A 57,671-nucleotide genomic window follows, 5' to 3' on the forward strand; every position below is an offset into this window, starting at 1 on the left:
ATCTTAACCAAAGCCTGCAGGGGAGGAAAGGGGCGGGCGGCTTAGCGGGGCTGGCGCAGCATCACATCGAGCAGGTCGATCGCCTCGCACCAGTCGGAATCGTGCCACAGGGCATCGCGCAGAAAGCTGGCCTGAGCGGCGCTCCAGAAGGTCGCCTCCGGCAGCAGGGTTTGATTGTCGAGGTGATGGTCATGCACAAAGCGGTGCAGGCTCAGCTCGTCGTTGGCCATCCCGAGCTGGGCAAACAGGGCTGGCAGATCGTGGACAAGGGGTTCCATCTCGTCTCTCCCTTAACTCATTGCTGAGATTATAGTCAGGCGCGCCCCCTTGGCGCAGAGACGAGACGGGGGATCAGACAGAGGGCATGCGATGGGGTGGTAGATCGACTCCCACGACGTGCAGACCCTGCATCTTGAGGGTGCCCTGATAGTGGCTCTCGCCATCGCTGGAAAATTCAAACTGGTAGTGGGTCAGCAGCCGCAGGGGATTGCGGGCCAACTCACGACGGCTGCGGGCCAGTGACAGCAGTTGCAAATCATGGTGCTGGCAGTAGCGGCGCATATATTGCCAGGCCAGTTCGGCCTGACGGCGTTGCAGCCAGAACAGACCGGCAACGGCAATCAGCAACAAAATGGCGAGCATATCTCCCATAGGCGGGCTTCCTTATCGTGATGTCGATAACCGGGAGGCCTGCTTGGCACACCCGGTTTCCTTGTTTTTTATTCCGCCGCTATTCCCCGTGGTGTCAGGGGATCAGGCCGAAGCAAACAGGCGGCCAATGGCTTTGCCCAGCGCATCGCTGCGGTCGGGGTCGCGCAGTCTGGCCAGCATATCATTGCGCAGGGCCGGTAAAGTGACCAACTCGGCAAAAACCTGATTGAAGAACTGGGTCGGTTGCAGTGCCAGCTGTTCCAGATAGTCGCTGAGCAGATTGGCATCTTTCATATCGGTCCAGAGTCGACCGGCAATGGCGAGCAGCAGTGCCGGGCTCGGCTGGGTTTGCAGCAGGGTCAGCAGTTTGTTGCTGCGCAAGGTGCTGCCGGGGCAGGAGGCCATGGCGCGGCACAGATAGGCCAGGGTCTCCGGGTTGGGGGCGGCGCACTCCTGCTCCTTGCCGATCCGCTCAAGCAAGGCCCCTTGTACTGCGGGTGGCAGCGGGGCGTTTTCGAGGCTCTGGCACAAGGCATAGAGCGGCTCTTGCGGCAGTTTTGGTAGCGCTTTGCAGATCAGCGCCAGATTGCGTTCGTCATGCAGTCGTTCGGCCAGATCGGCAAAGCCCTGCAGCCCCAGCGCTTGCCAACCACTGTCGTTGGGGGCGGCCAGATAGTGGCAGAGGGCATCGAAATAGGCAGAAGGCGCCTGCTCCAGCTGGCGGGCCAGCTTGGCGTGCAGACTGGCCATCTTGGCCTCTGCCGGGCGGAAGGTGTAGGGATTGTCAGCCAGGCGCTGGGCCTTCTCTTCATCCAGCTCGCCGGTGAGCTTGTAGCCCAGGGTCTCCACCACCTGATCCATGAACAGCTTGGGGCCATTTGACATCAGCAGGCCGCGCTCATCGAGGGCAAACTTGAGAAACCAGAGGTAGTGGCGAGACTCGCTCGGCTGGAAGAAGTGCACACCCAACCAGGCGTGCTGTTGCAGCGGCCAGGGATAGGGCTCCTGCTGCTGTTCGATACGCACAAAGGTATCGCTTGCCAGTGGCCGCACCTGGCGGCCCATGTCAAACAGCTGGAACTGGGTGCCAGCCTGAGTCAGAAATTCGGTCAAGGTATTGATGGCAGTAGGCGTCACAGACATGGTGAGATCCGGCTAATGGTGATGCGGGCCGATTATAAGGCCCTTGCCGAGGATAGCCAGTGGCAGCAGACGCGCGTTGCGGCAGATATCAACATGGCAGCCATGCGGGGGGAGGTGTATAGTATCGCCCTTTTTTAACGGCGGCAGGCCGCGCTGGCTGCCGTGTATGTCGACGAGCTGGCTGAATCGCCGGTGCTGCGCGACCGAATGTACTGGCATCCTGGCTGGCCCTGTCGGATCAGCGGATCAATCTGTGGTTATGAGGAAGAGAGCGAGATGAATCAATATTTGCTGGTAGCTGGCCTGTTGGGGGAACTCACCGCCGAGTTGCAGCGCCTTGAGCGCTGGCAAGCTGACCATCCCGGTGACGAAGCCCTGGCAAGCACCCTGCCTTTTTGTGTCGATACCCTGAGCTTTGATCAGTGGCTGCAGTTCGTGCTGATCCCGCGCATGGAGCAGTTGGTGATGTTGCAGGCGCCGTTGCCCACCAGCGTCTCCCTTTATCCCATGGCCAGCGAAGTCTACAAAGAGGATCTGGCCGAGGCAGAAGCGCTGCTGCGCCTGATCGCCCGCTTCGATCTGCTGCTTTCCGGCAAAGTGGCTGAGCAATGAGTGTTGCAGCCGTCACCGCTGAGCCCGTGGTGGAAGAGCCATCACTCAAATTAACCCTGCTCTATCAGGATGAGTGGCTGGTGGCGGTCAACAAGCCCTCTGGTCTGCTGGTGCACCGCAGCTGGCTCGACAAGGCGGAGACCCGTTTTGCCATGCAGATGACCCGGGATCTGATCGGCGGTCGCCATGTCTATCCGGTGCATCGGCTCGATCGCCCCACCTCCGGGGTACTGCTGTTTGCCCTCAGTCCCGCGGTGGCGCGAACCCTGACCGAGGCGTTTACCCATCGTCAGGTACACAAAGAGTATCTGGCGCTGGTGCGGGGCTGGGCGCCCGAGCAGGGGGTGATCGACTATCCCCTCAAGGAGCAGCTCGATAAAATTGCCGATGCCATGAGCGCCCCCGATCGTCCGGCGCAAGATGCCGTCACCACCTTCCGTCGCCTGCATCAGGTCGAGCTGCCTCACGCGGTCTCCAAAAAGCACCCCACCAGTCGCTACAGCTTGGTCAAATTGTTCCCGAAAACCGGCCGCAAGCATCAGCTGCGTCGCCACATGGCTCACCTGTTCCATCCCATTGTTGGCGACACCAGCCACGGTGATGGCCGGCATAACCGTTTCTATCGCGAGCAGTATGGCTGTGAGCGGCTGCTGCTGGTGGCCCGCACCTTAAGCTTTACCCATCCGGTGCTCAAGGTGCCGATGCGTATTCAGGCCCCCCTTGGCCCGCAGCTGTTGCAGCTTTTTGCGGAACTGGGCTGGCCCGCCAGCGAGAGCGATTACTAAGCCCCTGTTACTCGGGCCCTTATCGGGTGGCATCTGACGCCAGCTTGCTGATAGAGTTGCTCAAGAGAGTTGCTCAAGATAGCGACTAAAGCAGGGGGCAGAAAATGGCACAGATCGATATCGTGGTAGGGAGTGTCTATGGCGCAGCCATGCTGGTGGCCGAGACGCTGGCAGATGAGCTGGAACGCAAGGGCCATCACTGCACTCTGTATGAAGAAGCACGGCTGGCGGACATCGACCCCAGCCGTTTTTTATTGCTGATCAGTGCAACGACCGGGCAGGGGGATATTCCCCCCAATCTGCAACCCTTTGCCACTGAGCTCGCTGACAAGACGCCCTGGCTCAAGGGGTTGCGGTATGCCCTGATTGCCATGGGGGACAGCAGCTACACCCATTTTTGCGGCGCTGGCCGCCACCTCGACGGGTTGCTGCAGGAGCTGGGGGGCGTACGGGTTATTCCCCCACTGGAACTGGATGCCACCTTGCACGATGAACCCGAACGGGTGGCTCTCGGCTGGTTGCAAAACTGGGATATTCAGCCCTGAATATTCTTTGAAATAGAGCCATATCAATCCCCTGATCTTTACCCGGCAGGGGATTGTTATTTGTACTATCTCTGCGTCTTGTATCCCGTATATTTCCCCCCTGATAGAGGAATATTCCCCTCACTCGGCATCCTGTCACAGGAATGTTTGCCAGCGTGTAGCGGACTAGTCATCTAAATAAAAGTTCAATCTTGAAAGCGATCTCAGTCATGTTTTTGTCATTGAATCGTAAAATAACAACTTATGTTCTATCGCGAATTAATGACTGACAACGGTTTCAGCGTGCCTTTTTGTGCGTTGAAGGCTTTTTTTTGGGGTTTTTATTGCGCCTAGGTGTGTTTTTTTGTTTGTTGTTGTTGCCTTGTCTGTATGGTGAGCTATTTGTCGCCATTTTGTGAGTCTGCTCATATTTGTGGTGTACCCCACTCCCTATAATCGACCTCGGTTATCACCAACAGGATTACGTGGTGATAAGAAGTTAAATATTAAGGATCACACTCCTCACTGCGGGAAATAAGGAATATGACAATGAAAATGAAGTGGCTCCCGATTGCAGCAGCTGTTACTGCCGCCCTGGCTTCCCAAGCCGCCTTTGCCGTAGATTTCCACGGTTACATGCGTTCCGGTGTCGGTGTTTCCGATAACGGCGATATGCAGACCATGAGCCAGAATCGTGTGGGTCGTCTGGGTAACGAGAGCGATACCTATGGTGAAGTTCAGTTGGGCCAAGAGGTCTACAACAAGAACAACCAGACCTTCTATGTAGATTCCATGATTGCCATGAAGGCAGGTAAACAAGGTCGTGACTGGGAAAATGCGAACGATAAGACTGCTGACTTTGCCTTGTCCCAATTTAATGTGCAGGCCAAGAATTTGTTTGGTGGCAACGAAACCTTGTGGGCAGGTAAGCGTTACTATCAGCGTCACGATATCCATATCACCGACTTCTACTATTGGAACGTCTCGGGTGCCGGAGCTGGTGTAGAAAATATCGAAGTAGGCCCAGGCAAGCTGTCTGTCGCCGTGGTTCGTAATGATCCGTGGGATGCTATCTATTCAGAGAATGATCCTCAATATAGAAAGGACTCTAACGGAAAGCAGGTGTTGGATGAAAATGGTGATCCGATCAGAATTGATGATCGTGTAAATACCAATACCTTTGATATCCGTTATGCCGGTATTCCGCTTTGGACCGATGCCTCTCTGGAAGTAGGTTATGACTATGCCATGGCAAACTTGACCGATGAGCAAGAGCGTCAGAATCCTGATTACAAAGATGGTCATATGTTCACCGCTGAGCTGACTCAGTCTATGTTGGGCGGTTTCAACAAAACAGTGGCGCAGTATTTTATTGACGGTTTGGCTGCCCAAGGGGTTGATTATGGTGCTGGTTCAGGTAGTAACCTAAGCCAAGCCGCATCCAGTGGTAATGGCTTCCGTTTGATTAACTGGGGTGTACTGCCCATTGGTGACAAGGTTGAGTTTGGCCACCAGATCCTCTACGCACAGGCTAATGGTCTGGATAAAGATACAACAGATAAAGATACTTTCTCCATTGTCGCTCGTCCGATGTACAAGTGGAACGATGTGATGAAGACCATCGCAGAAGTTGGCTACTTCAATGACAATAAAGATGTTAATGGTGTGAAAACCAGCACGGATGGCACTAAATACACCTTGGCGCAGGCTTGGTCTGCGGGTTCTGGCTTCTTTGCTCGCCCAGAGATCCGTGTATTTGCCTCCTATGTTCAGCAAGACGGCAACTTCCGCGAAAACAGCAACGGTGTTAAGCAAGATGATGCTTTGAACTTCGGTGTACAAGCGGAAGCTTGGTGGTAATCTCACCATCACCTGATACCAAGTCGCCCCCGCTTGTCGGGGGCTCTTTTTTTCAAGATGGCGCGTAGGGCTTGCAGATGAAATATACCAAGATAGCGTTGACGGTTTTGTGTTCCACCCTGATGACGGCATGTGCGTCTCTTGAGGCAACGGTGGCTCCCACTCAGGAGTACAAGAGCATCCTCGATAGTCGTGCCAGTGCACTGCAGCAACTCGGTACCGCGACTGTATGTTGCATCAGTATCAGTGAGTTGCGCTATCAGTCGTTGGCTGCTGAGCAGAAAAAAGTGATCGCCATTGATGGCAGCTCAGCAGTGTTCAACTTCCCGGAAGGAAAGAGCTATTACGCAGCCTTCAAGCTGCCGACCAACTCCGGCGATCTCAAGATTACGGTCGCAGGTCTGATCGACAAGACGCTGTTTAACCCCACCGTGTTGCTGCTGGATTCCCAGTTCAAGCCGACCCGTACCATTGGTGCCGACATCATCGCTTACAAGCCAGCACGCATGCTGGATGGGGATCGGGTAGAGGGTGTCTTTACCATCGATCGCTCCTACGTGGGTAACCCGAACAACGAAACCTACATGGTGATTTACACCGCCGAGGCCACCCTGAGCCAGACAACTCAAGCCATGAGCCCTTCCAAGATGATGGCCAAGTCTTTGAGCGTACAGGATTATGGTGCCAAGGATCCGCTGATCCCGCACTCCGCATGGGGTGTCGTCAAAATTGATGTGGAAGATATGAGTGCCAGTGTGCTGGGCGATAACTTCTACAAACCGGTTTACCAGGAAGCGATCGATGCTAACGCGCCTATCGTTGACCTTACCCCAAATAAACTGACGGTGCCTGTTGCCACGGCAGCAACTGCCGGTGTGGTGGTAGCCAGTAAGCCTGCTCCGGTCATGCTGAATGAAACCGAAGCCTTCTATCAGAGCCAGATCGAAAAAGCGGTCAAGGCGGGGGATATCGACAAGGCGATGAAGCTGGTTAACGAGGCCGAGCGGGCCGGTTCAACCAAAGCGAAAACGGTGTTTGTCGATGCGGTAAAACGCTCGCAAAAATAGTGTTGCAGTGCTCGCTGTTGGCACAATATATTTATGAAGGCCTCCCTTGTTGGAGGCCTTTTTAATCGGTAAACTGTAATAAATAAAACCAGTCAGTTACCTTTTGTTACGTTTGGAATTATTAAGATTCAATTGGTTTAAGTAAAATACAATCAGAAACTGTAGTTTATGTTTATTTGTAATAGAGTGACGATGAGAGCTTTTAACTTATAAAATCATGGTTATTTAGCCTTTAAACAAGTTGTGATCTCCCCTCCAAATTCAATATTCCCCCTTCTTCGAAAGCAGCAATTTACGACTCGCTGAGTTATATTCTGATGGTCAAAATAAACAAACCCGACTCGAAGATGTTTGGATGTAAATATTGCTATCTCATCCAGATAAATCGTTCAGGGAAGACGATCCATTCAGGAGCATACACACATGATGAAAAATGCGTTTTCTAATCTGCAAAAGGTTGGTAAATCGCTGATGTTGCCGGTATCCGTATTGCCAGTAGCAGGTATTCTGCTCGGCGTCGGTGCTGCAAACTTCAGCTGGTTGCCAGAAATTGTTTCCCATTTGATGGAACAGGCCGGTGGCTCTGTATTCGGTCAGATGGCCCTGCTGTTCGCCGTCGGTGTGGCCCTTGGCTTTACCAATAACGACGGTGTTTCCGGTCTGTCAGCCATCGTTGGCTACGGTATCATGACCGCCACTCTGTCAGTGATGGCGCCAGTGATGGGTGTTGACAAGATCGACACCGGTGTCTTGGGCGGTATCCTCGCCGGTGGTGTTGCCGCCTGGGCGTTCAACCGTTTCTACAAGATCCAGCTACCAGAGTATCTGGGCTTCTTCGCGGGCAAGCGTGCCGTACCTATCATCACAGGTTTCGTCTCTATCGGCCTGGGTGTGATCCTGTCGGTGATTTGGCCGCCAGTTGGCGCTGCTATCGGTGCCTTCTCTGACTGGGCTGCCAACCAGAACCCGGTACTGGCTTTCGGTATCTACGGCGTAGTTGAGCGCTCACTGATCCCGTTCGGTCTGCACCACATCTGGAACGTGCCTTTCTTCTATCAGGCCGGTACCTGTGTTAACGCTGCCGGTGAAACTGTTCACGGTATCATGACCTGCTTCCTGACTGCTGATGACGCTTCCCGCGCTGCCGGTAACGGTTTTGGTCAGCTGGCTGGTGGCTACCTGTTCAAGATGTTCGGTCTGCCTGCTGCTGCGTTTGCTATCGCTCACGCTGCCAAGCCGGAAAACCGCGCCAAGATCGTTGGTATCATGGCCTCTGCCGCCCTGACCTCTTTCCTGACCGGTATCACCGAGCCGATTGAATTCTCCTTCCTGTTCATCGCTCCGGTACTGTACGCAATCCACGCTGTACTGGCTGGTCTGGCTTATGTGCTGACCAACTCCCTGGGCGTGGTACATGGTCATACCTTCTCCAACGGCTTCATCGACTTCGTGGTGCAATCTCCACGTGCCGACAACATGCTGCTGCTGGTAGGTCTGGGTCTGGTTTACGCGGCCATCTACTACGTGGTATTCAGCTTCGTTATCCGTGCCATGAACCTGAAAACCCCGGGTCGTGAAGACGAGACTGCTGAAGAGACCGTTAGCCAAAGCAAAGACGAGTTGTCTGCTGCACTGGTTGCTGCCTTCGGTGGTAAAGAGAACATCGCTTCTCTGGATGCTTGCATCACCCGTCTGCGTGTTGGCGTGAACGATGTTGCCAAGGTTGACCAGGCTGGTCTGAAGAAACTGGGTGCTGCCGGTGTGGTCGTGTCTGGTTCCGGCGTACAAGCCATCTTCGGTACCAAGTCCGATAACCTGAAAACCGATATGGACATCTGGATTAAGAGCAACTAATCCTGTTGCCTAAATATCTGCGTGTTTGAAGAGGGAGGCGAAAGCCTCCCTCTTGCTATTTCTGCCGCCCACCGACTTGGCGCTGTTCGAGCTGCACAGAGGCAAGGATTGGCTTGGCAACAACTGATCTTATGATTCTGGGGAACCGGCGCAGGCGTGTTGTAGCTGGCTTATCCTGTTGGTCACGAGCTTGCAAAGGCCGTCTCTGCCAATAGGTGCCCGCCAATAAAAAGAGCGCCAGAGTGGCGCTCGGATAATCGTGGGGCAGGGGTTAGAGTTTATCCAGATCCCGCTCAATATCTTTGATCTTGTTCTGTACCACTTTTTCCAGATGGCGCAGATCGCGCAGGATTTTCTGTTTGATGTCTGGATCGGCCTGCTGATGGACACCTTGAGTCAGGTTGTCCAGCTCATCCACCACGTACTTGAGGTTGGCGTTGATCTCGGTGACATCTTTGTACTCATGGGTACCGGAGTCGACCAGCATGGTTTTGCGCTGGCGGGGGTACTTGAATTTGACACTCTTGGCGAAGAACTCCCCTTTCTGCTTCTTGAAGTAGATCTTGAGGATGTCGTGGTTGGCCTCCTGGCGCAGGGTGTAGCTGTCGACGGAGGTGGGCTCCTGGATCCCCAGGCTCTTCAGATTCTCGTACATCAGGCTTCCTCGGTTGAAACGATCCTGTCCCGTCAATCTTAACCGAAGCCTGATGGCTTGCCTGTGACAGGGGCGCCAAAATCAAAAGGGCGCCATCAGGCGCCCTTTTATCACCGCAATGCTGATTACTCGTCGATGGAGCGCAGCAGGGCGTTGATGCCGACTTTGGCGCGAGTCTTGGCATCGACCTTCTTGACGATCACCGCTGCGTAGAGGCTGTACTTGCCGCACTTGGAGGGCAGGGAGCCGGAGACGACTACGGAGCCAGCCGGTACGCGGCCGTAGTGGATCTCGCCGGTTTCGCGGTCATAGATGCGGGTGGACTGGCCGATGAAGACGCCCATGGAGATGACGGAACCTTCCTCGACGATCACCCCTTCAACCACTTCGGAGCGGGCACCGATAAAGCAGTTGTCTTCGATGATGGTGGGGTTGGCCTGCAGCGGCTCCAGTACGCCACCGATGCCGACGCCGCCGGAGAGGTGGACGTTCTTACCGATCTGGGCGCAGGAACCGACGGTGGCCCAGGTATCGACCATGGTGCCTTCATCAACGAAGGCGCCGATGTTGACATAGGAGGGCATCAGCACGGTATTGGGGGCGATAAAGGAGCCTTTGCGGGCCGTTGCTGGCGGCACCACGCGCACACCCGCTTCCTTGAACTGCTCGGCGGTGTAGTTGGAGAACTTGAGGGGAACCTTGTCGTAGTACTGGGCATCGTCGCCCTTGATGATGCCGTTGTCGTTGATGCGGAAGTAGAGCAGTACCGCTTTCTTCAACCACTGATGGACAACCCACTCACCGGCGATCTTCTCGGCAACCCGCGCCTTGCCGGAGTCCAGCAGGTCGATGGCTTGCAGGATGGCGGACTTGGTGGCGCTATCCACGGAGCCCGGAGTAATGGTGTCGCGGCGCTCGAAGGCCGCTTCAATGATCTGTTGCAACTCGGTCATGACAGGTTTCCTTTAAAAAATTCTGTTTGTTGTATCACACTTTTCCGACTGTTTTTAAGGGGTTGACCGGAATTCTTCTGGCCAGCGACCATTTCTTCATCCGGTGTGCGCCAACCATTTGTTTGGCATGGTAAAAAACGCCCGATAAACAGCCTCTTTCGAATCACAGCCCGCTTAATCCAGCACCGACTGCTGGGGGTTGAGCTGGTGCACCAGCCGCTCTTCCAGCTGCTGTTGCTGCTCGGTGGTCAATGGCTCGCCATCGAGGCTGGTCAGGCTGAAAAAGTCCTCGACCCGCTCGCCAAAGGTGGCGATTTTGGCGGCGTGCAGCGACAGCCCGCACTGCTGGAATACCGCGCCGATCCGGGCCAGCAGGCCGGGGGTATCGAGGGCGGTCAGCTCCATCAGGGTGTGGCGGCTCTCCCCTTTATGAGGGAGGAACACCACCCGGGTCGGCACGCTGAACTGGCGGTGGCGCCGTGACAGTGGCTTGTTGCGCAGCACCAGCTTGCCCGGCTCCTGCAGCGCCTTCTCCAGCGCCTTCTTGATGGTGGCGGTGCGGTTGGGGCTGATGGGTTCGCCGCTCGGCTCCAGCACCACGAAGGTATCGAGCACGAAGTTGCTGCGCGAGTTCATGATCTGGGCGTCGTGGATATTGAGGTTCTTCTGATCCAGCGCCGAGGCGACGGTCGCAAACAGATTCGGGGTATCGCGGCAGTAGATAAACACCTCGCTGCCACCACGGGTCGGGTGTTTGCCGATGATCACCAGCGGCGCCGGATTATCGCCATGCTCGATGATGTGGCGGCAGTGCCAGGCGATCTGCTCCGGGCTGTGGCGCAGGAAGTAATCTGCCTTGAAGTCGGCCCAGAGCAGGTTGATCGCTGCTTCCGATACATCCCGCTGTGCCATGAACTGCTTGGCCAGACGCTGGTTTTCGCGAATGCGCAGCCGCATATCAGGCGGATTTTCCAGCCCCTGGCGCAGCGCCTTCTGGGTGGCGAAGTAGAGCTCCCGCAGCAGGGTGCCCTTCCAGTCGTTCCACAGGGTGTCGTTGGTGGCGCAGATATCGGCCACGGTGAGGCAGTAGAGCAGGTCCAGATGCTGCTCGTCGCGCACCTTCTGGGCAAAATCGGTGACCACGTCGGGGTCGTAGATATCGCGGCGCTGGGCGGTGACCGACATCAACAGGTGGTGGCGCACCAGCCAGGCGACCAGCCGACTCTCGTAGCGATCCAGCCCATGCAACTGGCAGAACTCCAGCGCATCGACGGCGCCGAGTTCCGAGTGATCGCCGCGCCGCCCCTTGGCAATGTCATGAAACAATGCAGCGATGCTGAGCAGCTCAGGTTTGCGCAGCCGGGTGAACACTTCGTGGCAGAGCGGGTGGCTCTGGCGACTGGCCGGATTGGGGAACTGATGAATGTTCTTGAGCAGTCGATGGGTGTGCTCATCCACAGTGTAGGCGTGGAACATGTCGAACTGCATCTGGCCGACAATCAGATTCCACTGGGGCAGATAGGCGGCAAGGATGCCGTATTTGTGCATCAGGGTGAGCGGCAGGCCGATGCCGTTGGGGTGGCGCAGCAGCGCCATAAACAGGCGGCGGCAATCGGGCAAATCCTGTAGCCAGTTGTTGAGTTTGCGGCGCGCCTCGCGCAGCTGGCGCAAGGTGGCCGAGTGAATGCCCGCTATCTCGGGATGCTGGGCCATCTGGTAGAAGAGGCGCAGGATGGCGGCTGGTTCACGGCTAAACAGCTCCGCATCCACCGCATCGATGAGGCGGCCACGGATCTGGAATTCGTCGGAGAGGCGGCGCACATCCATGGCGGTGTTGCCGAGGATCGCCTCGTCAAACAGCTGCAGCAGCATCTCGTTCAGCTCGGAGACTCGCCGCACCGTCTGGTAGAAGCGCTTCATCATCTGCTCGACCGGGCTGTTGCCTTCCCCCTCGAACCCCAGCATCTGGGCCACGGTGCGCTGGCGATCGAACAGCAGGCGGTTATCCCCTTTGTTGATGGCCATGTGCAGGGCAAAGCGCACCTTCCACAGGAAATTCTGGCAGTCGAGCAGCTCGCGGTACTCGGCGCGGTTGAGAAAACCGTGGCTGGTCATCTCGAACAAGGTGGTGGCGCCGAAATGGCGGCGGGCGACCCAGGCTAGGGTCTGAATGTCGCGCAGGCCGCCCGGATTGCTCTTGAGGTCGGGCTCCAGCTTGTAGGCGGTGCCGAGAAATTGCCGATGACGCTCCGCCTGTTCCTGGCGTTTGGCGCGAAAAAAAGCTTCGCTCGGCCAGAAGTGCTGGGGTTTGGTCGCCTGCTTGAGCTGCAAAAAGCCCTCTTTGCGGCCGGTAATGTAACGGGCCTCAATCAGGTTGGTGGCCACAGTGATGTCGGCGCGGCCCTGTTCAAGGCACTCCGCCACGTTGCGCACTGCCTGACCCACCTCCAGCTTGAGATCCCACAGCAAGGTAATGAACTCACCGATCCGCAAGCCCAGCACCTCGTCCAACTCCTCTTCTTGATAGAGGAGTAGCAGGTCAATGTCGGAGTGGGGGTGCAGCTCACCGCGGCCATAGCCCCCCACCGCGATCAGGGTCAGCTCGCTCTTGTCGAAGCCGAACTTTTGCCACAGCCGAATGAGCAGCTGATCCATATATTCGGAGCGGGTGGCGACCAGCTCGATGATATTGTCACCGGCATCGAAACGGGCGTGCAACCAAACGAGAAAGCGGCTCAGGTACTCTTTGCAGTTGTCACGGGTGAGTTGGTCATCGGGCAACAAATGGGGGGAAAGCAGGCTGGCGTCCATGGCATCTCACACGCAAGTGGCAGGCATTGGGCTAAAACAGTCAACAAAAACCCCGGCGCTTGGGGATGTCAGGGCCGGGGTTCGATGTTAGCTGTGTTTGATGATGCGGTCGATAGTGTCATCGGGGCGCAGGGTGAGCACCTCGCAGCCATCCTCGGTCACCAGCAGGGTGTGCTCCCACTGGGCGGAGTCGCCGCCATCCTTGGTGGTCACGGTCCAGCCATCTTTTGGATTGACCTTGCAGTGATACTTCTTGCTGTTGACCATGGGTTCGATGGTGAAGCACATGCCTGCCTTCAGCTCCAGCTTGCCGCTGTTGCGATAGTGGAGGATCTGCGGCTCTTCATGGAAATCGCTACCGATGCCGTGGCCACAATAGTCACGTACCACCGAGAAACCGGCCTGCTCGACGATAGGCTGGATCACTGCACCCAGCTCGGTGATGCAGGCACCCGGGCGCACCTTCTTGATGGCGGCGTACAGACTCTCCTGTGCGACCTTGCACAGCTTGTGGCGTAGCGGGGTGGTATCGCCCACCACAAACATGGCCGAGGTATCACCGTGATAGCCATCTTTGATGACAGTGATATCCAGGTTGATGATGTCGCCATCACGCAATTTTTTGTGGTTCGGAATACCGTGACAGATCACATCATTGACCGAGGTGCAGATGGATTTGGGGAAGCCGTGGTAGTTGAGCGGGGCCGGAACCGCCTGCTGCACGTCAACCATATAGTCGTGGCAAATGGTGTTCAGTTCGTCAGTGGTGACGCCAGCTTTGACATGGGGCGCAATCATGACCAGCACATCGGCGGCCAATTGGCCGGCAACGCGCATCTTTTCAATCTCTTCCGGTGTCTTGATTTTAATGGACATGGGATCTCTCTTGCGGCCTGCCGCTGGTACCGAATACGGCAGACAGGACAGGTAATGAAAAATAGATGCGTTTGCAATCAGGGCAAAATTTTATCCGCAACCCCCGCGTACTTCCAGTGTGATTGTCATCACAACGTCAAATCGGCACCGCAGCCTGTTCGGGCGGGATCCATTTTTACACCTGTTTTGGTGGTCGCTTGGTGGTGTCTCGAGCAAAGTTATGGTATAAAGCGCGCCGGAATGGGGAACTTGCGTCCGCATTTCATCACCCTTAATCAATAACACACACACATCGACACATATACCGGGGTGCCTTAACGGGTCGGTTATATGGGATGTGTGGAGGCCTAACCCCAATACAGAGGTATAAAATGGCTAAAGTTTCTATGCGCGACATGCTGCAAGCCGGCGTTCACTTCGGTCACCAGACTCGTTACTGGAACCCGAAAATGAAATCCTACATCTTCGGTGCCCGCAGCAAGGTTCACATCATCAACCTGGAAAAAACCGTTCCGTTGTTTGACGATGCCATGAACTTCATCAGCTCCGTAGCTGCCAAGAAAGGCAAGGTACTGTTCGTTGGTACCAAGCGTGCCGCCGCTGAAGCCGTCAAAGATTCCGCTGAGCGTTGCGACCAGTTCTATGTAAACCACCGCTGGTTGGGCGGTATGCTGACTAACTGGAAAACCGTTCGTCAGTCTATCAAGCGCCTGAAAGATCTGGAAATCCAGAGCCAGGACGGTACCTTCGAAAAGCTGACCAAGAAAGAGGCGCTGATGCGTACTCGCGAAATGGAAAAGCTGGAGAAGAGCCTGGGTGGTATCAAGAACATGGGTGGCCTGCCTGACGTTCTGTTCGTTGTCGATGCCGACCACGAGCACATCGCTATCAAAGAAGCCAACAACCTGGGTATCCCGGTCGTTTCCATCGTTGATACCAACTCCAACCCGGACGGCGTTGATTATGTCATCCCGGGTAACGACGACGCTATCCGTGCCGTACAGCTGTATCTGAATGCTGCTGCTGACACCGTACTGGAAGCTCGCGAGCAGGACATCGTTGTTCAAGCTGAACAAGATGGCTTCGTTGAAGCTCAGTAAGTGATAAGGACTGTAAAGCCCTTATTAACCAAGCTGATGTAAATTGGTTAGCAGGGGCCCTTGTGGCCCCTGTTTCTTGTCAATTGAAGACCGAGGAAACTGGAATGTCTATCGTTACCGCCGCCCTGGTAAAAGAACTGCGCGAGCGCACCGCCGCTGGCATGATGGATTGCAAAAAAGCACTGACTGAAGCCAATGGCGACATCGAGCTGGCAATCGAAAACATGCGTAAATCTGGTCAGGCCAAAGCCGCCAAGAAAGCCGGTCGTATCGCTGCTGAAGGCGTTATTTTCGCCCGTACCGAAGGCAACATCGCTGCCATGATCGAGCTGAACAGCGAAACCGACTTCGTCGCCAAAGATGCCAGCTTCATGGCAATGGGCCAGAAGATCGCTGATATCGCTGCAACTCAGAAAATTTCTTGCATCGATGCGCTGAAAGCTGCTGACTTCGGTAACGGCGAATCCGTCGAGCTGACCGTTACCAACCTGATCGCCAAGATCGGTGAGAACATGAACCTGCGTCGCGTGATGCTGGTTGAAGGTGACAACCTGGGTACCTATGTTCACGGTTCCCGCATTGGTGTTATCACCAAGCTGACCGGTGGTTCCAGCGAGCTGGCCAAAGATCTGGCCATGCACGTTGCTGCCAACAGCCCGCAGTTCGTCAAGCCTGAAGACGTGTCTGCTGAAGTCGTTGCCAAAGAGCGCGAAATTCAGATCGACATCGCCATCAACTCTGGCAAGCCGAAAGAGATCGCCGAGAAGATGGTTGAAGGCCGCATGAAGAAGTTCACCGGTGAGGTTTCCCTGACTGGTCAGCCGTTCGTGAAGGATCCTTCCATGACCGTTGCCGAGCTGCTGAAGAAAGAAGGCGCTGACGTTGTCTCCTTCACCCGTTTCGAAGTGGGCGAAGGCATCGAGAAGCAAGAGAACGATTTCGCTGCTGAAGTAGCAGCTCAAGTCGCGGCCGCTCAGAAGGCTTAATCGAACCGGTTTTTCCGTTTCCCCAGACCGCGACTTATGTCGCGGTCTTTATATGACCAGGAATCAGTGACATGAGTACCAATCCCAAGCCTGCATACAGACGTGTTCTTCTGAAGTTGAGTGGTGAAGCCCTGCAAGGATCCGAGGGTTTTGGCATTGATCCAGCGGTGCTGGAGCGGATGGCCCAAGAGATCAAGGAACTGGTTGAGTTGGGTGTTCAGGTCGGTCTGGTCATCGGTGGTGGCAACCTGTTCCGTGGTGCCGGTCTTGCCAAAGCAGGCATGAACCGCGTGGTGGGCGACCACATGGGTATGCTGGCTACCGTGATGAACGGTCTGGCCATGCGTGATGCCCTGCATCGTGCTTATGTGAATGCCCGTCTGATGTCGGCCATCTCCCTGCAGGGCGTCTGTGATTCCTATAGCTGGGCCGAGGCTATCAGCCAGCTGCGCGCCGGCAAAGTGGTGATCTTCTCTGCCGGTACTGGCAACCCCTTCTTTACCACCGATTCTGCGGCTTGCCTGCGCGGGATCGAGATCGAAGCTGACGTGGTGCTGAAAGCCACCAAGGTCGATGGTGTATACAACGAGGATCCGGTTAAGAATCCGGATGCCGTGCTGTATCATGAACTGGGTTATGATGAAGTTCTTGAAAAAGAGCTCAAGGTAATGGATCTTGCTGCGTTTACCCTGGCGCGTGACCACAATTTACCGATCCGGGTGTTCAACATGAACAAACCGGGTGCGTTGCGTCGGGTTATCATGGGTGAGCCGGAAGGCACGCTGATCCACCACGTTGGTAAGTAAGATAACGGCAAGCCACCAGGCGCTCTTATCCTATCCATCACGTCAGTAAATAAGATAGACACGAGCCGTGTGACGGCTCGTTCGCCAAAAGGAAAATCACTGTGATCAACGAGATTAAAAACGATGCCAAGGACCGTATGGGCAAGAGCGTAGAGTCGCTCAAGACCCAGATGTCCAAGATCCGCACTGGCCGCGCTCATCCAAGCTTGCTGGATGGTATTCAGGTTGAGTACTACGGTTCTGCCACTCCGCTGAAGCAGTTGGCCAACGTGGTTGCGGAAGATGCTCGCACCCTCTCCATCTCCATTTTTGACCGTTCGATGATCCAGGCGATAGAGAAGGCAATCCTGACCTCCGATCTGGGCCTGAATCCGTCCAGCAATGGCCAGACCCTGCGCGTTCCCTTGCCTGCACTGACAGAAGAGCGTCGTCGCGACCTGACCAAGATCGTTCGTGGCGAAGCGGAAAATGCCCGTGTTGCGGTGCGCAACATCCGTCGTGATGCCAACGCTGATCTGAAAGCGCTGCTGAAAGACAAAGAGATCTCCGAGGATGACGACCGTCGTGCCCAGGAAGAGATCCAGAAGCTGACCGACTCCTACGTCAAGCTGGTCGATGAGGCCCTTGCCGTAAAGGAGAAGGAGCTAATGGAAATCTAAGCCTTCGAAAGGTATATTACGAGCGCCGTGTAGTGCCCCTGCACGGCGCTTTTGTCTTTGTAGGAGAATTACATGTCACTTTTGGCTGCGTTGGGTGATTGTGCCAACTCGTCTTTGCCCCGTCACGTGGCCATCATCATGGACGGTAACGGCCGCTGGGCCCAAAACCGTGGCAAGATGCGGGTTTATGGCCACAAGGCGGGCGTCAAGTCGGTGCGCGAGGCCGTCACCTTTGCCGCGCGGGCCAAAATAGATGCGCTGACCCTGTTTGCCTTCTCCAGCGAAAACTGGCGTCGTCCGGCGGGGGAAGTGAGTGCCTTGATGGAGCTGTTCATCACGGTATTGAGCCGGGAAGTGCAGAAACTGCACAACAACGGGATCCGGCTCAAGGTGATTGGTGATACTGCTCGCTTTAGTGAGCGGTTGCAGGCCAAAATCGCCAAGGCGGAAGCCCTGACCGCCAATAACAAGGGCTTGACCCTGAATATTGCGGCCAACTATGGCGGCCAGTGGGATATCGCTCAAGCGGCCCGCCGGCTGGCAAAGGCCGTGGCAGCCGGTGAACTGGCTGCCGATGATATTGATGAGTCCATGTTGACCCGTGAGGTTTGCATGGCCGATTTACCGCCGGTGGACCTGTTGATCCGTACCGGTGGTGATCATCGCATCAGCAACTTTGTGTTATGGCAGCTCGCTTATGCCGAGCTCTATTTTACCCCGGTATTGTGGCCTGATTTCAACGAGGCCGAGTTCAGTGAGGCAGTTGCCTCCTTCGTGGCCCGCGAGCGTCGCTTTGGCTGTACGGGTGAACAGATACGGGAATTGATCGCCGAGCAGCAGACCGGCTAAACCCCGCTCCCAAGAGAGAGGTTTCTTTTGCTAAAACAACGAATTATTACTGCTTTGATGTTGATCCCCCTGGTGTTGGGGGCGCTTTTCTTTCTGCCATTGAAATTTTTTGCCCTGTTGGCTGCACTGGTGTTTTTGTTGGCCAGTCGTGAATGGAGCGGGTTTGTCTTTGCTACCCCGCAGCAATGGTTACCCATAGTGTTTTGCTTGTTACTCGGTGCCAGCCTTTTTTGGTTGCCGGTTGAGCAACTCTGGACACCTCACCTGCACCCCATAGTGATGGGCGTGCTCTGGACTGCGGCCAGCTGGTGGTTGCTGGGTCTGCTGTTGGTGCTGCGCTATCCCCAGAGCGCCAAACTGTGGAAAGAGTCGATTTGGCTCAAGTCGCTGTTTGGTCTGGTGACCCTGGTGCCCTTCTTCTGGTCGCTGGTCGCTATCCGTGGTTACAACTTTTACCATGACCCCATGATGGGCGCCTGGATCCTGTTGTTCGTGATGGGACTGGTCTGGGCGGCAGATTCTGGCGCGTATTTTTTCGGCAAGGCGTTTGGCAAACACAAGCTGGCACCGGCCGTCAGCCCGGGTAAAACCATTGAAGGCATGTGTGGTGGCCTCTTCACCGCCAGCCTGCTGGCCATCGGTGTCACCTGGTGGGTGGGGTTTGTGCCTGCCAAGATGGGGATTATCCTGTTTTGCTCCCTGCTGGCAGTGTTGGCGTCGGTGCTCGGCGATCTGACGGAAAGTATGTTCAAGCGGGAAGCGGGCATTAAAGATTCTGGCACCCTGCTGCCTGGTCACGGTGGTATTCTCGATCGGATCGACAGCCTGACTGCCGCCCTGCCGGTATTTCTGCTCAGTTATCTGCTACTCGGTCAGGAGTTTTGATGTTCAGCTTGCTGATGGTGTCGCGTGCACAGAGCGCTATTGAACTGTTATTGACGCAGGAGTGTTGATGCGCAACCTGGTGATTCTGGGAGCTTCCGGCTCCATCGGTCAGAGTACTCTCAAGGTGCTGCGCCATAATCCGGGCAGTTGGCAAGTGCTGGCGTTGACCGCTGCCCGCAGCGTGGATGCCATGCTGCGGGATTGCCTCGAATTTGCTCCCCGTTTTGCGGTGATGGTCGATGAAGAGGCTGCCCGTGAACTGGCCAGTCGCCTCAAGACCCACGGCAGTGCCACCCGGGTGATGTCAGGCGCTGCTGCTCTTTGCGATGTGGCGGCTCACCCTGATGCCCACAGCGTGATGGCGGCCATCGTCGGTGCTGCAGGGCTGGCACCGACCATGGCGGCGGTGCGGGCTGGCAAGCGGATCCTGCTCGCTAATAAAGAGGCGCTGGTGATGTCCGGTGCTTTCTTTATGAACGCGGTGCGAGAGTACGGCGCTGAACTGTTGCCCATCGACAGCGAACACAATGCAATTTTTCAGTGCCTGCCAACGGCAGTGCAGCGTGAACCCGGCTTTTGCGATTTGGCGGCGGCAGGGATCAGCAAGATCCTGCTGACCGGTTCTGGTGGCCCGTTCCGTTACACCGAGATCGGCGAGCTGGCCAAGGTGACGCCGGCGCAGGCCATCGTGCATCCCAACTGGTCGATGGGGGCCAAGATTTCGGTGGATTCCGCCACCATGATCAACAAGGGGCTCGAATATATCGAGGCGCGCTGGCTGTTCAATGCCGCTCCCGAGCAGATCCAGGTGGTGATCCACCCGCAGTCGGTGATCCACTCCATGGTGCAGTACAAGGATGGCTCCGTGCTGGCCCAGCTTGGCAATCCAGATATGTGCACCCCCATTGCCCATGCACTGGCTTACCCCAATCGCATCCCCTCCAGTGTGGAACCTTTAGATTTCTTCAGTGTCGGAGAGTTCAGCTTTATCCGGCCTGATTACGATCGCTACCCCTGTCTGGCGCTGGCCATCAATGCCTGCCAGAAGGGGCAAGCGGCGACTACGGCGCTCAATGCCGCCAACGAAGAGGCTGTTGCCGCCTTCCTGGCAGGGCGTATCGGTTTTATGGAGATAGCCCGGATCAACGAAACCGTCATGCTGGCGCTGGAGAGCAGTGCCGTCAGTTCGCTCGATGATTTGTTTGCCCTGGATGGTGCGGCCAGAGCCCGTGCTCACAACCTGATTGAGGAGCTTGGCTGATGGGCGGAGTTTTGTGGAATATCGGTGCTTTTGTTATCGCCCTTGGCTTATTGGTTGCGGTTCATGAGTTTGGCCATTTTTGGGTTGCCCGCCGTTGCGGTGTTCGGGTTGAGCGCTTCTCCATCGGCTTTGGCAAAGCAATCTGGCGCCGGATGGGGAAAGATGGCACCGAATATGTGCTGGCGCTGATCCCCCTTGGCGGTTACGTCAAGATGCTTGATGGTCGGGTCGATGAGCTAAAGCCCGGTGACGAGCAGTATGCCTTCAATCACAAGAGTGTCTGGGCGCGGATGGCGATTGTCGCAGCGGGCCCGTTTGCCAACTTTGTGTTTGCCCTGTTTGCCTTGTGGCTGATGTTTCTCATCGGGGTGCCGAGCGTCAAGCCGGTGATTGGCGAGGTTCGCCCGGCTTCTATTGTGGCCGAGGCTGGCGTGTTGCCGGGGATGGAAATTGTCGGGGTAGGCGATGAGCAGACCGGTGACTGGGAGAGTGTGACCTATGCCCTCATCAGCCATCTGGGGGATGATGCTGTCACGCTCAAGGTGCAGTCACCCGATACCAGCTATACCACTGACAAAGTGTTGTCGCTGGCGAGCTGGACCTTTGATCCGGATAAAGAGTCGCCCATTGGCAGTTTGGGCATAGTCCCCCTCAGTGGCAAAGTGCTGCCGGTGGTCGCCGCCGTGGTGGCCAACAGTGCCAGTGAAAAAGCGGGGCTGCAGGTCGGCGATCGCATCAAGCAGGTTGGTGAGGAGCCGATCACCGCTTGGGCCCAGTTTGTCGAACGGGTGCAACAGGCACCGGGTGAACCCTTGCAACTGGTGGTCGAGCGCAATAGCAGTGATCTGACCGTGACCTTGACCCCGGATACCAAGAAGGTGCAGGGTAAAATGGTCGGTTTTGTCGGTCTCTCGCCGCAACTGGTTCCATTACCTGATGAATATCGAATTCTGTTACAGTATGGGCCGTTAGAGGCGCTGTGGCAGGGGGCTGACAAGACCTGGAGTCTGATCACCCTTACCTTTGACATGATTGGCAAGCTGGTTGCTGGCATAGTGTCGCTGGATAACCTCAGTGGTCCCATCTCCATTGCCAAAGGCGCTGGTAACAGTGCCGATTATGGTCTGGTCTATTTCTTGAGTTTTCTGGCGCTGATCAGCGTCAATCTGGGGATCATCAACTTGTTCCCCTTACCGGTACTCGATGGTGGTCATCTGGTCTATTTCCTGATCGAAGCGGTCACCGGCAAGCCGGTATCAGACAAAATACAGGAAGTGGGTTTCAGGATTGGCGCCGCCATTCTGATGTTATTGATGGGCATTGCGCTGTTTAACGATTTCGCTCGCCTCTGAGGCCAGAGCATCAACAAGGACACATAAGAACAAAATGGCTGTTAAAAAAGCATTGGTGTTGAGTTGCCTGCTGGGTGCCAGTTTCCTGGCCCAGGCGGCCCCTGCCTCTTTTGTGGTGCAAGATATCCAGGTCGACGGTTTGCAACGGGTGACTCTGGGTGCCGCACTGTTGAATCTGCCGATCCGGGTCGGCGACACGGTCGACTCCATGGCCCTGGCCAGCGCCATCAAAAAACTCTACTCCTCTGGTAACTTCGAGGATGTGAAGGTTTATCGGGATGGCCAGGTATTGCAGGTGATGGTCAAGGAGCGTCCAACCATCTCCAGCATCGAGTTTGCCGGCAACAAGGATATCAAAGAGGAGCAACTGACCCAGAGTCTGGAGTCCTCCGGTATCCGTGTGGGTGATCCGCTGGATCGCACCGTACTCACCTCCCTCGAGAAGGGGCTGGAGGATTTCTACTACGGCGTGGGTAAATACTCCGCCAAGGTCAAGGCCATCGTCACCCCGTTGCCGCGCAACCGGGTCGACCTCAAGTTCACCTTTGTCGAAGGTGAAGCGGCCAAGATCGAGCAGATCAACATCGTGGGTAACAGCGCGTTTGCAGAAGAGCGGCTGATTGCCCAACTCTCCCTGCGCGACGAAGTGCCCTGGTGGAACTTCACCGCCGATCAGCGCTATCAGAAGCAGAAACTGGCCGGTGATATCGAGACCCTGCGTTCCTACTACATGGATCGTGGCTATATCCGTTTTAGCCAGGAGTCCACCCAGGTCTCCATGACCCCGGACAAGAAGGGGGTCTATGTCACCCTCAACATCAAGGAAGGGGAGCAGTACAAGGTCTCTGGTGTGCAAATCAAGGGTGATCTGATCGATCGCGGCGGCGAGATGAAGGGGTTGATCCCGATCGCTGCTGGCAGCACCTACTCCGCCAGTCAGGTGACCCACACCGAAGAGGTGCTCTCCAAGTTCCTCGGCCGTTATGGCTATGCCTATCCGAAAGTGGTTACCTTCCCGCAAGTTAACGATCAGACCAAAGAAGTGGAGCTGATCGTCAACGTGGAGCCGGGCCCCCGCGTCTATGTGCGCAATATCAACTTCAACGGCAACGCCACCACTGAAGATCAGGTGCTGCGCCGCGAGATGCGCCAGATGGAAGGCACCTGGCTCTCTTCCGACAACATCGAGCAGTCCAAGAGCCGTCTCAACCGTCTTGGTTACTTCGAGAGTGTTGAAGTGGATACCAAGCGGGTACCGGGCAACGACGATCTGGTCGACCTTGACTTCAAAGTCAAGGAGCAGCCTGCCGGTTCCATCAACGCCGGTATCGGTTACGGCACCGAGTCAGGTCTGAGCCTGCAGGCGGGGATCTCCCAGGACAACTTTATGGGGACTGGCAAAAAGGTCTCTATCAACGCCAGCACCAACGACTACTCCAAGAACGTTGACCTGAGCTACAACGACCCTTACTTCACCGTGGATGGTGTCAGTCTCGGTGGTCGGGTTTACTACAACCAGTTCCGTGCTGACGATGCGGATATCGTTGATTACGAGAACGAAACCATAGGTTTCCGTCTCTCCAGCGGCTTCCCGGTCAACGAGTTCAACCGTCTCGACTTCAGTACCGGTATTGAGAGCTCCAAGCTGAGCCGCCCCTCATTCAACGCCCAGAACTATCAGGATTGCTTGAAGGATAACCCGGAGTCAGACGGTAATACCTACTGCTGGGATCAGTGGAACGACAACCGTCAGTCGGTGCAGATGGATCAGTTCTGGAATATCTACTCCCAGGATGGCTCCAACCTTGACTTCGTTACTGTCGATGTGACCGCTGGCTGGACCCGCTCCACCCTGAACAAGGGGATGTTCCCGACTTCCGGTGACCGTCAGCGGATCAATGCCAAGGTGACAGTGCCGGGCATGGAGCTGCAGTACTACAAGCTCTCCGCCGAAGATGCCCACTACTTCCCGCTCGATGCGGATCACAACTGGGTGATGATCGGTAAGGGACGGGTTTCCTACGGTAATGGCTATGGCGATGACTCCATGCTGCCGTTCTTCGAGAACTATTATGCCGGTGGTTTCGATACGGTGCGGGGCTTCAAGAGCAATACCATTGGTCCCAAGGCGATCTACAAGACTTACAACAAACCAGGAACGCCAGGTTGTACCGGTAATCAACCGTGTGAAACCGGCAGTTATGAAGGTTCTGATACCTCGGTCGGTGGTAATGCGCTGGCGGTTGCATCGTTCGAGTTGGTGTTCCCGACCCCGTTCGTTTCCGAGACCTATCGCCCGCAGATCCGTTCCACGGCCTTTATTGATGCAGGTACTGTCTGGAGCACTGACTTTGCCAACGGGGCATACCCTTGCGCAGCAGGTGCTGATTGCAACTATTTGAGTCAGGACTACTCTAACCCGGGCAACATCCGCGTCTCTGCCGGTGTTTCCCTGCAGTGGCTGTCGCCGATGGGTCCGCTGGTATTCGCCCTGGCCAAACCTATCAAGAAATACGAGGGAGATCGCACCGAAGTCTTCTCCTTCAACATCGGTCGTACCTTCTAAATCGCGTATCGCCCCCAGCCATAGGGTGGGGGCAGGTAATGATGGGACGCGCGCTATGCGTGCCTCAGCAGGTAACAAGACGGTCTTAACGCCGCTTGCATAATCAGGTAAATCAGGTAGCCCTCACCATGAGGGAACAAGGAGTAAGTGTGAATAAAGCGTTGAAAGTAGCTGGTTTGAGCTTTGCACTGATGGCTGCCGGCATGGGTTCTGCCTTCGCTGAGACCAAGATCGCCGTGGTTGATATGGGTGAAGTTTTCCAAAAGCTGCCCCAGCGTGAAGCGGTAGCCGCCAAGCTGAAAGGCGAATTCGAGCCGCGTATGCGTGAGCTGCAAAAGCTGGAACAGGATGGCCAGAAGCTGGTCGAAAAGTTCCGCAAAGATGAAGCCTTCATGAGCGCCGAGCAGAAGAAGCAGAATCAGGAGAAACTGGCCAAGCTGCAGATGGAGTTCAACCAGAAGCGTCAGGCGTTTGAACAGGACAACGGTCGCCGTCAGTCTGAAGAGCGCAACAAGATCCTGACCAAGGTACAGGCTGCCATCGATTCCATCGCCAAGAGCAATGGTTACGATCTGGTGCTGGAGCGCAATGCCGCCCCGTTCGCCGCCAGCAAGCTGGACATCTCTGGTCAGGTTATTTCTCAGGTAAGCAAGAGCAACTAATTGATGGCATTCACTCTCGCACAGCTGGCCCAGCAACTGGGGGCCGAGATCCATGGCGATGGAACCGTGGAAATCCGCAAGGTAGCGACACTGGAAAAGGCCGGGAAGGGTGAGATTACCTTCCTTTCCAACACAAAATACCGGCATTATCTGGAGCAGAGCAAGGCGAGCGCCGTGCTTATTACAGAGGCGGATTTGCCATTTTGTCCCACCCATGCACTGGTGCTCAAAGACCCTTATGTGGGCTTTGCCAAGGTAGCCCAACTGCTGGACACCACCCCGCAACCGGCCACGGATATCCATCCGAGCGCGGTGATTGCGGCGGATGTGCAGCTGGGTGAGAGAGTGGCCATCGGGGCCAATGCAGTGATCGAATCTGGCGTGGTGCTGGGAGATGATGTACACATTGGTCCGGGTTGTTTTGTTGGTCAACAGACCCGGCTGGGAGCGCGCTCCCGGTTATGGGCCAATGTGACCCTCTATCACAATGTCACCATGGGCACCGACTGTCTGGTTCAATCCGGCACAGTGATCGGCGCCGATGGTTTCGGCTATGCCAATGAACGTGGCGAGTGGATCAAAATCCCCCAAATCGGTGGTGTGACCATCGGCAATCGGGTCGAGATTGGAGCTTGTACCACCATTGACCGCGGTGCGCTGGAAGATACCCGCATCGCCGATAACGTTATCATCGACAACCAGTGCCAGATCGCTCACAACGTCGAAATCGGTTACGGTACCGCCATTGCGGGCGCGACCACGATGGCCGGTAGTCTCAAAGTCGGCAAATACTGTATCATTGGTGGCGCTGCTGTCTTTAACGGGCATATGGAGATCTGTGACCAGGTGACCGTGACCGGTATGTCCATGGTAATGCGACCCATCACCGAGCCCGGTGTCTACTCCTCAGGTATTCCTCTGCAACCCAATAAAGAGTGGCGCAAGACCGCCGCCCGGGTGATGCGTATCGAAGAGATGCACAAGCGGTTAAGCAAGCTTGAGAAGAAGCTGGTTCAAGAATAATCACGATTGGCATAGGGTGCTGTTTTGACTACTGAAAAGAAGAGCCTGGGGATCCAGGAAATTATGGAATTGCTGCCCCACCGTTATCCATTTTTGATGGTGGACAGGGTTGACGATTACGAAATCAGTGATGAGCGCAAAACCTTGCGTGCCATCAAGAACGTCTCGTTCAACGAGCCGATCTTCCAGGGACACTTCCCGGCCAAGCCGGTATTCCCCGGTGTATTGATCCTGGAAGCGATGGCGCAGGCCACCGGTATCCTGGCCTTTACCATGGTGGGCAAACCGTCGCCCAACGAACTCTATTACTTCGCCTCAATCGATAACGCTCGCTTCAAGCGTCCGGTCGGCCCCGGTGATCAGCTGGTGCTCGATGTGGTGTTTCTGAAAGAGCGTCGCGGCATTGCCAAGTTCACCGGTGTTGCCACCGTTAATGGTGAAGTGGTCTGTACCGCCGAACTGATGTGCGCAAAACGCGAGGTTTAATACACGTGATCGACCAGACTGCCATCATTCACGATACTGCTATCGTCCATGAGTCTGCCGTGATTGGTAAAGGGGTTGAAATTGGCCCCTTTTCTGTCATCGGTGCCGAGGTTGAAATCGGCGATAACACCTGGGTCGCTTCCCATGTGGTGATCAAGGGCCCGACCAAGATTGGTCGCGGTAACAAGATCTTCCAGCACACCTCCATCGGTGAGGATTGCCAGGACAAAAAGTACGCTGGCGAGCGCACCTTTCTCGAGATTGGCGATAACAACGTTATTCGCGAGAACTGCACTTTCCACCGTGGCACCATTCAGGATCAGTGCCTGACCAAGGTGGGCAGTGGCAACCTGTTTATGGTCAACGTGCACGTTGCCCATGACTGCATCATCGGTGATAACTGCATCTTCGCCAACAACGCCACTCTGGCAGGCCATGTGGTGATCGGTGACTTCGTGATCTTTGGTGGGCTTTCTGCCATCCACCAGTTCGGCCGTGTTGGCTCCCACGCTTTTGTCGGTGGCTGCGCCGCCCTGAACAAAGACGTACCGCCTTATGTGATGGCGGCGGGCAACTATGCCAAGCCGTTTGGCGTCAACTCCGAAGGGTTGCGTCGCCGTGGTTACTCGCCAGAGGCGATCTCCGCCGTCAAGCGCGCCTACAAAGAGATCTTCCGCTCTGGCAAGACCGTCGAAGAGGTGCTGCCGGTGTTGATCGAGATGGCGGCCAGTGAACCGGCGGTTCAGCTGTACGTCGATTTCCTCAAAGATAACGAGCGCGGGATTATCCGTGCCTGATCCGGTTCGCATCGGTATCGTCGCCGGAGAAGTCTCCGGCGATATTCTGGCAGCGGGTCTGGTGCGCGAGTTACAAGCGCGCTATCCGGATGCGCAGTTCGAAGGCATTGCCGGGCCGCGGATGCAGGCTCTCGGCGTCAAAGCGCTGTTCGAGATGGAAGAGCTCTCCGTCATGGGGATCACCGAGGTACTTGGCCGTCTGCCACGCATCCTCAAGGTTCGCCGTGAACTGCTGCGCCACTTTATTGCCAATCCGCCCGATATCTTCATCGGCGTGGATGCCCCTGATTTCAATATCGGGGTGGAGCTGAAACTGCGCCGCGCCGGTATCAAGACGGTTCACTATGTCAGCCCCTCGGTCTGGGCCTGGCGTCAGAACCGCATTCACAAGATCAAGGCTGCCACCGACATGGTGCTCGCCTTCCTGCCGTTCGAGAAAGCCTTCTACGACCGTTTCGATGCCCCTTGCCGCTTTGTTGGCCACACCATGGCGGATGATATTCCGCTGGTGCCGGACCAGGCCGCGGTTCGCCGTCATCTGGGTATCGATGCCAATCGCCGTTGGCTGGCGGTGCTGCCGGGTAGTCGCAGCGCCGAGGTGGGCTTTATGTCCCCCCTGTTTCTTGAAGCGTGCAAGCACCTGACGGTACGTTATCCTGATCTCGGCTTTCTGGTGCCACTGGTCAATCAGCAACGACGTGAGCAGTTTATGGCCATCAAGGCCGAGCTGGCGCCGGATCTCAACATGGTGTTGTTAGAGGGGCAGGGGCGTGAGGCGATGATCGCCGCCGATGTGGTGATGCTGGCCTCCGGCACTGCCGCGCTCGAAGCCATGCTGGTGAAAAAGCCGATGGTGGTGGGTTACAAGCTCAAACCGTTCAGCTACTGGCTGGCCCAGCGCTTGGTGAAGACCGAGTTTGTCTCGCTGCCCAACCTGCTGGCGGGTCGCATGCTGGTGCCCGAGTTGCTGCAGCACGAGTGCACCCCTGAAAACCTGGTGGTTGAAGTGAGCAAGTTGTTTGAGCATGACAATAGCCAATTGGTCAATACCTTCACCGAGTTGCACCAGCGCATTCGCTGCAATGCTGATCTGCAGGCCGCCGACGCGGTAGCCGACTTGCTCGGTAGATAACCCTCTCCCGGACGGCCGATTGTGCTGCGCGTCGCAGCGGCACATCGTCGACGTTATGCCAGGCCCTGCGGGGCCTGTTTTGATTCAAGGTGGCAAGATGATGATCGATATTCCTGATGACAAGCTGGTTGCCGGTGTGGACGAAGTGGGCCGCGGCCCGCTGGTGGGTGACGTGGTGACCGCTGCGGTCATTCTTGATCCGGCCAATCCGATCATCGGGCTGGCTGATTCCAAGAAGCTTTCCGAGAAGAAACGTCTTGCCCTGTTTGACGAGATCAAGGAGAAGGCGCTGGCCTGGGCCATCGGTCGCGCCAGCCCGGAAGAGATCGACCAGCTCAACATCCTGCATGCCACCATGCTGGCGATGCAGCGCGCCGTGGCTGGGCTGAACGTCACCCCCGAGCTGGTCTTTATCGATGGCAACCGCTGCCCGGCATTGCCGATGGAAGCGCGCGCCGTGGTCAAGGGGGATAGCCTGGTGGCCGCCATCAGCGCCGCCTCCATTCTGGCCAAGGTGACCCGCGATGGGGAGATGACCGAGCTGGACAGCCGTCATCCCGACTATGGTTTTGCCCGCCACAAGGGGTACCCTACCCCTGAGCACCTCGCCATTCTGGCCAGGCTTGGCCCTTTGCCGCAATATCGTAAAAGTTTTAAACCGGTGCGCCGCGCACTGGGGATCGAGTAGACCATGCAATTTAGCTTGAGCAACGAGAAGGTATGACGATGGCTGAACCCCGTTTTATCCACCTGCGGGTCCACTCCGACTTCTCTATGGTCGATGGGCTGCAGAAGATAGGCCCCATCGTCGGGGCTGCTGCAGCCAACCACATGCCGGCCCTGGCACTGACCGACCAGATGAACATGTGTGGTCTGGTGCGCTTCTATGGCTCGGCCCACGGCAAGGGGATCAAACCCATTGTCGGTGCCGAGTTTCTGGTGCAGAGCGATGAGCTGGGGGATGAGCTGTTTCGTCTGACCCTGCTTGCCATGAATAATGACGGTTACCAGAACATCACCTTGCTTATTTCCCATGGCTATCAGCGTGGTCATGTGCAGGGGCGTCCGGTCATCGACAAAGCCTGGCTGGCGGATCATGCGAAGGGGGTTATCGTGCTCTCCGGTGGCCGTGAGGGGGATGTGGGCAAGTTCATGCTCAAGGGCAACCGGCAGATGGCCGAGTCGTCGCTGGCTTTCTATCAAGCCCATTTCCCCGATGCTTACTATCTTGAACTGTTGCGTACCGGTCGCCCCGACGAAGAGGCCTATCTGCACATGGCAGTGGCCCTTGCCACCGAGTTCGAGCTGCCTGTAGTGGCCACCAACGAGGTAGTGTTCCTCTGTGCCGATGATTTTGACGCCCACGAGATCCGGGTCGCCATCCACGATGGCTACACCTTGATGGACAAGCGTCGCCCGCGCCGTTACAGCCCCCAGCAGTACCTGCGCAGTCAGGAGGAGATGTGCGAGCTGTTCGCCGACATCCCCGAGGCGCTGGCGAACACGGTCGAGATCGCCAAGCGTTGTAACGTCACGGTGCGTCTGGGCGAATACTTTCTACCCAACTTCCCGACCGGCGACATGACGACCGAAGATTTTTTGGTGGCCAAGTCGCAAGAGGGGCTTGAGGCGCGTCTCGAATTTCTGTTCCCTGATCCCGCAGTACGGGCCGCCAAGCGCGGTGAGTACGACGAGCGCCTCGATATCGAGTTGAAAGTGATCAACCAGATGGGCTTCCCGGGTTACTTCCTCATCGTGATGGAGTTTATCCAGTGGTCCAAGGACAACGGCATTCCCGTGGGGCCTGGCCGCGGCTCGGGTGCGGGATCCCTGGTGGCCTACGCCCTCAAGATCACCGACCTCGACCCGCTGGAATTTGACCTGCTGTTCGAACGTTTCTTGAACCCCGAGCGGGTATCCATGCCCGACTTCGACGTCGATTTTTGTATGGATCGGCGCGATGAGGTCATCGAACACGTCTCCGAGATGTATGGCCGGGATGCGGTGTCGCAGATCATCACCTTCGGCAGCATGGCGGCCAAAGCGGTGGTGCGGGATGTGGGCCGGGTGCTGGGCCACCCCTACGGCTTTGTCGATCGGATCTCCAAGCTGATCCCGCCGGATCCGGGCATGACCCTGGCCAAGGCGTTCGAGGCTGAGCCCAAACTGCCCGAGCTCTACGAGCAGGATGAGGAGGTCAAAGACCTCATCGACATGGCGCGCCGCCTCGAAGGGGTAGTGCGTAACGCCGGCAAGCACGCCGGTGGGGTGGTGATTGCGCCCACCAAGATCACCGATTTTGCACCGCTCTATTGCGATGACTCGGGCAATCATCCGGTTACCCAGTTTGACAAGAACGATGTGGAGTACGCGGGACTGGTGAAGTTCGACTTCTTAGGTCTGCGTACCCTGACCATCATCGACTGGGCTTTGGGGATGATCAACCCGCGCCTTGCCAAAGAGGGCAAGCCGCCAGTTGATATCGCCGCCATTCCCATCGATGACAAGAAGTCGTTCGCCCTGTTGCAGCGGTTCGAGACCACTGCGGTGTTCCAGCTCGAATCCCGTGGCATGAAGGATCTGATCAAGCGGCTGCAGCCAGACTGTTTTGAAGACATGATCGCTCTGGTGGCGCTGTTTCGACCGGGCCCGCTGCAGTCAGGCATGGTGGATAACTTCATTGATCGCAAGCGCGGCCAGGAAGCTATCTCTTATCCCGATGAAAAATGGCAGCACGAGAGCCTCAAGCCGATACTCGAGCCCACCTATGGCATCATCGTCTATCAAGAGCAGGTGATGCAGATTGCCCAGACGCTGGCGGGTTATACCCTGGGGGGCGCCGACATGTTGCGCCGGGCCATGGGTAAGAAAAATCCGGCCGAGATGGCCAAGCAGCGGGCCGGTTTCGAGGAAGGGGCCATTAAACACGGCGTTGATGGCGAGCTGGCGGTCAAGATCTTCGATCTGGTGGAGAAGTTTGCCGGTTACGGCTTTAACAAATCCCACTCCGCCGCCTATGCGCTGGTCTCTTACCAGACCTTGTGGCTCAAGACCCACTTCCCGGCCGAGTTTATGGCGGCGGTGATGACCGCCGACATGGACAACACCGACAAGATAGTGACCCTGGTAGACGAGTGCCAGCGGATGGGGCTGACCGTGATACCGCCGGATGTGAACACTGGTCGCTATCGCTTTAGCGTTAACGAAGATGGCCATATCGTCTACGGCATAGGTGCGGTGAAAGGGGTCGGTGAAGGCCCTATCGATGCCATTCTCAGTGCCCGGGATCAGGATGGCCCGTTTCGCGATCTGTTCGACTTTTGTAATCGGGTCGACATCAAGAAGATCAACAAACGGGTAATGGAAAAGCTGGTCTACTCTGGCGCCATGGATCGGCTCGGCCCCCACCGTGCCGCCCTGATGGCGACGCTGGAGGAGGCTATGCGGGCTGCCGAGCAACACGCCAAGGCGCAAGCTGTCGGTCAGGTCGATATGTTCGGCGTGCTCACCGAAGAGATTGACGACGTCAAGAAGGCGTTCGCCAATGTGCCGCACTGGCCTGACAAGGTGTGGCTGGAAGGGGAGCGCGAGACCCTCGGGCTCTATCTCACCGGTCACCCCATCAACCAGTACAGCAGCGAGTTGCGCCGTTATACCTCCGGTCGCCTGTGCGATCTGCATCCTACCTCCCGCGATACCGTGACCACGGCGGCGGGGCTGGTGATTGCGGCCCGCAGCATGGTGACCAAGCGTGGCAACAAGATGGGGATCTTCACCCTGGACGACCGTTCCGGTCGCCTCGATGTGACCCTGTTCAGTGAAGCGCTGGAAAAATATGAAGAATTGATGCAAAAAGACCGTATTTTGGTGGTTTCTGGACAGGTCAGCTTTGATGACTTCTCCGGTGGCCTTAAAATGTCGGCCCGTGAATTACTGGATATCAACGATGCGAGGGAGCGTTTTGCCAGAGCAATTCGCATCTCCCTCGATGAACAGCGAATTGATGATCGCTTTTTCCCGCGTTTGTGCGAGATTTTGGAGCCCGCCCGTGCCGGAGTCTGTCCGGTTCAGGTAAACTATCGTCGCCCCGGTTCCCGGGTGCGATTGACGCTCGGTACCGAGTGGCGGGTGACGCCCACCGATCAACTGATAGATGACTTGCGCGTCCTGCTTGGACGAGAGCGGGTGGAATTGGTTTTTGATTAGAGGATCTATAGGCCCTATGAGTCTTTTTCTGGATTTTGAACAGCCGATTGCCGAGCTGCAGGCGCAGATTGATGAACTCCGTCATGTGAGTGAGCACAACAGTGCTGTCGATCTCAACGACGACATTCGCCGGCTGGAGAAGAAAAACGAAGAGCTGACCAAGAAGATCTTCAGCGATCTGGGGGCCTGGCAGGTATCCCAGATGGCGCGTCATCCTCAGCGTCCTTACACCCTCGATTATATCGAGCACATCTTCACTGACTTCGATGAGTTGGCTGGTGATCGCGCCTATGCCGACGACAAGGCTATCGTTGGCGGCATCGCCCGTCTCGATGGCGAGCCGGTGATGGTGATTGGTCAGCAGAAAGGTCGCGAGACCAAAGAGAAGATCAAGCGTAACTTTGGTATGCCGCGTCCGGAAGGGTACCGCAAGGCCCTGCGTCTGATGGAGATGGCCGAGCGCTTCAAGATGCCGATCATCACCTTTATCGACACCCCAGGTGCCTACCCGGGTGTGGGTGCGGAAGAGCGTGGCCAGTCCGAAGCGATTGCCCGCAACCTGAAAGTGATGGCTGGCCTGACTGTGCCGGTGGTCTGCACCGTGATCGGTGAAGGTGGATCGGGTGGCGCGCTGGCTATCGGCGTGGGTGATCGCGTCAATATGCTGCAGTACTCCACCTACTCCGTCATCTCGCCGGAAGGGTGTGCCTCCATTTTGTGGAAGAGCGCCGACAAGGCATCGGTGGCGGCTGAAGCCATGGGTATTACTGCCCCGCGTCTGAAAGAGCTCAAGCTGATCGACCATGTGATCGATGAGCCTCTGGGTGGTGCTCACCGCGATGTGGCAAAGATGGCCAAGAATCTCAAGGCGCGCATCAAGCAGGATCTGGATGCCCTGCGTCCGCTCGATACCGAGCAACTGCTGGAGCAGCGCTACCAGCGCCTGCTGGGCTACGGTTACTGTTAAGCCCTGCTGTTAGCGCATCAAGCACTGGAACCCCCGTTATCAACGGGGGTTTTTTATTATTGGCAGCCGTCCATCCTGCTCAATGCTGCGGGTGGCTTGTCACCCGTTTTGTCAGTGTTTCATGACAGCTGCAGCCAGGACTGTGTGAGAGGGATTGGATGTTACTCAGCAGACATAAAAAAGCGCCCCGTTGATTGGGGCGCTTTTGTCGGTGTCAGGTGCTGTTACAGTTGAAACTCGTCTGTCAGACCTTCATACGCGATATCAATAGATTGCAGCTCCTTCTGCAAGCGCTGTTTGTCTTTGAGCGCTTCGATTTCACGCCATTTACGTTTCTTTCCCGTTGTCCCGCGGCTACGTGAACCGAGCTCAACTACCTCGTCATAATCGAAGTTGAACATTTCCATGGCTCCCTCCTTGGTTTTTATCGTTTTCATCACCCGTATAACATAACGAAGTTGAAAGTAAAACGTTTTCTTTACAGGGTTATGACAAGGCTGGAAAAGTCGATAAAAAAAAACCGGGCGCCTTATCAGGCACCCGGTTTTACCAGAAAAATGAACCGATTACAGGCGGCTTGCCAGCATGGTTTCCAGCTTGCCCTGGTCGATGGCAAACATGCGAATGCCTTCACCCAGTTTCTCGTGAGCCATGGCGTCCTGGTTCAGTTCCCAGCGGAAGTCGGCTTCGGTCATCGGGGTCGGTTTCGCCTTGCGCTCACCGGTGTAGTTCAGCTTGCGTACCACGGTACCTTCGGCTTTGCTCAGCTCTTCCAGCAGCGCCGGGCCAATGGTCAGGCGGTCGCAACCGGCCAGTTCTAGGATCTCGCCGGTGTTGCGGAAGCTGGCACCCATTACCACGGTCGGGTAGTCGTGCTGCTTGTAGTAGTCGTAGATGGCGGTGACAGAGACGACGCCCGGATCTTCGCTTTGGGTGTAGTCACGGTTGTGCTTGGCCTTGTACCAGTCGAGGATGCGACCCACGAACGGGGAGATCAGGAAGGCACCGGCTTCGGCACAGGCACGGGCCTGAGCGAAGGAGAACAGCAGGGTCAGGTTGCACTGGATACCCTCTTTCTCCAGTACCTCGGCGGCGCGGATCCCTTCCCAGGTGGAGGCCAGCTTGATCAGAATGCGGTCGTTGCTGATACCCGCTTCGTTGTAGAGACGGATCAGCTTGCGTGCTTTGGCGATGCTGGCAGCAGTATCGAAGGAGAGACGGGCATCGACTTCGGTAGAGATACGGCCCGGAACGATCTTCAGCACTTCCAGACCGATGTTGACGGCCAGCTTGTCGCCCGCGTCGATGATTTGCTGTGCCTTGTCCTGGCTCTGGGCTTTGGCCCACTTGATGGCGTCTTCGATCAGCGGAGCGTACTCGGGGATCTCGGAGGCCTTCAGAACCAGAGAGGGGTTGGTGGTGGCATCGATGGGCTGATAGCGTTTGATGGCTTCGATATCACCGGTGTCGGCAACAACAGTGGTCAGGGCTTTCAGCTGGGTTAATTTATCGGCCATAGCGAATATCATCTCTTAATGAGGGAGTCATCCCTGGGTTGCGGGCTTGAGACGGTGGTTCTGAAATAAAATTACAGGATCTTGATGCCTCAGGCTCAGAAAAGCGCGATGGGAGTGACCCATCGTCATTGCCTGCCTAATTAATACTTATGTGGTGCATCCTGCAATAGGGGCACTTGGCTGTTAAATATCCAAGCGGTCGGGCCATACCGTTTTAGTGCTAGAAACTATATGATTAATAAGGTTTTTTGTATTTTTCTGCAGGGCTTTTCCGGTTTGCTTGCAGATCAACTTTTTTAGCCAATATTCATATTTGTGTCGCCGATCACATAAATTACTGCATCACCTACTTGTAATTTTATTACTAGGAAAACGTTTGGCAAAATATCCCCATTTGAAAGCCATTTCAGGCAAGCGTTTGCCTTTGCAAATAACTCATCAGCGCGAGATAAAAATGGTTTTCTTATGAGGCTCTACCCTGGCGTGCCTGATTAAATTATTGGATTTGTTGAAAGTTTGCGATTTAAATGGCGCTTTATGAGCGTTTACCGTTCGTTTTTTGTGTCCACAGTGATCGGGATCACTATTCTGGACTCCTTCGCTATGCTAGATTCCGCCCCTTTAGCGAAACGCTAATTAAACAACAGACAGAAAACGGTCAGCGCAGACTGACCATGGATGTGAATAACAACGAGAGAATTATGGACACCTTGATTGCGATGCTAAACGACCTGATGTGGGGAGCTGTGCTCATCTACCTGCTGATCGGGGTCGGGATCTTTTTCACTTTCAGACTGGGTTTTATCCAGATCCGTCACTTTGGCCACATGTTTTCCGTGCTGAAAAACAGCCGTAAATCTGACAATGCTGGCATCTCCTCTTTTCAAGCGCTCTGCACCAGTCTTGCCGCCCGCGTGGGCACCGGCAACCTGGCCGGTGTGGCTGTTGCCATCTATCTGGGTGGCCCCGGTGCCATCTTCTGGATGTGGCTGATCGCCTTTATCGGCATGGCAACCGCCTTCGTCGAAAGCACCCTGGCCCAGCTTTACAAGGTTAAGGATGAGGATGGCAACTACCGTGGCGGCCCGGCTTATTACATGGAGAAGGGCCTGGGTATGCGCTGGATGGGGGTGCTGTTCTCGCTCTGTCTGATCCTCGCGTTTGGTCTGGTATTCAATGCGGTGCAGGCCAACTCCATCAGTCTGGCGATGAAGGTGGCGTTCGGTATTCCTGACTGGGTCAGCGGTCTGGCGCTGGTGGCGCTCTCCGGCCTCATCATCTTCGGCGGCATTCGTGGCATTGCCCGTTTTGCCGAGCTGGTGGTGCCGGTGATGGCGCTGGCATATATCCTGCTGGCGCTGGTGATCGTGGCGATGAATATCACCGAGCTGCCCCATGTCTTCATGTTGATCATCAAGTCCGCTTTCGGGATTGAGCAGGCGGGTTCAGGCGCCATGGGTTATGCCATCTCCCAGGCGATGATCAACGGCATCAAGCGCGGTCTCTTCTCCAACGAGGCGGGGATGGGGTCTGCCCCCAACGCCGCCGCGACCGCGACGCCCTATCCGCCGCACCCGGCTTCTCAAGGGTATGTGCAGATGCTGGGGGTCTTTATGGACACCATCGTCATCTGTAGCTGTACCGCCGCCATCATCCTGATGTCCGGTCAGTTTGAGCCGGGTTCCGGTGTGACAGGGGTGGAGCTGACCCAGCGGGCACTCTCTTCCCAGATTGGCAACGGCGGCAATATCTTCATTGCGGCAGCTATCTTCTTCTTCGCGTTCACCTCCATCGTGGCGAACTACTCCTACGCCGAGACCAATCTGGTGTTCCTTGAGCACAACCACAAGGGCGGCCTGATGCTGTTCCGGGTGTTCGTGCTGGGGATGGTGATGTTCGGTGCTGTGGGTGAGTTGCCGATTGTGTGGGCGATGGCGGATGTCTCCATGGGATTGATGGCTATCGTCAACCTGGTGGCGATCTTGCTGCTCTCTGGTGTGGCGATCAAGCTGGCCAAGGATTACAACGATCAGCTCAGACTGGGCAAGGTACCGACCTTCGATGCCAACAAATACCCGGAGATCCGCTCCCAGCTGGAAGCGGGGATTTGGGACAATCCACCTCAAAAATAATAATCTGCAAGGTCGATAAAAGGGGGGTGCGGATGGCGCCCCTTGTTTATTGGCTATCTCCCGATTAGCTGGGCGGTTGCAAGGGCTGAATGCAACAGGTAATGGGGACATAGCCATCAATATGCTCATGAAAAAAGCGCCACTCGGGCGCTTTTTTGTTGCTCGTAATCCATGCCGCCTCGCCAGCAGCCAGCGTACTTAGTGGGTCGCGTACTGGTAGTTGAAGGTGGGCAGTCCCCACTTGAAGCGTACCGCCAACAGTCGTAGCACAAAGCCGATGCCGATGGCGCCGAAGGCCGCCCAGTTGGTCGGCAAGCCCTGATCCAGCGCCAGACAGTAGAGAGCGGCAGTGATCAGCGAAATGGCCGCATAGAGCTCGCGGCGAAATACCAGCGGAATCCGCTGGCAGAGCAGATCCCGCAGCACCCCGCCAAATACCCCGGTCACCACCGCCATGATGCAGGCAATACCGGCGCCGTGGCCCATCTCCAGCGCACGGGCGGCGCCAAAGATAGAGAACACCACCAGTCCCAGCGCATCGAGTGCCAGAAACAGCTTGCCGAGATAGCGCATCAAGGGGGCCGAGATCACTCCCGCCATCGCCGCGGCGGCAACCAGCAGCACATATTCCGGGTGTTCAATCCAGAGCAGTGGATAGTGACCCAGCAGCACATCGCGAATGGTACCGCCACCGATGGCCGTCGCCGAGGCGATGATCACCACACCAAACAGATCCATCCGTCGCCGACCCGCAGCCAGCGCGCCTGTCATCCCTTCGGCTACCAGGCCGATCAAGAAGAGTGCATGTAACATGAGATATTCCAGGGTACGAGAAAGGCCCGTATCCTACCTACTCGGGTTATATGGGACAAGTAATCCAACCTATACATGAATTTAATTCATGCTAAATAGTAAAAAGGCACCGTTTCGGGTGCCTTTTTCTAATCAATGTTCAAGGGTTAGCGCCCCAACTGCTCCTGACGGTAGTGATCGACCCACATGGCGGTAGCGCCACAGATAGCGACGGGCATCACAAACAGGTTGACCACCGGAATGGCGGAGAAGAGGGTGACCAGGGCGCCGAAGCTCAGGCTCTTGCCACGGCGCTGCTTCAAGGCATCACGCATGGTGATGAAGTCGATCTTGTGGTTGTCGAACGGATAATCCACATACTGGATTGCCATCATCCAGGCACTGAACAGGAACCAGAGCACCGGTGCCAGGGTCTGGCCGACCACCGGGATGAAAAACAGGATCAGGCAGCCGATGGCCTTGGGCAGGTAATACTTCAGCTTGGTCCATTCGCGGCCGAAGGTACGCGGCACATCCTTGACGATATCCAGCATGCCGCTGTCATTGGCAGGCTGGCCGGTGAGGATCTGCTCCACTTTTTCCGCCAGCAGGCCGTTGAACGGGGCGGCGATCCAGTTGGTAACCGAACTGAAGATAAACGAGAAGACCACCAGTATGGTGATGAGCGCGATGGGCCACAGCAGGTAATCGAGCCAGTCTAGCCAGGCCGGGATCTGCTGATGGATCCAGGCGAACAGGCCGTCAAGTTGCAACAGGAGGGCATAGAAGGCCCCGGCAAACAGCACGAAGTTGACTAACAGCGGGATCAACACGAAGGTGCGGATGCCCGGTTGGCGGATCAGGGAAAAACCGCGCAGGAAGTAGTCTGCACCACTGATTGACTCTTTGACCATATGGGGGGATTGGCTCATGTGAGCTCCATCTATGCATGGGAGAACAGCCAGCATATTACAAACATCCCTTTGATTTGGTAAAGTCGCCTGCCCGCCTTCCTTTTATTTCGCCACTGATACAGGTCGCCATGCGTCTGAAACTGATCAAACTCGCCGGCTTCAAGTCGTTCGTCGAGCCGACCCGCATTGAATTATCGGCAGACATGACTGCCGTGGTGGGCCCTAACGGCTGTGGCAAATCCAACGTGATCGATGCGGTGCGCTGGGTGCTGGGAGAGAGCTCTGCCCGCCATCTGCGTGGCGAGAACATGACCGATGTCATCTTCAATGGCTCCATCAATCGCAGCCCCCATGGTCGCGCCTCGGTCGAACTGGTGTTCGACAATCCCCATAACCGGGTCCCCGGTGAATTTGGCCGTTTTACCGAAATTTCGGTGCGCCGCGAAGTGCTGCGCGACGGCTCCAACTATTACCAAATCAACGGCCAGAAGTGCCGCCGCAAGGATGTGACCGACCTCTTCCTTGGCACAGGTCTTGGCCCCCGCAGCTACGCCATCATCGAGCAGGGCACAGTGAGCCGGCTGGTGGAGTCGCGCCCTGCCGACCTCAAGCTCTTTATGGAAGAGGCGGCTGGCGTCTCTCGCTACAAGGAGCGACGCCGCGAAACCGAGCAGCGGATTCGCCACACTCGCGAGAATCTGGAGCGGCTCGGCGATATTCGCGGTGAGCTGGGTGCTCGTCTCGATCACCTTAAATCCCAGGCCGAAACGGCCGAGCGCTATAAGCAGCTCAAGAGCCGTTCGCGCGCCGCGCGCGCCGAGCTTATAGGCTCCGAGTTGTGGGCGCTGGAAACCCGTCTGGGCGAGGCGAAAGCCGAGCTGGCAGAGGCCGAGCAGGCGTTGGCCGCATTGGATGCCAAGCGCACCACCGACGAGGGGCGTCACGTCACCCTGTCGGTAGCCAGACAAGAGGCGCAAGCCGAGCAGGCGAGTCGCCAGCAACAGATCTTTCTCGGCGGGCAGGCCATCGCCCGGCTGGAACAACAGCAACTGCACCAGAGCGAACTGGGGCGTGACTGGCAGGCCCGCACACAGGCGCTGGGCGAGCGGATCGCCACCCGCAAGGCGCAGCTTGCCAGCCAGCAGGATCAGCTGACCGAAGGGGTATTGCGCGGCGAGCAGGAAGACGCCCGGCTGGAGCAGTGTGAGCAGTTGCTCACCGAACAGCAGGAGACCCGCCAGCAGGCCAGCGAGGGACTGGAGCAGGCCCGCCAATGCCAGCAGCAGTGGCAGCAGCAGGTGACCCTGTTACAGGGCCAACTCAACCAGACTCGTGCCCGGTTGGGGGGTCTGCAGGAGCTGCAAGCCAAGACCCGGCTGGCCCGTCTCAAACTGGAAGATGAACGCTCCGGCCCCCTTGGTGCTGAGGCCAACGATCTGCAACCGGCCCTCGATGCACTGAGTGGTGAGTTGGAGCTGACGCGGGCTGCCACTGGCGAGTTGACCGAGCAGCTGGCCTTGGCCGTCGAAGCCCATGAGCAACTCAAGCAGCAGCATGGCCAGCAGCTAGGCCTGCAACGGGAGCTGCAGGCGCGGCAGGGGACGCTGGATCAGATCCTCGGCGAGCAGATGGAGGGGGCGACCCTGGCCGATCGGCTGCAGGTTGCCCCCGAGTGGGCACCGGCGCTCGATAAGGTGCTTGGCCGCTGGCTGACCGCCAACCCTGCTGACGAGTGCAATCTGGCTCAAGAAGGTCTCTGGATTGGCCCGGCGCAACCGGCGATTGCAGGCACCCTGGCGGCGCAACTGGGCGGCGAGCACATTCCCGCCTTCCTCAATGCCATCTGGCTGGTCGAAAGCCGCGAGGCCGCATTGGCCCGCCAGCATACCCTGGCCGCCGGTGAGTCACTGCTGACCAGTGCGGGCGACTGGTTCGGTCCCAACTGGGCAGATCTGGGGCAGGGCGCTGCGCTCGGCACCATGGCACTGCTGGGGGAGCGTGAGCGGTTGCATACCGAGCAGGAGCGCGTTGCCGCGGGGCTGGCGCAACTGGCTGAGCAACTTGTCGCAGCCGATGCTTGGCGCGCGCAACACGCCAGCGCCCAGGAATTGTCGCAGCGAACCCTGCGCGAGCAGGAGCAAAAATGGCAACAACTGCGGGAAGCCTGGAGCCTGCAACAAGGCCAGCGGCAGGAGCGGTTGCAGCGGCTGGGCCAGCTCGGCGAAGAGCTGATCCGGCTCGATCAGGAACAGGCCGAGGAGGCAGCGCGGCTGGCCAGCGCCCATGAACAACTGGAACTTGATGAGGCGCGCCTTGCCGAGTTGCAGGAGCAGGGGGAACCGCTGATCCAAGGGTTGCAGGCCGCCCAGGAGCGGCTGACCCGCTGCGAGCGGGCGGTGGAGGAGGCGCGTTTGCGCCGCGAACAGCAACAGGCTGCCAGCCAGCGTTTGCAGCTGGAGCTGGTTAACTTGCGCCAGTTGCTCACCTTGGGCCAAGAGGAGCTGGCAAGGCTTGGGCTGGATCTGGCCGGGCTCAAGGGGCCTGCGAGTGATGCAGGGCCTGATCTGGGCCCGTTGCTGGCAGATCAACGCAGCCTGGAAGCGCTGCAACTGGCTTGCCAGCAACGCTTGACCGAGTTGGAGCGTCAGCTGAGCGAGCTGGAGCAGGCCAGAAGTGCCGATCACAAGCAGCTGGTGACCCTGCAGGAGAAGCTGGCGACCCTGCGTTTGGAGCGAGAACGCAACCTCACCCGTCGGCAAGGGCTGCACGAACAGTTTGAAGAGCTGGGCGTCCGGCTGGTGGATCTCGAACAGGCGGTACTGATTGCCGCCGATCGGGGAAAATTGCGGCAGGAGATCCAGACTCTGGAGGCGCAAGTGGAGGCACTTGGCGCCATCAATTTGGCGGCGCTGGCGGAGTATGAAGAGGCGAAAACCCGGGCGACTTACCTGGAAAACCAGTGTCAGGATCTCGAACAAGCGTTGGAAACACTGAGCCAAGCCATTAAAAGAATTGATAAAGAGACACAAATACGGTTCCGGGATACTTTCGATAAGGTCAACGAAGATTTAAAATCCCTGTTTCCGAAAGTGTTCGGTGGGGGCAGTGCCTGGCTTGAGTTGACCTCCGATGATCTTTTGGAGGCCGGAGTGAGCATCATGGCGAGACCTCCGGGTAAGAAGAATGCTACCATTGCCCTGCTTTCCGGGGGGGAGAAGGCGTTAACCGCGCTTGCGCTGGTTTTTGCCATCTTCAGACTCAACCCAGCACCATTTTGTTTGCTGGATGAGGTGGATGCACCGCTCGATGAAGTGAACGTCGGTCGCTTCTGTTCTCTTGTCAAAGAGATGTCGAGCACAGTACAGTTCGTTTACATCAGTCATAATAAGGTCTCCATGGAGATGGCTGAGCAGCTGGTTGGCGTCACGATGCAAGAGCCCGGGGTTTCTCGCATTGTGTCGGTCGATATTGGTGCCGCCGTCGCTTTGGCTGAGCAAAACTAGAAAGAGAAGCAGCTAATGCAGGAATTGCGTTACATCTTGGTTGCCCTGGGCGGTATTGCTATTGCGGCATTGCTCATTCACGGGTTGTGGAGCAACAAAAAGAATCGTCAGGCGCCGATCAAAGAGAAACCGGCCGGACGAATGGACTCGAAATCGCGGGATCGTGATAACGACAGCTTCGACAGCGATGGCATCGGCCAGGTGCGCGTGGTCGCTGCTGGCCGTCGTGCCGAACCCAAATTGCACAGCGAAGAGAACCGCCAGCCGGAACTCGCTCGTCGTGCCACTGTTCCTGCGTTTGATGATGAAGACGAGGAAGAGGATCTGCCGCCGCCAGTGCTTCGCAAGCCTGCTGCCCGTCCGGTTCCGCCGCCCCCTGTCTATCAGGAAGAAGAGGACGAATTTGACGATCCTCTGCCAGAGCTTGCCGACGAGGTGCCTGCAGCCCCGGTGCGCAAGCCCGCTCAGGTGATCCGCCGCACCCCGGTACACCGCACTCGTCCCCAGCGCGAGCCGATGATCCAGTCACTGGATGATGAACCGCTGGTCGAGCCTGCTTATGCTACCGCGCCGACCTTTGGGGTTCGTAGCGAGGCCGCCAGAGCCGAGACTGTCCGTAGCGAGACTGCCCGTACCGATAGTGTGCGCAGCGAAACTGTGCGTGCAGAACCGGTCCGTGCCCCCGAGCCGCAATATCAGCCGCAGCCCCGTTATGTGGCGCCTGAGCCGGTATATGAAGAGCCGGTTTATGTGGCTCCTGTTCCCATGGTCGAAGAGCCGCGACTGGCGCCGCAACCGGTTGAGAAGATTTGGCAGGATGTCTATGTCATCAACCTGATGGGCCGTCCGGGTCATGATCTGCAAGGGGCAACCCTGTTGGCCTCTTTGATGGCGTTGGGCTTCAAATTCGGCGAGATGGATATTTTCCACCGTCACGAAGATCCCAATGGCAAGGGCGAAGTGCTTTTCTCGATGATCAATATGGTCAAGCCGGGCACTTTCAACCCGTACCGGATGGAGCAGTTTACTACCCCAGGTGTGTCGCTGTTCATGCAACTGCCGCTGCGTAGCAATACCGCCTTTGCGTTCGAAGATATGCTGCAGGCGGCTGACCAGCTGGCCAGCGATCTCGATGCCATGCTGACGGATATGCATCGTAGCCCGTTGAGCGATGAGACCATCGCCCGCTACCGTCACGAACTGGCTACCTATGAGGCCAGTCGCGACTAATACGCCATGCGGGTCGAATGAATAAAAAGTGCGGTACCCAGGTGCCGCATTTTTATTTCTACCCCTGGCTGGATTTTCAATCACACCTCGAGACTTCTCCATGAGCGAAACCCTCTCCCGCCACCGTCAATTGTGTGAACTGCTTACCGAATATGGTCATCAGTACTATGTGCTGGATAACCCCACAGTACCGGATGCCGAATACGATCGCCTGATGCGCGAACTGCTTGAACTGGAAGCGGCCCACCCCGAGCTGAAAACCCCGGCATCACCCAGCGTGCGGGTCGGTGGCCAGCCGCTGACGGCCTTTAGTCAGGTGCGCCACGAGATCCCCATGCTGAGTCTGGACAACGTATTTAGCAGCGAAGAGCTGCAGGCGTTCGAGCAGCGGATGAGCGATCGCCTCAAGCGTGAGGTGCGCTTCACCTTCTGCTGCGAACCCAAGCTAGATGGTCTGGCGGTAAGCCTGCTCTATGTGGATGGTCAGCTGGTGCAGGCTGCCACCCGGGGTGATGGCGCTACCGGTGAGGAGATCACCGAAAACGTGCGTACCATCAAGGCGATCCCGCTGGTCTTGCGTGGCACTGGCTGGCCTGCCCGGCTGGAAGTGCGTGGCGAAGTCGTTATGCCCAAGGCGGGTTTTGAAGCGATGAATGCCAAGGCGCTGGCTGCTGGTGAGAAGGTGTTCGTCAACCCGCGTAACGCGGCTGCTGGCAGCCTGCGTCAGCTCGATTCGCGCATTACCGCCAGCCGTCCCCTGAGCTTTTATGCCTACGGGGTCGGCGTGGGTGGCGATCAGCTGGGAGATTCCCACTTCGGTCGTCTCAATCAGCTCAAAGAGTGGGGGCTGCCACTCAGCCTTGAGGTGAAGCTCAAAGAGGGGGCTGCCGGTTGTCAGGCGTTCCACGACGACATTCTGGCCCGCCGTGACGAGCTGCCCTATGAGATCGATGGGGTGGTCTACAAGGTGGATGCTATCGCCCTGCAAGAGGAGCTGGGCTTTGTCGCCCGCGCCCCACGCTGGGCTACCGCCCACAAGTTCCCTGCCCAGGAGGAGATGACGGAGCTGGAGAACGTCGAGTTTCAGGTCGGCAGGACCGGCGCCGTAACCCCGGTGGCCAAGCTCAAACCTGTGTTTGTCGGCGGCGTCACCGTTTCCAACGCCACCCTGCATAATGCCGACGAGATTGAACGCCTTGGCGTGATGATCGGCGATACCGTGATCGTGCGGCGTGCCGGGGATGTGATCCCGCAGATCGTCGCCGTGGTAGAGGCGCAGCGCCCAAGCGACGCTCGCGCGATCCTGTTCCCGACCGAGTGTCCGGTTTGTGGCTCTGCGGTGGAGCGGCTGGAAGGGGAAGCGGTTGCCCGCTGCTCAGGCGGCCTGTTCTGCGAGGCGCAGCGTGCGGCGGCCCTCAAGCACTTCGCGGCGCGCCGTGCCATGGATGTGGATGGCCTCGGCGACAAGATTGTCGATCAATTGGTGGACAAGGAACTGGTGAAGACCCCGGCCGATCTGTTCAGCCTCAACGCCATCCAGCTGGCCGGTCTTGAACGGATGGGGCAAAAATCGGCCCTCAATCTGGTGGCGGCTATCGACAAGGCGCGCAGTACCACCCTGCCGCGCTTCCTGTTTGCCTTGGGGATCCGCGAGGTGGGGGAGGCGACCGCGCTTAATCTGGCCAATCACTTCCTCACCCTGGATGCCCTGCGCGCCGCTTCGGTAGAGCTGCTGCTAACGGTCGCCGATGTGGGGGACGTGGTAGCCAAGCATGTTTACTACTTCTTGCGCCAACCCCACAACGTGGAGGTGCTGGAGGCCTTGCTGGCCGCAGGCATCCAGTGGCCAGTGATCGAGCAGAAAGAGGCAAGCGAGCAGCCCTTTGCTGGCAAGACCTTTGTGCTGACCGGTACCTTGACCATCCTCTCTCGCAACGATGCCAAGGCGGCCCTGCAGGCGCTGGGTGCCAAGGTGGCGGGTTCGGTATCTGCCAAGACCGATGTGCTGGTAGCGGGGGAAGCCGCCGGTTCCAAGCTGATCAAGGCTCAGGAGCTCGGCATCACCATCTGGACCGAAGAGGAGCTGCAGCAGGCGTTGCAGGGCTGAATAGCCCTCACCAAGCCTGCTGACCGCAACACCCGATAAAAGAGAACCCGGCATGGCCGGGTTCTCTTTTTTGTTTGGGCGGTCACTCACGCCAGAGGATCTTGTGGCGCCATTTGTCGGGCACGGTGAGCTGCCAGCGGGCCAGTTCGCTCTTGCTGAAGACATACTCGCCGCGCAGTGCTGCGCGGGGGGAGAGGGTGCGGGGCAGGGTGCCTGCCAGTATGCTGTTGATCAGGGCCGCAGCCTGATGCCCCTGATCGTTACCGTCCAGCACCAGTCCACCGATAGCCATCCCCTTGCCGACACTAAACTCCCAGAAACAGAACAGTGGCAGCGGGCTGTTGGCGCTGGTCCACGCCAGCACCGTCTGTTCGCTGACATGCTGGCCCTGCGCATCGACCAGCGTGTGGTAGAGGCCGAGGAAAATGGCCTGATAGCCGTTCTTCTTGGCGTTGAGCACCGCCTCTTGCCAGAGGCTGTAGTCGCCGATCAGCTGACTATTGATCAGGGTTTGGCCAACCCGCAGCTGGGTCTGGGTTTTGAATTCATCCTCGATGGCAGTGAGCGCGACATTGCTGGAATCAAACAGCACCAGCGCCTTGTCGAGCCCCCCCATCAGCTGGCTTATCTCGCTGATGTTGCGTTTGAGCAGGGGCCGCTCCAGTACCCCGGTGATCTTGGGATGGCCGACAAAGCCCTTGAGGCGGGGATTCTCGTTCATGCCGAGAAAGACCACTGGCGTCCCGAGGGCGGCGATCTCATTGGCCAGATAGTTGATGGCGTTGTCATCCCCCAGCACCACCAGATCCGGTTTGCTCTTGAGATAGAAGGCGATGGCCCGTTGGGCGATGTCGTCGAACTCCTCCCGCGAATAGCGTTTGGTATCCATATAGAAGTGAGAAATCTGGTGTTCCCCATCTAATCCATCGAGCAAGCCTTTGTTGTAGCTCTGGTCCCACAGGAATTCGGGATGGTAACTGCTGATCACCAGAATATGGGCGGCATAGAGCGGTAAAGATAGGCTGGTCAGCAGCAATAACAGCAGCGACTTGAGCATAAAGGCTCCGGTATCAAGAGATAGTGTGTGCCTGCTCAGTATGTGTGGTTTTGACTGGCACTGTCATCTTGAAATCGGTGCGGCGAGCCGCGATTTATTTTCAGGTATCAGGATCGGACGCCAGCCCGCACTACGCCTGATTTTGGGTTTATTTGGAGCTTGTTGTGGTTGGTCGTGAACTGTCCCGCTAGCTGAAAAACCTGTTCTGGATCAAGAAATGAGGACGCGCTTTGGTGCCTAATAGACACCACATATGGGCATGCATTCGTTTTTAATCCCTATATGTTGTGTTATTAAGCTGTGCATAAGCTGTTCCCTTCCTATCTTCAGCCCGGGTTTGTCAAGCCTCGGCTGAATTTATTTGTGTCCAGGATGAGACGCCGGGAGGGGGGCCTAACAAGGGTGAGCCAAGGGCAGATTGCCTGGCCTTTTAACGGGGAAATTCGATGAAACCGGTTGTGATCAAACGTGACGGATGTCGCGCACCATTCAATGCCCAGCTGATTGCAGAGGCGGTCAGCCGTGCGGCGGAAGCGGTCAATCAGGCCAGTTCAGCTCTGGCACAGCGTATCTCAAGCGCGGTCAGTCAGGAGCTGGAAGGGCGTGGTGAAGTCGATATCCACGAGATCCAGAACCGGGTCGAAAACCACCTGATGGCGTCCGACGACAAGGCCATCGCCCGTGCCTATATCGAATATCGCCACGATCGTGATCAGGCCCGCGAGGCGCGCGGTCGTCTGGCGCAGGAGATCCGTGGTCTGGTCGAGCAGACCAATGCTGCCCTGCTCAACGAGAACGCCAACAAAGACTCCAAGGTGATCCCGACCCAGCGCGACCTGCTGGCCGGTATCGTCGCCAAGCACTATGCCACCAGCCACATGCTGCCCCGTGATGTGGTTCAGGCCCACGAGAGCGGTGATCTGCACTTCCACGATCTCGACTACTCCCCCTTCTTCCCGATGTTCAACTGCATGTTGATCGATCTGAAAGGGATGCTGACTCACGGCTTCAAAATGGGCAATGCGGAGATCGATACCCCAAAATCGATCAGCACCGCCACCGCCGTGACTGCCCAGATCATCGCCCAGGTGGCGAGCCACATCTATGGTGGCACCACCATCAATCGCATCGATGAAGTGCTGGCACCCTATGTGACCATCAGCTGGCAGAAGCACCGTGAAGTGGCCGAAGAGTGGGGCATTGCCGATGTGGACGCCTACGCCATGGCCCGCACCGAGAAAGAGTGCTACGACGCCTTCCAGTCGCTGGAGTACGAAGTAAACACCCTGCACACCGCCAACGGTCAGACCCCGTTCGTCACCTTCGGCTTTGGCCTGGGCGACTGCTGGGAGTCGCGGCTGATCCAGCGCGCCATCCTCAGCAACCGCATCGCCGGGCTGGGTAAGAACAAGAAAACTGCGGTGTTCCCGAAACTGGTGTTCGCCATCAAGGATGGCCTCAACCATAAGGTCGGGGACCCCAACTACGACATCAAGCAGCTGGCGCTGGAGTGTGCCTCCAAGCGGATGTATCCGGACATCCTCAACTACGATCAGGTAGTGAAAGTGACCGGCTCCTTCAAGACCCCCATGGGCTGCCGCTCCTTCCTCGGCGCGTACGAGGAGAATGGCGAGCTGATCCACGAAGGCCGCAACAACATTGGCGTGGTGAGCCTCAACTTGCCGCGTATCGCTTTGAAATCCCGTGATGAAGCGGACTTCTGGGATCGTCTGGATGCCGCCCTGCGGGTGGCCAAGAAGGCGCTGATGTATCGCATTGAACGCCTCGACGGGGTCAAGGCCCGGGTTGCGCCGATCCTCTATATGGAAGGGGCCTGTGGCGTGCGTCTGAAGGCAGACGACAACGTCAGCGAGATCTTCAAGAACGGCCGCGCCTCCATTTCGCTGGGTTATATCGGGGTTCACGAGACCATCAACGCCCTGTTTGGCGGCGACACCCATCTGTTTGATAGTGAGATGCTGCGCCAAAAGGCGATCGCCATCATCGAGCGCCTCAAGGCGGCGACCGATGCGTGGAAGGACGAGACCGGCTACGGTTTCAGCCTCTACTCCACCCCGAGCGAGAACCTCTGCACCCGCTTCTGCCGCATCGACGCCAAGGAGTTTGGTGTGGTGGCGGGCGTGACCGACAAGGGTTACTACACCAACAGCTTCCACCTCGATGTGGAGAAGCAGGTCAACCCGTACGACAAGCTGGACTTCGAGGCGCCCTATCCGCCCATCGCCAGCGGCGGCTTCATCTGCTACGGCGAGTACCCCAACATCCAGCACAACCTGGAAGCGCTCGAAAACGTCTGGGACTACAGCTATGACAAGGTGCCCTATTACGGTACCAACACCCCCATCGACGAGTGCTACGACTGCGGCTTTACCGGCGAGTTCGAATGCACTTCCAAGGGCTTTACCTGCCCGCGCTGCGGCAACCACGACCCCGCCAAGGTGTCGGTAACCCGCCGTGTCTGCGGCTATCTTGGCAGCCCGGATGCGCGCCCCTTCAATGCGGGCAAGCAGGAAGAAGTGAAGCGCCGCGTCAAACATATGTAAGCCGTGCCCTCACCCTAGCCCTCTCCCAAGGGGAGAGGGAACCGGCCGATGTGCTGTTTGCGCTGCTTTGCTCCCTTCTCCTGCTCACTTGAAAAAGAGTGGGAGAAGGGGCGGGGATGAGGGGGCCGTAATAGAGAGAGATGATGCACTACCACCAATACTACCCGGTCGATGTGATCAACGGCCCCGGCACCCGTGCCACCCTGTTTGTCTCCGGTTGCGAACATCAGTGCCCGGGTTGCTACAACCAGAGCACTTGGCGGCTCGATGGCGGCCAGCCATTCGATCAGGGGATGAGCAATCGCATCATTGCGGATCTCAATGACACGCGGATCAAACGGCGAGGTCTGTCGCTCTCCGGTGGCGATCCGCTCCATCCCGCCAACGTGCCCCACGTGCTGGCGCTGGTGAAGCGGGTGCGCGCCGAGTGTCCCGGCAAGGATATCTGGTGCTGGACCGGCTACCGGCTCAGCGAGCTCTCCGCTGCCCAGCGCGAGCTGGTTGCCTTGCTGGATGTGCTGGTGGATGGCCGGTTTGAAAAAGCGCTGGCGGACCCCGGTCTGCTCTGGCGTGGCAGCAGCAATCAGCAGATCCACGACCTCAATGGCTGGCGTGAAACGGGTGAGCGGATCCCCTGTCTGGTTTGCAGTTGAAGCCCGGGATGTTTATGGTTAGCCCATCCCTATTTCGACGACATCATTGACGAGGAGAGCCGAGATGAACAATCTGCTCAAGATCCTGCTGGCCATTTTCCTGCCCCCGGTGTGCGCTTTTATCCAAGTGGGTTTTAGCCTGCACTTTTTAATCAACATTGTGCTGACCCTGCTGGGCGGTCTGCCGGGCATGGTCCATGCGCTCTGGCTGGTGGTGAGCGACAAGCGCGGCTGATGCCACCGGCTGACTAATGAGCTTATTGACGACAAAAGGGCCAACCTCTCGGGGTTGGCCCTTTTGTTCATGTTCATACGAATACTTTTTAGTTAGGATGGGTGACTGACCAATTGGGGCGCGAGTTGAGCGCCCTGCAGTCCGGCAACAAGAGCCGGCAAAGAACAGGGAGCGTTATATGAAGTGGAAAGTCGCAGTATGGTCAGGTCTGGCAGTGACACTGTTGTTGGGGTGCTCATCCCGTCAGGAGGTGGCGCGCGAGCGCGCTCCGATCGTTATCCCCCTTGAGCAGCTTTCCAGCTACTGGATTCAGGAAAATAAGTGGTCATGGTTCGGTGATGATCAACCGGTATTGCCTGCCAAACCGGTCAAGGGGTTCGTGGAAGTGCGTTACCAGATCGACTCCAACGGTACGCCAATCAAGCCGGAAGTGGTGGCCGCAGATCCCCCCGGCGAGCTGGAGCAGAGCGCGCTGGCGACCCTTTCGCGGATCCGCTATAGCCCGGCAGAGGGCAACCCGGATGCCATTCCGGTCGAGGTGATCAACCGCTTCGACATCGAGATCAACTGATCCCCCCGGCATTCTGATGCCAGCGAAACAGAGACCCCGGCCAGGCCGGGGTCACGTTTATTGCTGCTTGCAGTCACGATAGACGGTCTGCCACTCACCGTTTTTGTCACGCATCTCGACAAAGCCCTCACTCCCCTTGTTCCACCAGACGGCCTCATGCTCGTCCGTATAGCGGGCACCGGAGGCCGAGATGGCCTGGGGCAGGGTGTAATCTTTGCCATCGGGCAGCGACAGCTTGATAAAGCCGAGGCTCTCGTCGGAGAGGGAGAAGTAGCGCACCTGCACCTTCTTGCCCTGCTCGCACTGGTAGCTGACCGGCTCGCCACCGGTGACGGAGAGGGAATTACCCTGATTGCAGCCAGCGAGCCCCCCGAGCGCCAGCATGCCGATGGTCATCATATGAGCTTTTTTCATGATTGCAGTCCCATTTATGTCATCCGAGCATGAGACTAACAGCTTGATGATGATCTGCAATGGCTGCTCTGGCGTCTGCGTCGGTAGTTGTCCGGAACCTCATGCCAGCGCAGGCTCGGCTCGGAGGGTATTTGCCACCGGTTGGGCCAGCACCCCTTCCAGAATGTCGAGGATCTGGCTGTCGATGGTCTCATCGAACTTGCGAGCGAACAGATGATCGCTTTGCAGCAGCGCAGTGGCATCTTCCGCCAGATAGTCCCGCGGCCTTAGCTTGATGTCTCCCATGGGGATCCAGTCGATGGCCCGCTTGTCGTCGTTGACGATGCGGCCCTGATAGCTGGTGTTCATGATCACGGTCTGGAAGAACCCTTCATCGGCGATCAGGGTGTTCTGATAGAACGTTTTGAAGCGATCCACCTCGGGGCTGTGGCTGACAAATTCACAGAAAGCGCGGCTCAGGATCATCCACTGGTTGCCAATGTAGGGGATGACTCCCTCCAGATAGGGGCGGGTGGCGACCTGTTCACAGATCAGTTCCCGCTCAGTCTCGGTCACATAGTGATCGATGCGGTGCAAGGTATCGGGGCGCAGCTTGCGCTGATCGAGCACTTTGAGGAAATCTTTGCCGCTGTGGTCGCGCAAGAAGCTGTGGATCTGCTCCTGGGTGCGCAGCGGAAAGTCCTGGGCGCTCAGATTGATGAAGAACTCCCATTCCACCCCCTGCTTCAGCAGTGCCGCTATGCCGCGCAATTCGGCATCCACCAGACTGTATCCTCCCCACAGCGCATTCTTGCTCGCGAGCAGCGAGGCATTGGGATAATCGCTGAGGAAGCCGGCGATCTCCTGCTGCAGCTCCGGGCCCGAGCTTTTATCGACGTGGATCAGGTAGTGATTACTGTCGTGGTAGATCGCCTTGAACAGGCGCTTGAACTGGCCGGGATAGCGATGAACCAGAATGAAGTAGGCAATCATGGCGGTGTGTCCTGTGTTGGCGGCAGGGCAGCGCCAAACAGCAGGCAGCTTCAGGCGGATGGCGTGAAGCGGGTTCCCGTCGGGCTGACCATTGTCGCAATAAAAGAGAGTGAAACGCATATGGCAACAGTGAGAACAAGCTGCGATGGGGGGAGATGCGCCTTATGGCATCGGGTCAATACAGCCGGTCTGGCAACGTCAGGTTGAGGATGAGAGGGGGGCAAGGGGTGCCCAGGCGGGTGACTCTTTTGCATGACAAGCCTGTCATCAGGTGCAGAGCGCAAGCAGCCGGTAAGTGAGGGGGCACAGTAGCACGGTTCGGGCGGGCAGCGTCATATATCGCCACCGCCGGATAAAAACTGTTCAATGGAGTCCGAGTTTGGCCTCAAAATCTCGCACCAGCCACTCATAGGTGCCGTTGTTTTTGATCTTCTGCAACCCCTGTTCGAACCGTTTGGCCAGCGCTTCCCCTTGCGGATGGTGGCGGGAGAAGGCGAGCCAGAAGCCATCGGTGGAGAGCTTGCCAACCTTGATCACCTTGCCGGTCAGTAGCTTCTGCTGGATCTTGAGATAGCCCGGCATACCGTTCATCAGGATGTAGTCGACCCGGCCACGCACCAGCATCTCGAGGATCTGGGCATCTGATTTGGCCTGAAAGCGGGTGATCCTAGGGTTCTCCATAAAATCGGTGGGATAGGTGTAACCGAGCGTGATACCCACCCGCTTGCCCTCCAGCGAGGTGAGCTTGAGATCCCGTTGCGGGTCGCTGGCAAGGGCGAAGATGGCGAGATCCTCCTCGAACATGGGGGTATCGTGCCAGTGGTACTGGTAGCGGTTCTCTTCGGTGATGGTGGCGTTGAAGCACCCCGCAAGTTTGCCATTTTTTGCATCGTGCATGCAGCGGGCGAAGGGGAGGGTGCGAAACACAATCTCGATCCCTTCGGCTGCGAACACTGCCTTGACCAGCTCCGGCGTCAGTCCGCGGGGCTGGCCATCCTCCTTGTTGCGCTCGCAATAGGGGGCCCAGTCATCTTCGGCACCAATGAGCAGCGGGGCGGCCCCGAGTGGGCTGGTGGCCAGCAATACCAGACAAACCAGCCATTTTTTTAACAACGGAACCATAGGTACACCTCATCGACAGCAGCCTTACAAGCATAGCCACACTTCTGCGCTGACCTGTGGTGGCAGGAGGATTGGTGAGGGAGGTAAACGAGGGAGAGAAAAAAGCCCCGGCAGTCGACGGGGCAAAAACGAGCTCATCCATGGGCTGACAATAGTGTTTACAACAGGAAATCAATAGCCAAAGCGGGTCGCTTCGCAGCGGTTGAGCAACCGGTGGGCGAGGTAGCAGGCCAGCAGGGTGACCACGATGGCAAACAGGATGCTGCTCACCCGGTAGAGGGCGCTGAACACCAGATCGTTACCCGGGGTGAGGTATTGGCCAAACAGGATGCCGAGGGTGGTGAGGGCACCAAAGCCGACCCCCGAGCCGCCCGCCTCCTTGACGTGGGCATGGCTGAACAGCATGGCGCCGAGCCACAGCAGCGGGGCGACCAGCAGCAGTTGCCCTGACCAGTCATAGAGCACCAGCTGGCCGAGCAGGCCAAAGGTGACCCCCAGCAAGGTGCCCATCGCCCGTTTGCGGGCATAACTGAGGGCACCATTCCAGTGCATGGGGAACAGCACCAGCAAGGTGGTGGCCTGAGCAGACATGGAGTCGCGCAGATCAAACACCTGAAACACCAGAAACGACAGGGTGGCCACAGTGGCGCCCAGCAGGGCTTCATGGCGCATCCGGTGCGGCGCCTTGGGGGCCGAGGCGGGCTTGGGTCTGGCCTCCACATCCGGGATCAGCATGGTCATCAGATAGGCGATCAGCACCGACAGCACATTCGCCCAGATATTGTTGAGGATCAGATCGTTGAGGTCGGTCTGCGGATAGCTGGCAAAGTGCAGCATGATGCTGAGGCTCAGCACCCCGTTGGCCCCGAACAGAAACAGGCTGCCCCGCGACATGGCGGCGAAGCGGTAGAGAAACAGCAGAAAGGCGATGGGGGTCATCAGCGCCGGATGGCCGCCAAACAGCCCCCCCAGCAGCCCGACTTCCACCCCACAGACCGCTGCCGCCGCGATCAGCTGGCGGGCGGCATGGCTATTCATCACCGGCACCATCCCCAGCAGCAGCACCGGTGTGACCGTGTAGAAGACCCCGTAACTCCAGCCAAACAGCTTGCAGAGCAGAAAGCCCGTGGTGCAGCCAAAGGCGATGCGCAGGCACTGGCGCAGCTCGTTGCCGGTGAGGGGCCGATACCAGAGGTGGGTGGCAGCCCCGCCGCTGGGGTGGGCCGCGGCGGTATTGGCCGACGGCTGAGTGGCGTGATGAGTAGACACTTGCTTAATAGACATAGTGCAGCAGGCTGAGCAGGTGGATCTGGCCCCGTGCCAGCATGGCGGTCAGGGCATTATCCGGCAGCAGTTGCACCGTGGCCCGCGCACCGGCTGGCAGATGGTCGGGTAGCTGGTCCAGCTCGAGGTGCAGCCGCATCCGCTGGGCATCCCGAACCCAGCGATCCGACTCCACCGGCGCGGCCAACCGACCATTGGCATCAAACTGACCGGCACTCACCCCGGCATCCAGACTGCTCACCCGGGCAGGATAGAGCTGACCCGGCTCGCCATCGAAGGCGACCAGGGCGCGGGTGTGCTCGCCGACATGGCGCAGGCTCTTCTCCCGAAAATCGGCAATGACATCCACCTGTTCCGATACCAGCGCCAGCAGCGGGCTGCCAGCGCTGGCGATACTGCCCGGCTTGAGCTGCAGGTTGGTAATGGTGCCATCCTGATCCGCGTGTACCCGGCTGTAAGAGAGGGCCAGCTCCGCTTGCGCCAGCTTGTTGCTGGCTTGGCGCAGCAACAAGTTGTCCTCTCCGGTCACACCACGGCTGGCCTTGATCTGGGCCAGTTTGGCCTGACTGGCCCGCAGGTTGGCCTGCGCGCTGCGCAGGGCGCTGTCAGTCTCATCTTTTTGTTGTAGCGAAACCATGTGGCGTTGAAACAGCGCATCGGTGCGCTCAGCCTCGCGCCACTTCTGGCTAGCCAGCGTCTCTTTGGCGTTGATGTCGGCAACGGCAGCGGTCAGCGCCGCATCCAGCTCGTTGTTCTGTTGCTCTGCCTGTGCCAAGGCCAAGCGGGCTTGCTCCACCGCCAGTGCGAAGGGCTCGGGATCGAGCGTAAACAGCAGATCCCCTTTCTTGACCTGCTGGTTGTTGTGCACGGCGACCTCGATCACCTTGCCGCTGACCTGGGGGGCCAGCTTGGTCACCACCCGGGTCGCCATCGCCTGAGGGGTGAGGGGCATCAGCAGGTCGGCTATCAGAAAATAGGCAAAAAGGGCGGCAAAGCCTGCCATGGACCATTTGATCCAGCGGGTAAATTGTTGATCCGGGGTCATCTTATTCTCTCTGTAGCATCGGTCTCGGGAGGGCTTGTATCGCCTCCGGCCTATCGGTCGTGGTGCTGTTCAATTTTGCTGAGGGCGTTGGCCGAGATCCGCTGCACCGTGGCTTCAAACAGTTGCAGGGTCTGTTCGTCGATGCCCCCCAGCAGCTCCCGGCGGATATTCATGATGCGGTCGGCGATCTGATCGAGCAGGGTCTGGCCAGCCGGGGTCACGCAGACGATGCGGGCTCGCTTGTCCTGACTGCAGCAGTGACGTTCGATCAGCCCCTGCTCTTCCAGCTGGCCCAGAGTGCGCATCAGGGAGGGGAGCTCTATCTCGAGGGCCTCGGCCAGGGTCTTCTGGCTGACATGGTTTCCCATGCGGGAGAGCTTCCACAGCGCGGTCCAGCGGGGATGGGTGAGGCCAAGGGGGGCCAGCTCCAGATCGGCGGCAGTACGCCATAGCCGGTGCATCCGCGCTATCTGCTCGGCGAGCGACAGCTCGCGCAACCTTTCCAGATCCGTCATCTTCTCATCCTCAATGTACTTAGCCTGCTAAGCATTCTACTTGTTTAGCAGGCTAAGTAAATAGTGTGATAACGATCATGTCTCTGGTCGGATCTTTCGTCGGGGCGGGTAAGTGGCATTCGAGCCCCTGATATTATTTGCGGCACTGATCCGCTTATGGCTCTTTTATCGCGCCGGATATGGCGCCGTGAATGGAGGATATCCGGCGGATATTTTCATGAAATTTTCAGCTTCAGCGAGCAGCGCTTTTTTTATCCGCTAATATTGATGGGGTTATAAAATAAGGGGAAACCGGTTGTGGATGGATATGACAGTGGATGTGTGTATCTGGCAATTGAAACGCTGTTGAGTGATGGGGAATATGGTGCAGAGTCACATCATGGAGTGAATCGGGAGGGCGCTGTCAGAAGTACCGATATCAGTCATGATTTTGACCCCGCCAATATTCCTGTGTTATTGGCAGAATAGAGCTGATCGTGTGCAAGCCTTCTGAGTCAAGCCAGTGCTGTGGTGTTCGCTGGCTTGACTCATCGTTATTTTAATTATCTCTGTTTGCTCTGCCTTCCCGCCGCCGCGCCCCCCTCTTTGCCTTGAAAGCCCAGTGTAGCCAGCGGTTACCGTCACTTCGCTCCTATGGTTAAACCTGCTTATGGTTAAACCTGCTGAATGGCACTCATGATGGGTGATGGGAGGGTATGGGCGCGAGGCTTTTCATCTGGCTCTGTTATTGCGTCAACATAACCCGTTCATTCTGGCGCTATTAGTCCTTTGCAATAAAACGACTGTCATTCGCGTCGCTCGATTTATCCCCCAAGCCCTTTGCCGGGTATCGCTGCCGTGATTTGCAGGGTATTGGATTACGAGCTGGGGTGGCACCATGATGTTTAAGTTTTTAATGTTTTTATATGGCTTTGCAGTCTGGCTAACCGACAGGGGCGATGGGGATCAATAAAGTAGCAGCCACAATCACACGCAGAGCACATAACAATGAAAAACCTCTCGACCCTACAAACCACACAAGAAAAGGCCGCCCTGCTGGGCGGCCAACAAATTGCCGGTATGCCGCTCTTTATATTTCTCGGGCTGGCGACCTGCGTTCTATTTTCCGGCTGGAATGGCTCCTTGCCCCTTGGCATGGTCGGTGCGCTGGCACTGATGTTCGTGCTGGGCACCCTGCTGACCGAGCTGGGTGAGCGGATCATGCCGATCCGCGAATATCTGGGGGGCGGCACCATTCTCGCTATCTTTGGCGGCGCCGCCCTGTTTGAATATCAGCTGCTGCCGGTGCAGGCGGGGCTGGTCATCACCAACTTCATGAAGGAGGGGGGCTTTCTCAACTTCTTTATCGCCAGTCTGGTGACCGGTTCGGTGTTCGGCATGAGCAGTGCTCTGCTGAAAAATGCCGCCATGCGCTATCTGCCGGTGATCCTCGGCGGCGTGACATTGGCCTTGCTGAGTGTCGGCTTGGTCGGCTCCCTGATGGGTTACGGCTTCAAGAATGCCGTGCTGTTGATCG

Annotated in this window: 50 protein-coding genes (1 of these 50 running past the window's edge); 32 read left to right on the plus strand and 18 right to left on the minus strand. The window is 57.3% G+C overall.

The window, feature by feature from the left end; translation table 11 throughout:
• Positions 1 to 41 precede the first annotated feature (41 nt).
• The 3 genes from CF137_RS16980 to CF137_RS16990 form a co-directional block, all read right to left on the minus strand.
• A complete protein-coding gene (locus CF137_RS16980) occupies positions 42 to 278 on the minus strand; it encodes a DUF2789 family protein (RefSeq protein ID WP_101316155.1) in 237 nt (78 codons plus the stop codon).
• 73 nt (positions 279 to 351) lie between these two features.
• A complete protein-coding gene (locus tag CF137_RS16985) occupies positions 352 to 651 on the minus strand; it encodes a DUF3301 domain-containing protein (RefSeq protein WP_101323873.1) in 300 nt (99 codons plus the stop codon).
• A 102-nt stretch (positions 652 to 753) separates the two neighbouring features.
• A complete protein-coding gene (locus CF137_RS16990; RefSeq protein ID WP_139720524.1) occupies positions 754 to 1,794 on the minus strand; it encodes a DUF3549 family protein in 1,041 nt (346 codons plus the stop codon).
• A 276-nt stretch (positions 1,795 to 2,070) separates the two neighbouring features.
• On the opposite strand from CF137_RS16990, the gene CF137_RS16995 reads away from it, so the two are divergent.
• The 6 genes from CF137_RS16995 (at position 2,071) to ptsG (ending at position 8,496) form a co-directional block, all read left to right on the plus strand.
• Positions 2,071 to 2,406, plus strand: coding sequence for a YqcC family protein (locus CF137_RS16995; protein WP_139720526.1), 336 nt, complete (start codon positions 2,071 to 2,073; stop codon positions 2,404 to 2,406).
• The gene (gene truC / locus CF137_RS17000; protein ID WP_068976809.1) at positions 2,403 to 3,191 is read left to right on the plus strand and encodes a tRNA pseudouridine(65) synthase TruC; all 789 of its coding nucleotides are present in this window, start codon (positions 2,403 to 2,405) and stop codon (positions 3,189 to 3,191) included. Before CF137_RS16995 ends, truC begins: the two co-directional genes overlap by 4 nt.
• 104 nt (positions 3,192 to 3,295) lie before the next feature.
• A complete protein-coding gene (locus tag CF137_RS17005) occupies positions 3,296 to 3,736 on the plus strand; it encodes a flavodoxin (RefSeq protein WP_139720528.1) in 441 nt (146 codons plus the stop codon).
• 528 nt (positions 3,737 to 4,264) lie between these two features.
• Positions 4,265 to 5,575 carry a maltoporin gene (locus CF137_RS17010; protein WP_139720530.1) on the plus strand — a complete coding sequence of 437 codons (1,311 nt, stop codon included), beginning with the start codon at positions 4,265 to 4,267 and terminating at the stop codon, positions 5,573 to 5,575.
• A gap of 152 nt (positions 5,576 to 5,727) precedes the next feature.
• On the plus strand, positions 5,728 to 6,642 hold the full coding sequence (locus tag CF137_RS17015; RefSeq protein ID WP_240038561.1) for a MalM family protein: 915 nt from the start codon (positions 5,728 to 5,730) through the stop codon (positions 6,640 to 6,642).
• Positions 6,643 to 7,065: 423 nt separating this feature from the next.
• On the plus strand, positions 7,066 to 8,496 hold the full coding sequence (ptsG, locus tag CF137_RS17020; RefSeq protein WP_042020061.1) for a PTS glucose transporter subunit IIBC: 1,431 nt from the start codon (positions 7,066 to 7,068) through the stop codon (positions 8,494 to 8,496).
• A 271-nt stretch (positions 8,497 to 8,767) separates the two neighbouring features.
• Here the strand turns inward: ptsG and CF137_RS17025 are convergent, their stop codons facing one another.
• From CF137_RS17025 to map, 4 genes are all read right to left on the minus strand, one after another.
• Complete coding sequence (locus CF137_RS17025) at positions 8,768 to 9,151, minus strand: DUF3461 family protein (protein WP_139720534.1); 384 nt, start codon at positions 9,149 to 9,151, stop codon at positions 8,768 to 8,770.
• Positions 9,152 to 9,276: 125 nt separating this feature from the next.
• Positions 9,277 to 10,104, minus strand: a complete 828-nt coding sequence (gene dapD / locus CF137_RS17030; RefSeq protein WP_005338581.1) for a 2,3,4,5-tetrahydropyridine-2,6-dicarboxylate N-succinyltransferase — start codon at positions 10,102 to 10,104, stop codon at positions 9,277 to 9,279.
• Between the two features lie 174 nt (positions 10,105 to 10,278).
• Positions 10,279 to 12,915 (minus strand): bifunctional uridylyltransferase/uridylyl-removing protein GlnD, encoded by a 2,637-nt coding sequence (gene glnD / locus CF137_RS17035; RefSeq protein WP_139720536.1) that lies wholly within the window; start codon positions 12,913 to 12,915, stop codon positions 10,279 to 10,281.
• An 87-nt stretch (positions 12,916 to 13,002) separates the two neighbouring features.
• Positions 13,003 to 13,791: a type I methionyl aminopeptidase gene (gene map, locus CF137_RS17040; RefSeq protein WP_139720538.1), complete on the minus strand. Its 789-nt coding sequence runs from the start codon at positions 13,789 to 13,791 to the stop codon at positions 13,003 to 13,005.
• 371 nt (positions 13,792 to 14,162) lie between these two features.
• Between map and rpsB the strand changes: the two genes are divergently transcribed.
• The 17 genes from rpsB (at position 14,163) to accA (ending at position 33,528) form a co-directional block, all read left to right on the plus strand.
• Complete coding sequence (gene rpsB, locus CF137_RS17045) at positions 14,163 to 14,891, plus strand: 30S ribosomal protein S2 (protein ID WP_042020069.1); 729 nt, start codon at positions 14,163 to 14,165, stop codon at positions 14,889 to 14,891.
• Positions 14,892 to 14,995: 104 nt separating this feature from the next.
• Positions 14,996 to 15,877: a translation elongation factor Ts gene (tsf, locus tag CF137_RS17050; RefSeq protein ID WP_101319760.1), complete on the plus strand. Its 882-nt coding sequence runs from the start codon at positions 14,996 to 14,998 to the stop codon at positions 15,875 to 15,877.
• Between the two features lie 71 nt (positions 15,878 to 15,948).
• A complete protein-coding gene (gene pyrH, locus CF137_RS17055) occupies positions 15,949 to 16,683 on the plus strand; it encodes a UMP kinase (RefSeq protein ID WP_042020071.1) in 735 nt (244 codons plus the stop codon).
• A 101-nt stretch (positions 16,684 to 16,784) separates the two neighbouring features.
• On the plus strand, positions 16,785 to 17,342 hold the full coding sequence (gene frr, locus CF137_RS17060) for a ribosome recycling factor (protein WP_042020072.1): 558 nt from the start codon (positions 16,785 to 16,787) through the stop codon (positions 17,340 to 17,342).
• 72 nt (positions 17,343 to 17,414) lie between these two features.
• A complete protein-coding gene (uppS, locus tag CF137_RS17065; RefSeq protein WP_042020074.1) occupies positions 17,415 to 18,191 on the plus strand; it encodes a polyprenyl diphosphate synthase in 777 nt (258 codons plus the stop codon).
• Positions 18,192 to 18,218: 27 nt separating this feature from the next.
• Positions 18,219 to 19,076, plus strand: coding sequence for a phosphatidate cytidylyltransferase (locus tag CF137_RS17070; RefSeq protein ID WP_101319762.1), 858 nt, complete (start codon positions 18,219 to 18,221; stop codon positions 19,074 to 19,076).
• Between the two features lie 67 nt (positions 19,077 to 19,143).
• The gene (gene ispC, locus CF137_RS17075) at positions 19,144 to 20,337 is read left to right on the plus strand and encodes a 1-deoxy-D-xylulose-5-phosphate reductoisomerase (RefSeq protein ID WP_139720540.1); all 1,194 of its coding nucleotides are present in this window, start codon (positions 19,144 to 19,146) and stop codon (positions 20,335 to 20,337) included.
• The gene (gene rseP, locus CF137_RS17080; RefSeq protein ID WP_139720542.1) at positions 20,337 to 21,689 is read left to right on the plus strand and encodes a sigma E protease regulator RseP; all 1,353 of its coding nucleotides are present in this window, start codon (positions 20,337 to 20,339) and stop codon (positions 21,687 to 21,689) included. Before ispC ends, rseP begins: the two co-directional genes overlap by 1 nt.
• Positions 21,690 to 21,723: 34 nt before the next feature.
• Positions 21,724 to 24,255: an outer membrane protein assembly factor BamA gene (gene bamA / locus CF137_RS17085; RefSeq protein ID WP_139720544.1), complete on the plus strand. Its 2,532-nt coding sequence runs from the start codon at positions 21,724 to 21,726 to the stop codon at positions 24,253 to 24,255.
• Between the two features lie 149 nt (positions 24,256 to 24,404).
• A complete protein-coding gene (locus CF137_RS17090; protein ID WP_042020080.1) occupies positions 24,405 to 24,917 on the plus strand; it encodes an OmpH/Skp family outer membrane protein in 513 nt (170 codons plus the stop codon).
• 3 nt (positions 24,918 to 24,920) lie between these two features.
• Complete coding sequence (gene lpxD / locus CF137_RS17095; RefSeq protein ID WP_139720546.1) at positions 24,921 to 25,940, plus strand: UDP-3-O-(3-hydroxymyristoyl)glucosamine N-acyltransferase; 1,020 nt, start codon at positions 24,921 to 24,923, stop codon at positions 25,938 to 25,940.
• Between the two features lie 24 nt (positions 25,941 to 25,964).
• Positions 25,965 to 26,426 carry a 3-hydroxyacyl-ACP dehydratase FabZ gene (gene fabZ, locus CF137_RS17100; RefSeq protein ID WP_042020081.1) on the plus strand — a complete coding sequence of 154 codons (462 nt, stop codon included), beginning with the start codon at positions 25,965 to 25,967 and terminating at the stop codon, positions 26,424 to 26,426.
• Positions 26,427 to 26,431: 5 nt separating this feature from the next.
• Complete coding sequence (gene lpxA / locus CF137_RS17105; RefSeq protein ID WP_101319767.1) at positions 26,432 to 27,223, plus strand: acyl-ACP--UDP-N-acetylglucosamine O-acyltransferase; 792 nt, start codon at positions 26,432 to 26,434, stop codon at positions 27,221 to 27,223.
• Positions 27,216 to 28,355 carry a lipid-A-disaccharide synthase gene (lpxB, locus tag CF137_RS17110; protein WP_139720548.1) on the plus strand — a complete coding sequence of 380 codons (1,140 nt, stop codon included), beginning with the start codon at positions 27,216 to 27,218 and terminating at the stop codon, positions 28,353 to 28,355. Before lpxA ends, lpxB begins: the two co-directional genes overlap by 8 nt.
• A gap of 97 nt (positions 28,356 to 28,452) precedes the next feature.
• Positions 28,453 to 29,043: a ribonuclease HII gene (gene rnhB / locus CF137_RS17115; RefSeq protein ID WP_139720550.1), complete on the plus strand. Its 591-nt coding sequence runs from the start codon at positions 28,453 to 28,455 to the stop codon at positions 29,041 to 29,043.
• Between the two features lie 38 nt (positions 29,044 to 29,081).
• Entirely contained in the window at positions 29,082 to 32,561 is a 3,480-nt protein-coding gene (dnaE, locus tag CF137_RS17120; protein ID WP_139720553.1) for a DNA polymerase III subunit alpha, read from the plus strand.
• 16 nt (positions 32,562 to 32,577) lie between these two features.
• The gene (gene accA / locus CF137_RS17125; protein WP_042020086.1) at positions 32,578 to 33,528 is read left to right on the plus strand and encodes an acetyl-CoA carboxylase carboxyl transferase subunit alpha; all 951 of its coding nucleotides are present in this window, start codon (positions 32,578 to 32,580) and stop codon (positions 33,526 to 33,528) included.
• A 224-nt stretch (positions 33,529 to 33,752) separates the two neighbouring features.
• On the opposite strand, the gene CF137_RS17130 is transcribed toward accA, so the two are convergent.
• Positions 33,753 to 33,935: a DUF3545 family protein gene (locus CF137_RS17130; RefSeq protein ID WP_042020087.1), complete on the minus strand. Its 183-nt coding sequence runs from the start codon at positions 33,933 to 33,935 to the stop codon at positions 33,753 to 33,755.
• A gap of 159 nt (positions 33,936 to 34,094) precedes the next feature.
• Positions 34,095 to 35,045, minus strand: coding sequence for a transaldolase (gene tal / locus CF137_RS17135; RefSeq protein ID WP_139720555.1), 951 nt, complete (start codon positions 35,043 to 35,045; stop codon positions 34,095 to 34,097).
• Between the two features lie 701 nt (positions 35,046 to 35,746).
• On the opposite strand from tal, the gene CF137_RS17140 reads away from it, so the two are divergent.
• A complete protein-coding gene (locus tag CF137_RS17140) occupies positions 35,747 to 37,177 on the plus strand; it encodes an alanine/glycine:cation symporter family protein (protein ID WP_139690496.1) in 1,431 nt (476 codons plus the stop codon).
• Between the two features lie 198 nt (positions 37,178 to 37,375).
• On the opposite strand, the gene CF137_RS17145 is transcribed toward CF137_RS17140, so the two are convergent.
• Together CF137_RS17145 and cysZ are read right to left on the minus strand one after the other, a co-directional pair.
• Entirely contained in the window at positions 37,376 to 37,990 is a 615-nt protein-coding gene (locus CF137_RS17145) for a trimeric intracellular cation channel family protein (protein ID WP_101323888.1), read from the minus strand.
• A 146-nt stretch (positions 37,991 to 38,136) separates the two neighbouring features.
• Positions 38,137 to 38,901 carry a sulfate transporter CysZ gene (cysZ, locus tag CF137_RS17150; protein ID WP_042020093.1) on the minus strand — a complete coding sequence of 255 codons (765 nt, stop codon included), beginning with the start codon at positions 38,899 to 38,901 and terminating at the stop codon, positions 38,137 to 38,139.
• A gap of 110 nt (positions 38,902 to 39,011) precedes the next feature.
• On the opposite strand from cysZ, the gene CF137_RS17155 reads away from it, so the two are divergent.
• The 3 genes from CF137_RS17155 (at position 39,012) to ligA (ending at position 45,723) form a co-directional block, all read left to right on the plus strand.
• Positions 39,012 to 42,386 carry an AAA family ATPase gene (locus CF137_RS17155; RefSeq protein ID WP_139720557.1) on the plus strand — a complete coding sequence of 1,125 codons (3,375 nt, stop codon included), beginning with the start codon at positions 39,012 to 39,014 and terminating at the stop codon, positions 42,384 to 42,386.
• A gap of 15 nt (positions 42,387 to 42,401) precedes the next feature.
• Positions 42,402 to 43,616, plus strand: a complete 1,215-nt coding sequence (zipA, locus tag CF137_RS17160; protein ID WP_139720560.1) for a cell division protein ZipA — start codon at positions 42,402 to 42,404, stop codon at positions 43,614 to 43,616.
• A 100-nt stretch (positions 43,617 to 43,716) separates the two neighbouring features.
• Positions 43,717 to 45,723 carry an NAD-dependent DNA ligase LigA gene (gene ligA, locus CF137_RS17165; protein WP_139720562.1) on the plus strand — a complete coding sequence of 669 codons (2,007 nt, stop codon included), beginning with the start codon at positions 43,717 to 43,719 and terminating at the stop codon, positions 45,721 to 45,723.
• A gap of 82 nt (positions 45,724 to 45,805) precedes the next feature.
• Here ligA and CF137_RS17170 read toward each other — a convergent pair whose 3' ends face one another.
• Positions 45,806 to 46,780, minus strand: coding sequence for an ABC transporter substrate-binding protein (locus CF137_RS17170; protein ID WP_139720565.1), 975 nt, complete (start codon positions 46,778 to 46,780; stop codon positions 45,806 to 45,808).
• Between the two features lie 446 nt (positions 46,781 to 47,226).
• On the opposite strand from CF137_RS17170, the gene nrdD reads away from it, so the two are divergent.
• The 4 genes from nrdD to CF137_RS17190 all read left to right on the plus strand — a co-directional run bounded on the left by nrdD (position 47,227) and on the right by CF137_RS17190 (position 50,803).
• Complete coding sequence (nrdD, locus tag CF137_RS17175) at positions 47,227 to 49,344, plus strand: anaerobic ribonucleoside-triphosphate reductase (protein ID WP_139720568.1); 2,118 nt, start codon at positions 47,227 to 47,229, stop codon at positions 49,342 to 49,344.
• Between the two features lie 143 nt (positions 49,345 to 49,487).
• On the plus strand, positions 49,488 to 49,997 hold the full coding sequence (nrdG, locus tag CF137_RS17180; RefSeq protein WP_139720616.1) for an anaerobic ribonucleoside-triphosphate reductase-activating protein: 510 nt from the start codon (positions 49,488 to 49,490) through the stop codon (positions 49,995 to 49,997).
• A gap of 64 nt (positions 49,998 to 50,061) precedes the next feature.
• Complete coding sequence (locus CF137_RS17185; RefSeq protein WP_005343870.1) at positions 50,062 to 50,232, plus strand: YqaE/Pmp3 family membrane protein; 171 nt, start codon at positions 50,062 to 50,064, stop codon at positions 50,230 to 50,232.
• A gap of 178 nt (positions 50,233 to 50,410) precedes the next feature.
• Positions 50,411 to 50,803, plus strand: a complete 393-nt coding sequence (locus CF137_RS17190) for a TonB family protein (protein WP_139720571.1) — start codon at positions 50,411 to 50,413, stop codon at positions 50,801 to 50,803.
• A gap of 57 nt (positions 50,804 to 50,860) precedes the next feature.
• On the opposite strand, the gene CF137_RS17195 is transcribed toward CF137_RS17190, so the two are convergent.
• The 6 genes from CF137_RS17195 to CF137_RS17220 all read right to left on the minus strand — a co-directional run bounded on the left by CF137_RS17195 (position 50,861) and on the right by CF137_RS17220 (position 56,155).
• Positions 50,861 to 51,217 (minus strand): MliC family protein, encoded by a 357-nt coding sequence (locus tag CF137_RS17195; RefSeq protein WP_139720574.1) that lies wholly within the window; start codon positions 51,215 to 51,217, stop codon positions 50,861 to 50,863.
• Between the two features lie 99 nt (positions 51,218 to 51,316).
• Positions 51,317 to 52,189, minus strand: a complete 873-nt coding sequence (locus CF137_RS17200; protein WP_139720577.1) for a beta-1,6-N-acetylglucosaminyltransferase — start codon at positions 52,187 to 52,189, stop codon at positions 51,317 to 51,319.
• 363 nt (positions 52,190 to 52,552) lie between these two features.
• The gene (locus CF137_RS17205; protein WP_139720579.1) at positions 52,553 to 53,311 is read right to left on the minus strand and encodes a substrate-binding periplasmic protein; all 759 of its coding nucleotides are present in this window, start codon (positions 53,309 to 53,311) and stop codon (positions 52,553 to 52,555) included.
• A gap of 171 nt (positions 53,312 to 53,482) precedes the next feature.
• On the minus strand, positions 53,483 to 54,580 hold the full coding sequence (locus tag CF137_RS17210) for a DUF2955 domain-containing protein (protein ID WP_204787381.1): 1,098 nt from the start codon (positions 54,578 to 54,580) through the stop codon (positions 53,483 to 53,485).
• A gap of 4 nt (positions 54,581 to 54,584) precedes the next feature.
• Entirely contained in the window at positions 54,585 to 55,640 is a 1,056-nt protein-coding gene (locus tag CF137_RS17215; RefSeq protein WP_139720581.1) for an HlyD family secretion protein, read from the minus strand.
• Between the two features lie 50 nt (positions 55,641 to 55,690).
• Positions 55,691 to 56,155 (minus strand): MarR family transcriptional regulator, encoded by a 465-nt coding sequence (locus tag CF137_RS17220; RefSeq protein ID WP_101319129.1) that lies wholly within the window; start codon positions 56,153 to 56,155, stop codon positions 55,691 to 55,693.
• Positions 56,156 to 57,142: 987 nt separating this feature from the next.
• On the opposite strand from CF137_RS17220, the gene CF137_RS17225 reads away from it, so the two are divergent.
• Positions 57,143 to 57,671 carry the beginning of a 2-hydroxycarboxylate transporter family protein gene (locus tag CF137_RS17225; RefSeq protein WP_139720584.1) on the plus strand. Its footprint extends 788 nt past the window's final position, so the window shows 529 of its 1,317 coding nt (coding positions 1-529); the start codon lies at positions 57,143 to 57,145; its stop codon lies beyond the right edge, outside the window.

It is taken from the genome of Aeromonas sobria, from assembly GCF_006243315.1.
Taxonomy (GTDB): domain Bacteria; phylum Pseudomonadota; class Gammaproteobacteria; order Enterobacterales; family Aeromonadaceae; genus Aeromonas; species Aeromonas sobria_A.

Bases quoted from the DNA above. Each gene is read 5' to 3' on its own strand.
- CF137_RS17155 (WP_139720557.1), top strand. From the start codon at position 39,012: ATGCGTCTGAAACTGATCAAACTCGCCGGCTTCAAGTCGTTCGTCGAG.
- CF137_RS17170 (WP_139720565.1), bottom strand. From the start codon at position 46,780: ATGCTCAAGTCGCTGCTGTTATTGCTGCTGACCAGCCTATCTTTACCG.
- rnhB (WP_139720550.1), top strand. From the start codon at position 28,453: ATGATGATCGATATTCCTGATGACAAGCTGGTTGCCGGTGTGGACGAA.
- CF137_RS17185 (WP_005343870.1), top strand. From the start codon at position 50,062: ATGAACAATCTGCTCAAGATCCTGCTGGCCATTTTCCTGCCCCCGGTG.
- CF137_RS17190 (WP_139720571.1), top strand. From the start codon at position 50,411: ATGAAGTGGAAAGTCGCAGTATGGTCAGGTCTGGCAGTGACACTGTTG.
- tsf (WP_101319760.1), top strand. From the start codon at position 14,996: ATGTCTATCGTTACCGCCGCCCTGGTAAAAGAACTGCGCGAGCGCACC.
- CF137_RS16985 (WP_101323873.1), bottom strand. From the start codon at position 651: ATGGGAGATATGCTCGCCATTTTGTTGCTGATTGCCGTTGCCGGTCTG.
- CF137_RS16995 (WP_139720526.1), top strand. From the start codon at position 2,071: ATGAATCAATATTTGCTGGTAGCTGGCCTGTTGGGGGAACTCACCGCC.
- CF137_RS17215 (WP_139720581.1), bottom strand. From the start codon at position 55,640: ATGACCCCGGATCAACAATTTACCCGCTGGATCAAATGGTCCATGGCA.
- accA (WP_042020086.1), top strand. From the start codon at position 32,578: ATGAGTCTTTTTCTGGATTTTGAACAGCCGATTGCCGAGCTGCAGGCG.
- ligA (WP_139720562.1), top strand. From the start codon at position 43,717: ATGAGCGAAACCCTCTCCCGCCACCGTCAATTGTGTGAACTGCTTACC.
- zipA (WP_139720560.1), top strand. From the start codon at position 42,402: ATGCAGGAATTGCGTTACATCTTGGTTGCCCTGGGCGGTATTGCTATT.
- ptsG (WP_042020061.1), top strand. From the start codon at position 7,066: ATGATGAAAAATGCGTTTTCTAATCTGCAAAAGGTTGGTAAATCGCTG.
- glnD (WP_139720536.1), bottom strand. From the start codon at position 12,915: ATGGACGCCAGCCTGCTTTCCCCCCATTTGTTGCCCGATGACCAACTC.
- rseP (WP_139720542.1), top strand. From the start codon at position 20,337: ATGGGCGGAGTTTTGTGGAATATCGGTGCTTTTGTTATCGCCCTTGGC.
- dnaE (WP_139720553.1), top strand. From the start codon at position 29,082: ATGGCTGAACCCCGTTTTATCCACCTGCGGGTCCACTCCGACTTCTCT.
- CF137_RS17140 (WP_139690496.1), top strand. From the start codon at position 35,747: ATGGACACCTTGATTGCGATGCTAAACGACCTGATGTGGGGAGCTGTG.
- CF137_RS16990 (WP_139720524.1), bottom strand. From the start codon at position 1,794: ATGTCTGTGACGCCTACTGCCATCAATACCTTGACCGAATTTCTGACT.
- CF137_RS17195 (WP_139720574.1), bottom strand. From the start codon at position 51,217: ATGAAAAAAGCTCATATGATGACCATCGGCATGCTGGCGCTCGGGGGG.
- tal (WP_139720555.1), bottom strand. From the start codon at position 35,045: ATGGCCGATAAATTAACCCAGCTGAAAGCCCTGACCACTGTTGTTGCC.
- CF137_RS17005 (WP_139720528.1), top strand. From the start codon at position 3,296: ATGGCACAGATCGATATCGTGGTAGGGAGTGTCTATGGCGCAGCCATG.
- map (WP_139720538.1), bottom strand. From the start codon at position 13,791: ATGTCCATTAAAATCAAGACACCGGAAGAGATTGAAAAGATGCGCGTT.
- nrdD (WP_139720568.1), top strand. From the start codon at position 47,227: ATGAAACCGGTTGTGATCAAACGTGACGGATGTCGCGCACCATTCAAT.
- pyrH (WP_042020071.1), top strand. From the start codon at position 15,949: ATGAGTACCAATCCCAAGCCTGCATACAGACGTGTTCTTCTGAAGTTG.
- CF137_RS17205 (WP_139720579.1), bottom strand. From the start codon at position 53,311: ATGGTTCCGTTGTTAAAAAAATGGCTGGTTTGTCTGGTATTGCTGGCC.
- CF137_RS17200 (WP_139720577.1), bottom strand. From the start codon at position 52,189: ATGATTGCCTACTTCATTCTGGTTCATCGCTATCCCGGCCAGTTCAAG.
- CF137_RS17220 (WP_101319129.1), bottom strand. From the start codon at position 56,155: ATGACGGATCTGGAAAGGTTGCGCGAGCTGTCGCTCGCCGAGCAGATA.
- bamA (WP_139720544.1), top strand. From the start codon at position 21,724: ATGGCTGTTAAAAAAGCATTGGTGTTGAGTTGCCTGCTGGGTGCCAGT.
- truC (WP_068976809.1), top strand. From the start codon at position 2,403: ATGAGTGTTGCAGCCGTCACCGCTGAGCCCGTGGTGGAAGAGCCATCA.
- rpsB (WP_042020069.1), top strand. From the start codon at position 14,163: ATGGCTAAAGTTTCTATGCGCGACATGCTGCAAGCCGGCGTTCACTTC.
- CF137_RS17025 (WP_139720534.1), bottom strand. From the start codon at position 9,151: ATGTACGAGAATCTGAAGAGCCTGGGGATCCAGGAGCCCACCTCCGTC.
- dapD (WP_005338581.1), bottom strand. From the start codon at position 10,104: ATGACCGAGTTGCAACAGATCATTGAAGCGGCCTTCGAGCGCCGCGAC.
- cysZ (WP_042020093.1), bottom strand. From the start codon at position 38,901: ATGAGCCAATCCCCCCATATGGTCAAAGAGTCAATCAGTGGTGCAGAC.
- nrdG (WP_139720616.1), top strand. From the start codon at position 49,488: ATGCACTACCACCAATACTACCCGGTCGATGTGATCAACGGCCCCGGC.
- CF137_RS17145 (WP_101323888.1), bottom strand. From the start codon at position 37,990: ATGTTACATGCACTCTTCTTGATCGGCCTGGTAGCCGAAGGGATGACA.
- ispC (WP_139720540.1), top strand. From the start codon at position 19,144: ATGCGCAACCTGGTGATTCTGGGAGCTTCCGGCTCCATCGGTCAGAGT.
- lpxD (WP_139720546.1), top strand. From the start codon at position 24,921: ATGGCATTCACTCTCGCACAGCTGGCCCAGCAACTGGGGGCCGAGATC.
- CF137_RS16980 (WP_101316155.1), bottom strand. From the start codon at position 278: ATGGAACCCCTTGTCCACGATCTGCCAGCCCTGTTTGCCCAGCTCGGG.
- uppS (WP_042020074.1), top strand. From the start codon at position 17,415: ATGTCACTTTTGGCTGCGTTGGGTGATTGTGCCAACTCGTCTTTGCCC.
- CF137_RS17130 (WP_042020087.1), bottom strand. From the start codon at position 33,935: ATGGAAATGTTCAACTTCGATTATGACGAGGTAGTTGAGCTCGGTTCA.
- CF137_RS17010 (WP_139720530.1), top strand. From the start codon at position 4,265: ATGAAAATGAAGTGGCTCCCGATTGCAGCAGCTGTTACTGCCGCCCTG.